Raw genomic sequence first — 57671 nt, 5'->3', positions numbered from 1 at the left:
TTTGAGCCATCCCCCCGATAAGTTGGTAATACCGCCTGCTCTAACTTTACGGATCGAATTTTTCAGTGTAGCTTTGTTAGTCACAGTTTGGGGTGGTACAACGCTGTCTACTTCATCGTCGTAAACAACTACTGAAAGAATGTCATCAGGCTCAAGTTGATCTACCACAGACTCAGCAGCTTTGAGTGCATGATGTAAGGGAGCGCCTGCCATAGAGCCGGAACGGTCAATTACAAGAGAAAGGTTAAGATTTCGCCGGGGAGATTCAGCTATATCAGCACGAAAACGTAGCAGAATATTAGTCTTTAATGAAGACCCTGCGGGCAGAATAGACTGGTCAAATTCGTAACTTGTCTTAATCATTTTTTATATTTCTCAAAATTGGTTTTTATAGGCTAGAAGCCTTATGAAGCTGGCATAAGAAGTACTTTCTTTAGTTTACCCAGAATTAATTTTATCCAGTGTGAAAGAAGAACTTAATGTAATATTTTATAGCTTTAATACTTCGCTAGTCTTAGCAAAGCCTGTCATAGATATCGCTCTTTCGGGAAAAATTTGCGAACTACTGAACTTTTGCCCAGTACTGAAAGGCGATCGCACTGGTCACAATTGCGGGAAACTGAAAGCAGATCAATTAGGAAAGGAGAACCTAATGAGTTGGACTAAAGTTCTTGCAGTTGAAGCACTTTCCCCAGGTACGCGAGAAGTGGTGAAAGTTGGCAACCGGAAAATTCTACTTTTGAATCACGAAAATCAGCTTTATGCTGTAGATAATACCTGTCCTCACTTAAAATTACCTCTGAAAAGTGGCAAAATTAAAGATGGGACAATCGTTTGTACTTTCCATCGCAGCGCTTTTGATCTACGGACTGGTGAAGTACAAGACTGGTGTTCTTGGCCACCTGGTGTAGGGAAAGTACTCTCTTTGGTTTCACCACCAAAAGCACTGCCAGTATTTCCTCTTCGTGTGGAAGAAGGCAATATCTGGGTTGATGTGCAAGAGGAATAGTACCCCCTCTTGATTTAGTTACACTTTTTGGGCATGGGGAATGGGGAATGCCAATGCCCAATGCCCAATGCCCAATGCCCAATGCCCAATGCCCAATGCCCCAATTGAATCTCAAGAATTTTATTACACCTTGATTAGATAGTTGTATCTGAAATCCAATTTCAGTTACCCTAAATGACCAAAATAGCTTTATGATTCTCTACAAAAGCATATTTGAAATTATTTTGGTAGTAGACCTAAATATTCTCAAGCCCGTTCTAGAACATTAGGATTTACGCACTGTCCAATATGACTATTATGTGCATAACGATTGGTTCAGAACACAAGTCCGTTGGTTCAGAACACAAGTCTGTTGGTTCAGAACACAAGTCTGTTGGTTCAGAACACAAGTCCGTTGGTTCAGAACACAAGTCCGTTGGTTCAGAACACAAGTCTGTTGGTTCAGAACACAAGTCCGTTGAGCCTGAAATAACTTATTCTCGTAAATTCATACCATGATTAATTTGTACAGTGCGTAAGTCCTAAACACGAGCAATTACTTAAAAGTGATTTGTGCAATTTTAGTATTGAACGTGAAGATTCTTACAGGGTTAAAGAATAAAGTGCAGGGGGATGAAAAGTATGGCTGAACACTCATTTCATGACCAACTGAGTTTAGAGGAACAAGCTGAGAAACTTGGAAAGCAAGCAATAAGCTTGGGTTTGATTCCAAGCTTTGTGGTGCATTACTTTCCTGATACTTGGGTATTTTATATACCTAATGAAAGTCAATCAGAAGCGCTGACACCAGAAGAGGCATACTTTCGTTTAAAGCAACTGGTGAAACAATGAAAAGGAGTCAGAAGTCAGAAGTCAGAATTCAGGAGTCAGAATACCCCATGTCTGTCCCTTGCGCGTCTCCAAGAGTTATCAGGGGTTTCAAGCAAGGAATACTTTTTTTCTCCTCCACGACTGTCCCTTGCGCGTCTCCAAGAGTTGTCGTTTGCTCTAGACTATGATTCAGACGCTCCAGGATGAGCTAACGCTGCGCTATCCACTATGAAGTTCAGAATTCAATTCTTAATTCTGGCTCCTGACTCCTGAATTCTTCTTCGGTAAATATTTTAAAACAGATTTTTGAAGATAACAGCTAGGTACTGTAATCGTTAAATAACAGTAGTTATGGCGAAACCCGCAATTTTAACCGTCGATGACGATCCAGAAGTATTGCAAGCAGTGTCACGAGACTTGCGGCATCAGTATGGCGATCGCTTCCGCATTGTCCGGGCGGATTCTGGTATTACTGCTCTAGAAGCGGTGCAGCAACTCAAATTACGGAATGAAGCAGTTGCTCTGTTCTTGGCCGATCAAAGAATGCCCCAAATGGGAGGTGTGGAGTTTCTTGAACAGGCAAAACTCATCTTTCCTCGTGCAAAACGTGCTTTGCTGACGGCCTATGCAGATACGGATGCTGCGATTAAATCAATCAATAGCGCCAAACTTGATTACTACTTACTCAAACCCTGGAATCCTCCAGAAGAAAAGCTATATCCGGTTTTGGATGATTTGCTAGATGACTGGCTAGCTGGATTCCGCCCACCCTTTGAAGGAATTCGAGTCATCGGTAATCGCTGGTCGCCTTTCTCCCATCAGGTAAAAGACTTCTTGGCGCGTAACCAGATTCCCTACAAGTGGTTGGATATTGAACTGGAGCCGGATGCCGCGAAATTAGTAGAATACGCAGAAACTGATGGCAGACAGCAATTGCCCTTGGTGCTATTTCCTGATGGTTCCCGATTAATTCAACCATCGAATTTAGAGATTGCCGCTAAAATTGGACTGCAAACCCAGGCAGAGCGACCATTTTATGACTTGGCGATCGTGGGTGCTGGGCCCGCCGGACTTGCCGCCGCAGTCTATGGTGCTTCGGAAGGATTGAGTACTGTCTTAATTGAGCGTGAGGCTCCGGGCGGGCAAGCAGGAACAAGTTCGCGTATTGAGAACTATTTAGGGTTTCCTGTTGGTTTGAGCGGCAACGATTTGGCAAGGCGGGGAGTCACCCAGGCGCGGCGATTTGGAGTAGAAATTCTCACTCCTCAAGTAGTAACTGGAGTTAAGCTGCAAGATCCTTATCGGGTTCTGCAATTAGCAGATGGTAGCGAGATAAGTTGCCATGCGCTTTTAGTTGCAACCGGCGTTTCCTACCGTTGGCTGAATATCCCAGGAGCCAAGAAGCTGACAGGGGCAGGAATTTATTACGGCGCTGCTATGACTGAGGCGATCGCCTGTACCAATGAAGAGGTTTACCTAGTAGGCGGGGCAAACTCTGCTGGACAGGCAGCAATGCATTTTTCTAAGTATGCCAGCAAAGTGATTATGTTAGTGCGGGGTGAGTCGCTTTCATTAAGTATGTCCCAATACTTGATTGACCAAATTGCGGCGACTGCAAATATCCAAGTTTGCACTAATTGCAGCGTTGTGGAAGTGAAGGGAGATGAACATCTAGAAGCAATTACGATCGCCCATAGCAAGACTGGACAAACTGAAACCGTGCCAGCGCGATCGCTTTTTATCTTCATCGGTGCTAGCCCTAAAACTGATTGGCTCGATGATGTTATTCGACGCGATGCTCAGGGGTTTATCCTCACAGGCCCCGACTTAACGCACAATGGCAAATCTCCTCCAGGCTGGCAGTTGGAACGCTCACCTTTTTTGCTAGAAGCCAGCGTTCCTGGGATCTTTGCAGCCGGAGATGTGCGAGCCGGGTCAATTAAGCGGGTGGCATCCGGTGTGGGTGAAGGTTCCATCGCCATTCAATTCGTTCACCGCTACCTGAGCAATGTTTAGCTAATTCGTAATTCGTAATTCGTAATTCGTAATTAATGACAAACTACACAAAGCTTACTCAAAAAAGTTTTCCATCTTTTAGCCTAGTCTTGAAACAATACTTTCTTTCACATTTGGTATTTAGATCGATTCTCCAAAAGAATACTACAGGTGGAAGCTACAAAGCCCAGGTTATATCTAACCCTCTTAATTACGAATTACGAATTACGAACTAGTATAGGGGGTTTTTCATGTTGTGTGTTGAAGAATTGATCGACTTAGACCCGTTTCAACAGCTTTCTAAAGAGCAATTAGAGTGGGTTTGCGATCGCGCTCAAACAGTTGAACTTTCTGCTGGAGAAGTGTTGTCTCATGAGGGAGACCCTGTATGTCGGTTATTTATCTTAGTCAAAGGTAAAATCAAGATGACTCGCCGCAGTCAAGGAGTTGAAATTCCCATCGGGCAACATGATGCCCCATCTTTTTTTGGTGAAATTCCAATACTTACAGATGAACCTGCACCTGTCACAATGCGGGGATTGACAAATTGCCACCTCTATCAAATCAAAGGAGAAGATTTCCGTAAACTGCTGCATGAATGTCGTAATTTTGAGCGGATGGTCTTCCGCATTATGGAACGTCGGCTGCGGGGATTAGAGTCTTTTATTCGAGGGCGGGAAAAGATGGCAGCTTTAGGGACACTTGCCGCCGGTTTAGCTCATGAACTTAACAACCCAGCCTCAGCCCTAGTTCGGACTTTAGGGGAAATGCCAGCTGCCATTCTGGAACTACAACGAATGAACTTAGTTTATGGGCAACGCAATGTAGAGGAAGCCCATACTCAAGAATGGTTGAGTGTGCGCGATCGCGGTTATGATGCGATTTTAAATAATCGTCTAGATCCGGTGACACTAAGCGATCGCGAAACCGTGTTACTGGAATGGCTAGAAGATTATGGTGTGAAGCAGGCATGGAAATTATCAGAACCTTTAGCAGAAGGTGGTGTTGAGGTCGAAACCTTAGATCGCCTCATGGAACGTTGGCGCAACGACGAGACTGAATTGCGAGAAATCGGATTGCACTGGCTATCGCTCTCCTTTGAAGTCATATCAATGATTAAACATGGTTTACGAGGAGCCGAGAGGATTTCCGAACTTGTGCAAGCGATGAAGTCGTACTCTCATCTGGATCAAGGCGTTCAGCAAGAAGTGGATGTGCATCAAGGTTTAGAAGATACATTGCGATTGTTCGTTCATAAACTCAAATCCGGCATCCAAGTACAACGCAATTACGATCGACAGCTTCCTAAAATCCTTGCTTATGGCAGCGAACTGAATCAGATATGGACAAACTTAATTGACAACGCCATTGATGCAATGGATGGTAAGGGACTGCTGGAAATTACAACATACCATTGCGATCGCTTCGCTCATATTGACATCATCGATTCTGGTAGTGGAATTCCATCTGAAATTAAAACCCGCATTTTTGAACCTTTCTTCACCACCAAATCAGTGGGGCGTGGTTCAGGACTTGGTTTGGAAACTACTCGCCGGATTGTAGAAAATCGCCATCACGGTACGCTCTCATTTGAGTCCCAGCCAGGGAGAACTTGTTTTAGTATTTGCTTGCCCTTATCCGACGTTCCGCAAGCTAGCTCAACATAGTAGATAATATTTCTGACAGACGCTTCCACAATAATAGTATTTATACTTAGGTATTGACATGTCAGTAGTCACATTGGTTAGGACATTTTGAAAGCATGAAAACTAGGAATAATGAAGAAGGGGAAAGGGGAAAGGGGAAAGGGAACCCATACTTCAAAGCAGGGGTTTCAAGTATGGACGCTGATTTTTCTCTTTACGAGACGCTAAGAGCGAACGCACTGGGTGTCTCAAAAATCTTCTTTTAATATTTTTCATATTTAAAAATACTTGCTCTATACCGTGTGGGAAAAGCTTTAACTTTAATTCCTTTACCTCTTCCTCCGCCCTTTTTCTCCAGAGGGGGCCCCACCTTCCGCTTTTCCTCTCTTCGGTAATAATTTTACATTCTGCCTCCTGCTATAAAAAGGGTTTTGGCTTAATTTGACTCTTTTATACCTTAAACTAAAGTCTGGTGGTAAGTAAGCATAATTGAATACAATATGTTATTGCGAGAGGCTGCGACAATATTTGCAACCATAAAATATATTATACAAAATTTCGGTTTTCTTTTTGAAAATATACGTAGGATGTGAGCGCAAAGAGTACGGCATCAAACCCTTGATAATAGTGCGTTACGAACTCAGTTCTAACACAACGCCAGTTGCTACAACGGATAGCGTCGGCGGCAAGCGAGTCTCTCTTGTCGGAGACGCTACGCGAACGAGCGTCGGGAACCTCCCTTCGGGTTCGGGGGTTTGCAATCGACGGGAACCGCCAAGACTGCGACCCCCTCACCGCAACGCCCTGGCTCCTCTACAATACCTAATTTTGCTCAAAAATCAAATAGTAATCCTATATCTATTTACACCCATCTACTTAAGTGATAATAATTTTATTTACACTCTTTTTATATAGTTTTGCTTTCTGATTTCATGTTCAGTTTGATTTAAAAAATTATTACTAATTGAAAATTTACTTAGCAAATGATATGGATATTCAAAAAATTAAAATTTTATTAGTTGATAATAAATTAGAGAATATAAAATATTTATCAAACATTCTTGAAAACCAAGGTTATCAGTTGCAATTTGCCATGTCTGAAGAATTGGCAATCAATATGCTATCTACTCCACCTGATTTAGTTTTGCTAAACTTTTCCATATCAAATATGGATGGCTATAAATTTTATCAACAGGTGAAAACCTACCAAAAAACTGAAAATACTCCGATAATTTTTTTTGGTATTTTAGATGAATTAGCTGAAGAAATCAACATTTTTGATTTAGGCAATGTTGACTATATTACTCAACCCTTCCAAACTAAAGAAGTTTTATTCCGCATCCAAAATCAATTAACTATCCAAAGGCTAAAACAACAGTTAAAAGAACAAAATATCCAACTGCAACAGCAGATTCAAGAAAGTCAACGGATTGCTTCTGAGTTAAGCATTTGCAACAAACAGATAGAAGATATTTTCCAAAATCTTCCTGTTAGCCTTGCTAAAACCTTTTGTAGAGAAGTTTACCAAAGCGATCGCCTTTTAGTCGAAGCCGCCCTCAAAAAGAGCGAGAATCAGTATCGCCACCTAGTGGAGACATCCCAGGATATGATCTGGTCGGTAGATATTGATGGATTACTTACCTTTGTCAACCCGGCAGTTAAGCAGATTTATGGCTATGAACCCCAGGAAATGATTGGACGGCCTTTGACTGATTTCATCTCGCCGAGACAAATTGCTCAAGATAAAGTAGCGTTTGAGGGTGTTTTACAGGGAAAGTCGCTCTTTCAGTATGAAACTACCTGTGTAGCTAAAGATAATACTTTACTTTATCTAATGTTTAATGCGATCGCATTACGCAACGAAGAAGGTCTAGTTATAGGCATGACAGGCACTGCTAGTAATATTACTCAGCGTAGAGGTGTAGAAAAATTACTCCAAGAGAGCGCGATTAAGCTCCGCAATCATAACCTAGTGCTAACCCAACTAGCACAAGATAAAACTCTTTATCAAGGTGACTTAAAAGCAGCTTTAGGTAAGATTACTGAAGCTGCCGTCAAAAATATTGGAATGGAACGAGCTAGTATCTGGTTGTACGACGAAACAGGCTTGAAAATCGAGTGTTTTGACCTATTTGAAGGCAGCCCTAATCAACATAGCCAAGGAGCTTCCTTATCAGCAGCAGACTATCCAGTTTATTTTGCAGCTTTGCAACAAGACCAATCAATCGCCACAGATGATGCTTATCAAGATATCAGAATTAGAGAATTTTCTGCATTTTACTCAAGATTAAACGTTACTTCCGTACTCGATACACCCATTCGGCTGGAGGGCAAAACCGTAGGAGTCTTATCTATGGAAGCCGTGGGAGTTGCTCATCATTGGACGTTAGAAGACCAGAACTTCGCTCGTTCTCTGGGCAATTTAGCCTCATTGGTATTGGAAGCAATAGAACGCCAACGCGCAGAAGCAGCGCGACGGGCCTCTGAAGAAAAGTTAGCATCAGCTTTTCGGTCATCTCCCGATCCAATTGCCTTAATTACTCTTCCGCACAAACGCTGTGTTGAAGTTAACGACAGCTTTTGTCGGTTTTTTGGTTATTCTCGTTCTCAGGTGATTAATCGCACCGATCGAGAATTGAATATTTGGGCGAATCCAGAAGAATATAATTTCCTGGCTCAAATGCTGCAAAAAACTAAAGCCATCCGTAACTACGAAGTTGATGTCTGCACTTGTTCAGGAGAAATTAAGACAACATTGTTGAGTGCGGAAATGATCGAGATAGATGGAAAATGGTATGTACTAGGCACAGCAAAAGATATTACTGAACGCAAACAGGCAGAAAACGAAAGCCGTTTGTTATTGTTGACAACCCAAGCCATCACTCGCGCCGGTGATGTCAATAGCTCATTAGCGCTAGTCTTACGCTTAATTTGTCACACCATTGGCTGGGATTTTGGTGAAGCATGGATTCCTAATGAAGATGGTACTATTTTAGAACAAAGTCTAGGCTGGTACGGTGAGGAGAGCAGTTTAGAAGAATTTTGCCGCCAAAGCCAAGCTGTGAAATTTCCTCTGGGAGTGGGGCTACCAGGAAGAGTTTGGCAAAGCCAAGAACCAGAATGGATAGAAGATGTTTCGGAAGTCACAAAGCCAATTTTTTTGCGATCGCAACAAGCAGCAAAGGTAGGATTAAAAGCTGGTTTTGGTGTTCCCATACTGGCGGGAAACGAAGTATTGGCTGTTTTAGTATTTTTTAAACGTAGTTCAGTATCGGTAGATAGACGTTTGCTCTTGCTAGTAAACGCTGTTGCTGCTCAGTTAGGTGGGTTAATTGAACGCAAAACTCTAGAACAAGAACTAGCGCTCAGAGAAGCCCGCCTCAATGCCTTTTTTAGCAGCGCTCCCGTCGGCATGAATATTGTAGATAACCAGCTACGGTTTGTGCAAATCAACCAACCCCTAGCGGACATTAATGGATTATCCCAGAAAGATCATATTGGCAAGACCATCCATGAAGTCTTACCCCAGATGGCCCCTCTAATAGAACCAATCTATCAACAGGTTCTCTTAACTAGTCAACCACTTCTAAATCAAGAATTAAGCAGCGCATCAATTCAACAACCAGATATTATCCGCCATTTCTTAGTTTCTTATTTTCCGATTCCTGGTGAAGACGATCGCCCCTCTGGTGTAGGTACGGTTTTAGTAGAAATTAGCGAACGCAAACACGTCGAACAAGAACTGCGTTTAGCCAACGAACGCCTACAATATCTGCTTACTTCTAGCCCTGTGGTGATTTATAGCAGCAAAAAAACATCAAGTAACTTTAAGTTTAGCACTACCTTTGTTAGTGAGAATGTTAAGGCAATGGTTGGCTACGAAGCACGGAATTTTCTCGAAAATCCCAATTTCTGGCTTGATCGCGTCCACCCAGAAGATGTTGAGCTAATCTTAGAAAAATTTTCTCAGTTGGTTGAGCAGGAGTACAGTTTTTACGAATACCGCTGGTTACACGCCGACGGAACTTATCATTGGTTTTACGAAAAGATGAGGCTCATCCGTGACGAAGCTGGTAAACCGATAGAATGTGTTGGTTTTTGGGCAGACATCAACGATGTTAAACTGGTAGAATTAGCTTTGCAATCAGGTAGGCAGCAATATAAACTTTTAGCAGAAGCCTCACCAGTTTGTATATTTCACACCGATGTGGATGGCAATGCCTTATATTTTAATCAACGCTGGAGTGAAATTACTGGATTTAATTTAGAAGAGTCTCTGGGAACAGGTTGGACAAAAGCTGTACATCCAGACGATCGCGAGCAGCTGCTGTTGGTATGGAATCAAGCCAGAATTGCCAAAACTACATATAAGTACGAACATCGGTTTTTACGTGATGATAGTACGGTCGTCTGGGTAATTTGTCAGGCTTTGCCAGAATTTCGAGATGATGGAGAAATCAAAGGCTACATCGGTACAATTACAGATATTACCGAGAGAAAATTGGCAGAAGAAGCCCTGTGTGAGAGTGCAGAAAGGGAAAGAGCGATCGCCCAAGTTATTCAAAGGATGCGCCAAACACTGGATTTAGAGACTATATTTGCAGCTACAACCCAAGAATTACGGCAAGTACTCAATTGCGATCGGGTTGTTGTCTATCGTTTCAATCCCCACTGGGCTGGCGAATTTGTCTCTGAGTCAGTAGGTAATGGTTGGATTTCTCTCATCGAAGAACATAACAATAACCCTTATCTTACAGAGGGTGTCTTAGATGATGGTCGTTGCCTAGCAAAAATCTTGGATAGAGAAGATAATCATCTAGAAGATCCTTATCTGCAAGCAACTCAAGGTGCAAGTTTCCTCTGTGTCCCAGACATTTACAACGCTGACTTTCATCCTTGTTACATCAGCCTCTTAGAGCGCTTTCAGGCAAAAGCTTACATTATTGTCCCCATTTTATATGGTAGTCAGCTTTGGGGATTACTAGCGAGTTATCAAAATTCCGATATCCGCCAATGGAAACCAGGAGAAATCAACATCGCAGTTCAAATTGGCAATCAGTTGGGTGTCGCTTTACAGCAGGCACAATTACTAGCGCAAACTCAAAGGCAGTCACAAGCGTTGCAAGAAGCTGTGATCGTTGCTGATACTGCCAATCGTGCCAAAAGTGAATTCCTTGCCAATATGAGCCACGAACTACGTACCCCACTCAACGCCATCCTCGGTTTTACCCAAGTTATGAGCCACGATCTTGCTTTATCTACTGAACATCAGCAAAATCTAGCAATCATCAATCGTGCAGGCGAACATCTCCTCAACTTAATCAACGACATTTTAGAAATGTCTAAAATCGAAGCTGGCAGAATCACATTAAATATCAACAGTTTTGACTTAATTCGTCTCTTAGAAAATCTCGAAGAGATGTTGCGCTTCCGCGCCACCTCTAAAGGATTAGAATTAATTTTCGAATATACATCTCACCTCCCCCAATACATCCAAGCTGACGAAAGTAAACTGCGTCAAGTCTTGCTTAACCTCTTGGGAAATGCCATCAAATTTACCGATACGGGAAGAGTGATATTACGGGTGGGGGTGGGGCATGGGGCATTGGGCACGGGGCATGGTGAAGACATTTTATCCAATGCCCAATCCTTAATCTTCGAGGTTACGGATACTGGCCGCGGTATTGCCCCACAAGAAATTGACTTGTTGTTTGAAGCTTTTGGGCAAACTGAAACTGGAAGAAAATCGCAACAGGGAACAGGATTAGGTTTAGCAATTAGCCGCAAATACGTGCAACTAATGGGGGGAGATATTAGTGTTACCAGCATTATTGGCGAGGGAAGTAAATTTGCCTTTGACATTCAAATTAGTTTAGCCACAGCTAGCGAAATCCAGATTAAGCAAATTAGACGGCAAGTTCTGAGTTTAGCACCCACTCAAAGCGAATATCGGATCTTGGTGGTTGATGACTCCATAGACAGCCGTTTAGTATTGGTAAAAATACTGACATCTATCGGTTTTGTAGTCCAAGAAGCAGCAAATGGTATCGAAGCGATCGCAGTTTGGCAGAAATGGCAACCACACTTAATTTTAATGGATATGCGGATGCCGATTATGGACGGCTACGAAGCCACAAAAATTATTAAAACCAAAGAAGAAACCTTAATTTCAAATTCTAAGACAATTATCATCGCCTTAACTGCTAATGCCTTTGAGGAACAGCGAGAGGCAATGATTCAAGCGGGTTGTGATGATTATATGAACAAGCCTTTCCGCGAGGAACAATTACTAGAAAAATTAAGCGAATATTTAGATGTTCAATATATTTATCAAGAAGATAATTATCAGATAGGAAACTCAAAAGAAAAGATAGCAACATCCATCTTGAAGCTTACAGACTTAGTGCCTATATTATCTGAAATGTCGCCTGAATGGGTGAAGCAGTTGTATACTGCCGCAGCCCAATGTAGCGACGACTTAATTTTAGAATTGATTGAGCAAATCCCTTCAGAAAAGGAGGATCTGCAAAATTTTATTAAGAATTTAGCTCAGGACTTTCAGTTTGAGAAAATTATGGAATTGACGAGTATTGCCGGAATATTATCCAATTAATCAGAATTGGAGATTTTCTCACTAAATGGCAACTCTGCATTAATCGCCTCAATTTCTTGCTGTTCTAGTTGATTCACTTCCTTAATATAGGGACGAATAATTTGTCCTAGACGATTGTTGTAAAAGCGGTGCAGACTGTGATTGGGCATAGCCGGGAAACCGCGCCGTTTTTTGTGGCGGCCACCTGCACCAGGATCAAAACTTTGGATATTGTTAGCGATCGCCCACTCAATCGGCGCATAATAACAAGCATCAAAATGTAAGCAATCTATTTCTTGGAAACTTCCCCAATAGCGTCCGTAGAGTTTTTCATCTTTAAATAAACAAAAGGACATTCCTAAAGGATGAGAATTATCTTCCTCGCTATATGCAGCAAAAAACACAACTCGATGGCGATAATCGGCGTGTAGCTGCTCAAAAAACCGCTTTGTCAGATATTTGCTACCCCACCAGCCAAACTTATCACAAGTGTCGGCATAGAACTGGTACATCAAAGGAAATAAAGACTGAGGAATTTGATCGCCACTCAGCGCTTGCAATCGCAAGCCTGCTTTCTCCACAGCTTTGCGTTCTCGCTTAATATTGCGGCGCTGATTAGCGTTGAAAACTTTCAAATAATCATCAAAAGTTTTAAAGCCAGAATTTTCCCAGATGTAGCTGTGGTGAAGCCAAGTTGTAAAACCATGCCGTTCCAGCATCGGCCGCCATTGGGGATCAACGTAGAGAAAATGACACCCAGAAATCCGATTTTTGGAGCAAAAAGTGTCAATTTCATGCACCATCATCGCTGTGATTTCATCCTCATCTTCCCCTGGGGCAATTAAAAACCGATAACCTTCAGCTGGGGTAAATGGTGTCATTCCCAGCAATTTTGGGTAATATTGGACTCCAATGCGAGTGGCTAACTCTGCCCATTGGTGATCGAATACAAATTCACCAGAACTATGTCCTTTGAGATAAAGTGGCGCAGCCGCAATCAGCGTTCTATCTCGCCACAATGTCAAGTGATTTGGCAACCAACCAGCTTTAGCAGTAGCACTCTGGGAGGTTTCGAGATTATTCAGCCATTCCCATTCTAAAAACGGCGTTTGGAATGGCATTGCCAAAGCATTCCAGGCATTTTGGGGTACTTCAGCAATTTTGTTCGTCCAAACAACAGAATAGCGAGGTTTTAGTTGTTCCACCATATTAGGGGGCAGGGGGGCAGGGGGCAGGGGGCAGGGGGCAGGGGGCAGGGGGCAGGGGGCAGGGGGACAAGAGGGAATTATTGAATAAGTCTCCCCCCTCTTCCTTGTCTACCTTGTCTCTTCTTCATGCCCAATGCCCAATGCCCAATTACCAATAAATAGCGTAATCTAATCTGCTGATCGTTGCAGGCGATAGTGCAAAAACACTTCTTGCTCAACTGTATGAACTTCTATAAGTTGCAATTTGGGAGCTAAATCGGGTAAAAATCCTTTCCCTCCGGCAGGTGTGGGGGCGGTACTACCACCTAAAATCAGGGGACAGACAGTGAGCCATAATTCATCGATTAAATCTAAGCCCAGCAGGGAAGCGACTAATTCACCTCCACCTAAGACTACCAATCGTGTTATATCTATATTGGCTAGATACTTCAAAGCTGCGGAAATGTCGATTTCTCGCGTTGGTGTTTCAAAAACCAGAATCTGTTCAAATTCTGGAGAGAATTCTGGAGAACACTCTTGTGTTCCGGTTCTTATAGTTGAAGGAAGCGTCTGTAAGCGTCCTTTCCATGAAAGTACCCCCGCTTTTGTCGTGAGTAGCCAGCGTCTAACTGGTTGCTTAAAAAAGTTAATTTCCGGATTGAGGTTTGCAGAGTGTGTAGTCACTATATGAACTGGCTGCGGAGGCTTCCCTTCTTGTGCCCGAAGTTCCACTAAAGTTGGATCTGATACAGTAAGTGTCGTTCCATAAGCCCGAAGAGTACCAGCACCGAATAAAACCGCATCAGAGGCAGCGATTTGTTTTTCCAGATGTGCTTTATCAACCTTTGAGCCAAAACGAGCGGGCGATCGCCTAAAATCTGCTATTTTGCCATCTACACTCATTGCTAAAACAACTGTAGTATGAGGACGATGTTGCAACATTAAATTGATTTGATAGGTTGAATATTTTCTTTATTCGTGTGTAAATTGCAAAAAAATCCATACCTACAAGTTGCTTTTTTACAATTTTACCACTGTTTACCACTGTATTTATATGCAACACAAACCACTTTTTAATTTAGCATATATAAATTTTGGTATACCACGTTTCTTTTTAGATTATAGCAATTTGTTATTTTTAAACATTGAAAATAAAATTCTGATAATTTAATAAGATGTCTCATCTAGCCAGTCTAATTACATATCTTTGCTGTTGTGGTTTGCGGATGCAAAGTGAGACACTCGATGACTAATTCTCGCCAATCTTCCTTTCGTCGAATTTTAGTAACGAAAATATTGCTGCTGTTCGTTCCAGTTTTACTTATAGGTGAGATTATTGCCTTAAATAAGGCACGTTCTAGCATCTTGGGAACTGCGCGTCAAAATTTAACAGAAAGCGCCATCAGTAAAGGGGAGAGAATTGGCGATGCGATCGCAATCTTAAAAGCTAGTTTACTGAGTGTAAGTAAAACAACGGTGATTCCATCGGGTTCGCCTATACAAGAGCAAGAAATTCTCGCGCAGTTAAAGCAACAACTTCCGACCAATATTGAATGTATCCAATTAACGGATCTCCTAAACCAGAAAGTAATTGCTAGTAGCTGTGGGGATCAAGCAATAGGAGAATTGATATTCCCTTTACCTAGTGATGGAATTAATGTCAAAGCAATCTTCCCGTCAAAGGCAGGAATGACTGGCAAAAGAAACGCACAAAATCAATTGCGATTAGTGGTATCTGCACCAGTGTCGGATAGCCGAAAAAATTTAGTTTACAGCTTAAGTATTCAGTCTGCATTATACCAACAAACCAGAAACCCGCCGGGATCGCTCACAGGCTCTATGGTAGTGATTGCTGAAGATGGGACAATTTTGGCGCACCCATACACAGACTGGGTGGGAACTAATATCAATCAACAGCCAAATTCTTCCGAATTCAAAAGTATAATTAAAAATGCTCTTGCCGGACGGAATGATTCGGTAAATTTGTCTTTTAAAGAAGGGAACGAATTAGTAGCTGGCTATACAGCTATTGCAAATCCACTCACCGAACAACAGCATCAAAAATGGATAGTCTTAGCTGTTACTAGTATCGATAATGCACTTTTTGGTTTAGAAGAAATTAAACTAATTCTCATAGTTTTGACAGTTGGTTTGATTGGTGCAAGTTTGTTAGCATCTATATATTTAGCTCCTTACCTGGCACGTCCTGTAGAAGAATTGCGAGACTATGCTCTCAATATTCACTCCCATCACGCCGCGCAACCAGTTCCACACAATTTCCAAATTCGAGAATTCAATCAACTCGCCCAAGCATTAGATCAAATGGTAGAACGTCTCAAAGCTGGGGCGGAAGAGTTAGAAATAGCGTGGAAAGAAGCAAAAAGCGCTAACCAAATTAAAAGCCAGTTTTTGGCTACTACTTCCCATGAATTGAGAAATCCATTACATACTATTATTAGCTGCATTCGCGTGGTTGAAGATGGCTTATGTGATAGCCGTGAAGAAGAAATGGAATTTCTCAAACGTGCCGATGAAACAACCATTCATTTGCTAAATATTATTAATGATTTACTCGACATTTCTAAAATCGAAGCAGGTAAACTTTCTGTAGTCATTACACCTCTCGATCTGAGACAGATATTGCTAGAGGTGATTAATTTACAATCAGTTAATGTTCAACAAAAGGGCTTGCAATTGAAATGCGAGTTAGATCCTCAACCAATACCAATTAAGGCAGACGCGGCAAAACTGAAGCAAGTGCTGATTAATGTTATTGGCAATGCTACTAAGTTCACCGACACAGGAAGCATCACCATTGCTACAGAAATTCAATCTAGTAATGGTAAATCTCAAGTGGTGGTCATAGTTAAAGATACAGGTATAGGTATCGATCCCACTCAACAACACAAACTATTTCGCCCCTTTGTGATGGTGAATGGCACAACCACGCGCCAGTTTGAAGGGACTGGACTAGGATTAGCAATTTCACGGAACTTAATCGAACTCATGGGAGGCAGCATTACTCTTGAGAGTGCAGGGCTTCATCAAGGTACGACGCTGAAGATTACCTTACCCTTGATTGATATCTCGCTGTTACCTGCTTCAAAAAAAGATGAAAATATTGGGGATCTGGGATTTTCTTCTGAGAATAAGGGGGCAAAAGCAAGCCAATACTCTAACCTACAGCAGTCTGGGGGAAGTCCATCTTTAAGAAGTAATAAATCTGTTAAAACAGTTGTAGAAAAAGAAAAATCGATGAAGTTTCAGGTGTTACTTGGAAATGAGACTTACGAGATTAGTCTTTCGCCACAGCAAACTCTCTTGGTAAGTCTTCCAAAAACAGAAGTTTATGCAAACGGAACTTCTGAAAGGTAATACCATTTTGAATTTTAGATTTTAGATTGAGAATTCTTTTTCCCTTTCGATGCGATCGTAAAGTAAAGACGCGATAAATCGCCGTCTCTACAAGAATCAGCCCTTTGTAGAGACGGCGATTTATCGCGTCTCTTGCCTTAACCGAGGATTATTGGGCGGTTTCAGGGGAAAATTAGACTTGAGAGCAGTTGTTAAGAAAAACAGGTTGACCGCCTTGCTCAAGAGATACTGTTAGTGCAGCAAGAATTTCTACTAACTGTGTGCCTACCCAGCCAGACGAAATCTCTGAGGGAGTATTGTTGAGAATAGAGTCAACAAAACAAGAGCAAACCCGTTGCAACGGTTCCCCTGGCTCTAATTCCAGCACCACCTGTTTTTGATTTACCGGAATAAAATGATTACCCTGCTGTTCAAACTCCCCATGTAGCAGCGTTAGAGGCGACGATCGCAACATTTCATCAAAAATCAAGCTACCAAGGCTACCTACAATCCCCAGCCGTCGCTGCTTATCAGGATTCAACCAACACAAATGAATATAAGCTTGAAAGCCATCTGGGTATGTCAGTGTCAACCATACCAGATCAGCCAAACCTTGAGACAGAAGAGAATTTGTATCTTTCTTTTCCCCTACTTCCCTGCTCCCCCGCTCCCCTGCTCCCTGTAGCCACACTGTACCCGTTGCTTGTACTTTCACAGGAATCTGACCCAGCCAAGCGTTAAAGATAGCAATATCGTGAATAGCTAAGTCCCACAGTGCATCAACATCTTGGCGGACAGGCCCTAAATGGGTGCGCGTCGCATAGCCATAGCGTAAATCACCTAATTTACCTGCTTGTACTACACTTTGCCCTTCCTCAACTGCTGGGTGAAATAAATAAGTGTGGTCAACCATGAGTATTAAATGATGCTGCTTTGCTAACTGGCAAAGTTCCCGACATTCTGCGGGATCGAGAGTTAGGGGCTTTTCAGCTAAAACATGGTGTCCGTTTTGGAGAGCGTCTTTAATTAAAGCATAGTGGGTAGTAGCTGGAGTTGCGATCGCAACTCCTGTCAACCCTGGCACTTTTTTTAAATCTTCCCACTGGGTTGTTAATACTACATTTTCATCTAAATTAAACTGCTGTTTAACCGCCGCTAATCGTTCTGGATGGGGATCTACTACAGCAACTACATCTACTTGAGGATGTGCTAAAAAATTCCGCAGCAGATGCACTCCCCAACGCCCAACCCCGATAACAGCAATTTTAATTTGGTTTGTCATTTGTTATTTGTCATTTGTCATTTGTTATTTGTCATTTGTCATTTGTATACAAAGGACTAGAGACAAATGACCACTGACAATCAACTGATTATCGGCTAATTCCTCTTATTTTAAGCTCAGGGTTTTTGCGGGTTAGGAATTGCTAAAAAAGCTACTTTAGCTGCGGCTTGTTCAGCAGTTTTGATTGATCGCCCCTTACCTTCGCCGAGCTTGTTGCCGTGGAGCCACACTTCAGCCATGAAACGTTCTTGATTACGGTGCGGTTGAGTGACTTCTACAACTCGATATTCTGGTAAAACTTTAAATTGCGCCTGAGTCCATTCTTGGAGAGCAGCTTTGTAATTAAGTCTGGCAGGATCGAGGCGAATTTCTGTGGTTAGTTCTTGAAAGTGAGGATCTAGCCAAGAGCGGATCAATTCCAAATTTTGAGTACTTAAGTAAAGCGCACCCAGAACTGCTTCAAAAGCATCTGCTAGTCGTGACTCTTGACCAACTTTATCAGCCGTAGCACTACCGGCAACTAGTAAGTATAACTCCAAACCATAAACTCTGGCTAATTGGGCGAGAATGCGATCGCTCACTAACACCGAACGAATTGCCGCAAAATCCCCTACAGGACAATCAGGATAATTTTCCCATAACACAATAGCCGACACCAGCCGCACCACTGCATCGCCAACAAACTCTAGCTGTTCATAATTTGCCGAATCAGAGACAGTCGGATGAGTTAGCGCTAAATCTAGCAGTTCCCACTTAATAGGTGCTTCTAGCGATAAACCCAATTTTTGGACTAAACTTTCAAGTTGCCGTTGACGGCGTGGATAAGCAAGGGGCATTACGTGACAAGGGGAAGGGGGAAGGGAAGCAGAGGGAAACTAATAACTCTTAACTTCTAACTCAGCACGGGCTAAACGCCCCGCTACCGCTAACAGCACTCAGCACTAAAAAAGAGGGGAAAGAGCAGTACATAAGCCGGGTTCTGTTCTCTTGCGAGGGCAGTTATCTATCTGGGACGTTTGTTACCAAACGCCTCAAGCGGCTCTCATTGAGCGGAACTGGTAAAAGACCAACCGTAGTTCCTATCGCCTTGCTCCCAACCGGGGTTTACCGAGCCAGCACCTCTCGATACTGCTGGTGCGCTCTTACCGCACCTTTGCACCCTTACCAGATCAATTAAAAATGTAAAATTAAAAATTAAAAATTATTCATTTTAGATTTTTAATTTTTAATTTTTAATTAATCTGGCGGTATCTTTCTGTGGCACTATCCTCACGATCGCTCGCACTGGACGTTATCCAGCAAGTTTGGTCTTTCGGGAGCCCGGACTTTCCTCAAACCAGTGACTATGACTGATCTGCAACCGCCTGCGTCTACTCTCTCCTTAGATCCAGTGTAATCTTGGATGGCATAGTCTGTCTGGTTGCTATTGCTTTTTTTTATTCCAAGGTAGAGCGTAAGTCCAAGGTAGTTTTCTGACTGTGAAAGGACAATTGATAATGCTAATGGGAGGAAAATCACGGCCTGGGGCTAGACCTAAACGCACTTCAGATATCCTTAGCACCAGTTGCAGGGAAAAGTCCAACTCCTTTTTTCTGTTAATAAAGTCGTTGTACAATTTTTTTTGCCCTTTTTGCAGCCCGTTGATATCAATTAGTGGTTTTTTCGCTAAATAAGTTCCAGCATCTTTATCGCGCTCGAAAACATCTTCTGCTGTCACCGTTTCAGAAAGTGTTTTCTTGGGAGCAATTAGGCTAGGACTTTGAGGTACTGCTAAGTCGCGGGTTAAATCTGGTGATTTCCGAATTACGCGGCGCGATTGCTTGCTATGTTCAACTACTAAAGAACTGTTGTCCCAGTCAACATATAGGGCAACATTATCAGATTTATTTTCAATGCTAATCCCTAAATCTTTCAAATCGTCAATTGGGTATGAGGCTTTGAGTTTAAAAGAAATCCCAATTTTATCGTCGAGATTTTGTTCTTTGAGTTGTTCGTCAACGATTCCTTTTTTAAACTCAAACTTAACTTGATCGTCGATAGATTCGATCATGCGGTTAAAAATGTATGAAACACCGATAATATAAACAGTCAAAACTATTAAATTCTGGTCGCTACTCCTCATAAATTAGAATATTAACTCCCGGTGCTAATGAATGTATATTTGATTCGTCGCCCATCTGCAATTATTAATTACTCTTAATTGTTACAGAATTTTGCAGCCAGCCTCGTCGCCAAAAAAAGAATAGCAAACTAAGTGCGATCGCTAACATCACTGCCCAACAAAGTGGATAGCCCCAATACCAATTCAACTCAGGCATATTATATGGCGATTTTTCAGTATTGAAATTCATACCATATATTCCGGCAATAAAAGTCAGTGGAATAAAAATTGTTGAAACTATCGTTAGTACCTTCATGATTTCATTCATTTTATTACTCACTGCCGAAAGGTACACATCCATTAATCCAGATGCTAGTTCTCGATAAGTTTCTACCATATCCATCACTTGCACTGTATGGTCATAACAATCTCGCAAGTAGATTCGCACTTCTTCGCCAATTAGTTCACTACCATCTCGAATCAAAGAATTAATTGCATCTCGCTGGGGCCAAATAGCACGACGTAGTTGCAGTAGTTCTCGCCTAATTTGATAAATATTTTGTAGTGTTTGCGGGGTAGGTCTGACTATTACCTCCTCTTCCAACTCTTCGATTCGCTCCCCATAAAGCTCTAGCACTGGGAAAAAGCCATCAATAATTGCATCTAACACAGCGTAAGCTAAATAATCGGCCCCCTGTTTACGGATGATACCTTTATTTTTTTCAATTCGCGATCGCACTCCTTCAAAACAATCATGTTCTGGTTCTTCTTGTACTGTCAGCAAATAATTTTTTCCTAATATCAAACTTACTTGCTCGCTGTAAAAACCGCATGTTCTTTCTTTTGCTACTACCATCCGAGCAATGAATAGCAATTGGTCTTCATAATCCTCTGTTTTGGGTCGCTCTGGCACATTGACTATATCTTCTAAAACTAGAGGATGTAACTCAAAAACTTTACCCAATCGTTGTAATATATCTTGACTGCCTAAACCTTGTACATCTACCCACGAAACGGATTCCATCTCCAGATATGGAACACACTCCTCTGGAGTTGCTATTTGTTCGCGGATGAAATTGGTTTGGTTATAGTCAATCAAAAAAATTATCGGTGGTGGAGCGTCTTCATCAATAAAAATTGTTCCAGGTATAGTCCCTGGTTGGTGATAGAACTCATCTTCATATAGCTTGGTTACTATTTTGGGAAGACGACGCAGTTTTCGTACCATGCAATATTACCTACATTGGGCATTGGGAATTGGGAATTGGGCATTGGACAAGTTCCTCTTTTCTCAGTGCTTAGTAAAGAAGTAAGATTCCCTACTCAACACTTATGAGGCGCTTTGATTTATTTCAGCTTTTGCTATTAATCTTACAAAAATTAATACAAATACTGTGACTTTTAGATTAAGCAGTTATTTAGGTTGGGTAATTTAGAAATCAGCATTTTTTAGTGGTTAGTTGTATTCACGACTAATTACCGATCGCTATGATGATTATTTTTATTTATGACCAGCTACTTCCCAGCAATAGAGATAACATATTGGCTCTGAATCAGCAATGCTATAAAAAAACAGTTTGTCTTGACAAGACAAACTGTTGAAAAAATATTTATCTGGGTAAGCAGAAGTTAGAACATGCCCATGCCGCCCATGCCACCCATACCACCCATACCGCCCATGCCACCCATGCCGCCCATATCAGGGGCAGGAGCAGCAGATTTCTTCTCTGGTTTTTCAACAACGATCGCTTCGGTAGTTAACACCAAACCAGCAATGGAACCAGCATTTTGCAAAGCTGAACGCACGACTTTGGCAGGGTCGATAATACCAGCCGCGATCAAGTCTTCAAATTCTCCGGTAGCGGCGTTGTAGCCAATGTTAAACTCGCTGTCTCGAACTCTAGAGACGATCACAGAACCTTCAGCACCAGCGTTATCTGCTATTTGACGCAAGGGAGCTTCTAGCGCTCTTTGGACTATATCAGCCCCAATTTTTTCTTCTTCGCTTTCTAAGCTGTTTTTAATCGCTTCTACTGTCTTAGCTAAGTGAATTAAAGTCGTTCCACCACCAGGAACAATACCTTCTTCCACGGCAGCTTTAGTAGCGTTCAGCGCGTCTTCAATCCGCAGTTTACGGTCTTTGAGTTCGGTTTCGGTTGCCGCACCCACTTTAATCACTGCCACACCGCCAGCAAGCTTGGCGATGCGTTCTTGCAGTTTTTCTTGATCGTATTCAGAATCGGTTTCTTCCAACTGCCTGCGAATTTGACCAATCCGCTTTTGTACCTCTGGCTTGGTGACACTGCCAGCTACAATGGTGGTGCTTTCTTTGTCAATGGTGATTTTGCGGGCAGTTCCCAGCGCTTCTAAAGAAGCGGTATCCAAACTTAAACCGATTTCTTCAGAAATTAATTGCCCATCGGTGAGAATAGCAATATCTTCTAACAAAGCTTTGCGGCGATCGCCAAATCCAGGCGCTTTGATTGCAGCCACAGCAAGTACACCCCGCGCTTTGTTCACTACCAAAGTTGCCAAAGCATCACCTTCGACATCTTCAGCGATGATTAACAAGGGCTGACCAGAACGGGCGACTTTTTCCAAAACTGGTACTAAATCTTGGATGCTGCTGATTTTTTTATCTGTCACCAAGATTCGGGCGTTTTCAAATTCTACGATTTGCCGCTCGTTGTTGGTGACGAAGTAGGGAGAAATATAACCTCTGTCAATCTGCATCCCTTCAACTACTTCTAGTTCAGTGGTGAGGGATTTGGATTCTTCAACGGTAATGACACCATCTTTGGTGACTTTTTCCATTGCTTGAGCTAACATTTGGCCAACTTCTTCATCGTTACCAGCAGAGACAGTGGCAACTTGAGCGATCGCACTTCCTTCGACTGGCTTGGCTATCCTGGCAATTTCTTTTACCAGTGCTTCCACAGTTTTGTCGATCCCGCGTTTCAAGCTAACTGGGTTACTACCTGCCGCGACGTTCTTCAAACCTTCCCGAATCAAGGCTTGTGCTAAAACTGTGGCGGTAGTAGTACCATCCCCAGCCACATCTTTAGTTTTTGAGGCTACTTCCTGAATGAGTCTTGCACCAGTATTTTCCAAAGGATCTTCTAATTCAATTTCCTTGGCAACAGTGATACCATCGTTGACAATTTGAGGTGCGCCAAATTTTTTCTCTAAAAGGACATTGCGACCTTTCGGCCCCAAGGTGATTTTTACGGCATCGGCAAGGGCGTTAACACCCCTTTCTAGAGCTCGCCGCGATTCCTCGTCAAATGCAATAATTTTCGCCATGTTTTATTTCTCTAGCGCTTCCATTAGACAATTTAGCACTCACAGGGCAAGAGTGCTAATCTCTAAAGTTACAAATGGAAATAAAAAATAAAAAATTGATTAATATACAGGTGATGCTCATATTAGATACTGGCAGTAATGCTTGAATTGGGAGATGAATCTAGACAACTCCCTTAAATACCTTGGTATTGCCGACCCTAGCGGCACCGGCTGGTTGGCAGTAGTATTTACGTTTCTCTTGGCTTGGCTTGTAACGTGGCGTTCAATTCCGACAGTCCGCAAATTCGCCTTGCGAGTAGGTTGGGCTGACCAACCCAACGCTCGGCGACTCAATCGAGAACCTTTACCCAATGCAGGGGGGCTGGCTATCTACGCGGGTGTAATTGCCGCGCTGGTATTAGCTAGCCTTTTACGACCGATCGAACTCCAAAACGTATTGGCTCAGGTGCTCACTATTCTGTTGGGGGGTTCGATATTAGTCCTTGTGGGTTTTATCGACGATCAGTTCGGCTTACCGCCCTCTATTCGATTGTGGGCACAAATCGTCACGGCACTTTTGTTGGTAGCTAATGGTATCAGTGTCAAAGTTATGTTTGGGACTCCCATCGACTCACTTCTGTCTATGTCGCTGACAGTACTGTGGGTAGTAGGGATTACCAACGCCATCAACTTGATGGATGGAATGGATGGTTTGGCAGGAGGAATCAGCTTTATTACCGCCATGAGTTTATTGGGGGTTGCAGCCCAATTTAACAATCGTGCGGCGGCAATTTTGGTACTTGCAGCCTTGGGAGGTGCTGCATTAGGCTTTTTGCGCCATAACTTCCATCCTTCACGGATTATTATGGGTGATGCCGGAGCGTATTTTTTTGGCTATGTGCTGGCAGCAACTAGTATTTTAGGCAAACTACAACAAAACACAATTTATGCCCTAATTCCCACAGTTTTATTTCTATTGTTGCCAGTGCTAGACACCACCCAAGTATTTGTACGGCGGTTACTAGCTGGAAATAACCCTCTGAGTACTCCTGGCAAAGATCATCTGCATCACCGCTTACTTGCTTGGGGACTCTCCCAGCGCCATGCTGCGTTCACACTTTGGTCAATTACCTTATTTTTTAATTTGCTGGCGATGAGAATACAAGGCATGAGTTTGGCTGTGATGCTGGCTACCGCCAGTAGTATTATTATTCTTTTGGGTTTTACTGTCTGGCAAAGGATACGCCAACAACCTTAGTTGCTTGTAGGGTTGGCATTGCAATGCTAGCCCTACTATGGTTTTTTCTCTGTGGTGTATGTATACTAAGCTGTTGTGTTTTTAATTTGCACATTGAGACAGCAGGGGAGCAGAGGAGAGGGTTTACAGGTTTTGCCTAAAAGATTATGAGGCAACTTGTAGGCGCGACAGCTTACGACTGAATTTTAGATTTTAGATTTTAGATTTTGTTGAAGCAGCACTCCAAAAAATAAATTATCCAAAATTATTTGTATATATTTGTATATAAATAGGGGCGCACAACTAGCTGTGCGCCCCTATTTATGTAAAATCTCAAATTATTTATTCAGAGCAATTGTATTTATTGATTGCTTAAACTATTTACGCCATTACCATACCGCCATCAACATTAAAAACTTGTCCAGTGATGTAGTTAGCGGCGGGATCGGCAGCGAGGAAGCGCACCATCCCAGCAACTTCTTCGGGCTGGCCGAAGCGACCGAGGGGTATAAATTTCAGAATATCTTCGGGGTTGTTGAGATCGCTGGTCATATCGGTGGCGATGAAGCCAGGGGCGACAGCGTTAACGGTGATGCCGCGAGTAGCCAGTTCTTTGGCAACGCTTTTGGTGAAGCCGATTACACCTGCTTTGGCGGCGCTGTAGTTGGACTGACCTGGGTTGCCCATTTGCCCCGCAACGGAGGTAATGTTAATAATTCGCCCCGATCGCTGCTTAAGCATAATTTTACTGACGTTGCGTGTACATAAAAAAACACCAGTCAGGTTAAGGTCTATCACAGCTTGCCAATCTTCTGGCTTCAAACGCAAAAGCAGTGTGTCGCGGGTAATTCCTGCATTATTGACTAAAATATCCACACGCTTAAATTTTTCCATGACGGTGTTAACTAGTGTGTCTACTTGATCGCTTTTAGAAACGTCTGCTTGAATAGCGATCGCCTTACCTCCCGCTTCTGTAATTTCTGTAACAACTGCCTCGGCTGCTGCACTCGAACTGGCATAATTGACAACTGCGATCGCTCCTTGTGAAGCTAATTCAATTGCGATCGCTTTCCCAATTCCCCGTGAAGCACCTGTGATAATTGCGACTTTATCTTTTAATAGTGTCATTTAATGTCCCTCGATCTTAGAAATACCGCGCTAATTATCTTATGGCGATTTAGGGAACATATAAATATTGTCTGGATAAAATCTAACTATTGGGACACGACAATCTTGCTAGGATAATGCAAATTAGATAATAAATATATAACTTTACACGTTGTTTTTAGCTAAACATCTAACTCATCTTTGATTTTTGAAAAAACTCAGTACAATTTAAATAGCCTTTTTTTATGTTGCCTATTACCTCTTACCTAACTACGCAAATAAATTAAGATGTATAATTCTTTAGCTAGCAAAATAATTTTAATTTTTATACATAAATAAAATTAATATCTGTATTCTATTAGAATTATTTAATATTGTTGATCTATATTAACTAATGTAATCTTTTACCAAGAAAAACCCATGATCCTATAGCGATTTTATTTTCTAAGAATTACCATTGAAAAACATAATTGAAAATCGGTGTGTGTCACATGGCAACTAAAAAACAATTTAACAGCTTTGAAGAAATGTTGTCTGATTCTGATGTACCTGTATTAGTGGATTTTTATGCTGAATGGTGTGGCCCATGTCAGATGATGGTGCCAATTTTAGAGCAAGTAAATGCCCAACTCAAGGATCGCCTGCGGATTGTCAAAATTGACACAGAAAAATACACAGAGTTAGCTAGCAAGTATCAAATTGCTGCACTACCAACTCTAGTACTTTTTAAGCAGGGTCAGCCTGTGGAGAAAATAGAAGGTGTAAGACAAGCAGCAGATTTGGTACAACATCTAACAAGAATTATTTAAGTACCGCAAGACTTACGCAACTGGCACAATGCGATCGCCATTTTATAGTACATAAGTATTATTGAGTAACATTTCAAAATCTTTGTATTTACAATAGAAATCGCATTAGCGAAGCACTATTGAAATACTTATGAGAAAACAATTAGAGGGTATATCCACGTAAATTGCGAGTTAGTCTCCATGCTGTGCCATCGCTTGTGCCAGTTGCGTAAATCCTGAGCGCTACACTGCTGCTTAGTCAAATATATTTATTTGGGAAAAATATCTTTTATAAAGTAAACGTCCAATTTTCCTCAACTTCAATTAATTTTTAAAGATTTTGCCACAATAAACGTAATATTCGTTTTTATTTTATTAAATAACTATTGATTAAATCGGGGCTAATTACTTATCAGTTGATTTGTACTACAGCTAGCGATCGCTACTGTGCTAGTTGAGTAAGTCTTAATAAACTACAGCAAAAATTGGGCTGAAAATCATTGCTGAAGTAAGAGTTGAAGCGATTCGGAAAAAGTCACTGGATTTGACAGACCGCATCATCGCTTTTGCAGATGAATTCGGATTGCACCACATTTCTACAACACCTTAGATGAAGTTGAGGCGGTAATGCTAGAAATGCGATTACTCAAAGAAAACTTGATATAAAACCTTAAGCAAACATTAAGTATATTTACTTGTACGTCTAAAGAAAGTAGTTTAGAAATTGAGATAGGTATATTGTATAGATATAACAAAATCTCTTGACAAAGAAAACAATATATGAGTAGTAAGCAGGAAAGACCTGAAAAAGCCTATATTTGGGTGAATATTGATTTTGATAAGGTTAAGCATAGGATAAATGCGGTGACTTGCCAGATTGAGCGGGTTATAGAAAAACACCAACTGTCCAATCACACTGGTAATTCAGACAAAGGAAACAATTAGTAATGTTTGTGTAGATTCTAATATCAAGCCCCAGCTAGATATTTTCTAGATGGGGCTTTTGTTTTTATGTGTGGAGTCGAGATGTAAATGTTTGTTAAGCGCGATGGCGTACACGCCCGCCGTAGGCGATCGCAGTAGGAAATTTATCCGATTGTTAAAGCTGGTTCTTCGCAGAAGTTAAACAGGGCTGACTCTGTTTCTGATTCATCTTCAAATACAGCAGAGATATACCATTCACAAGGTGAATCATTTGTATATTCAGCCCAAGCAATGGTTACTGTTTCACCTGATGGAATCCCTTCATCACTCAAGGTAAATGAAGCCCACTCTTCATCATCCACAGATACCCATAACTCCGTAATTGCCTGTTCAGTTTCATTGGTAACGGTAAAGGTAAATTGGTCTGACATAAATTGCCTCTTAGCGATAAATAAATTGCAAATCGTCAGTCACCGATTATACTGGCACTTTTTTGGAATTTTTTTAGCTAAACTCCCAGGATGTATATCCAGAGGTAATTTTAAGCTTTTTTAGCTATAATTAAATTTCTTAAAGAGTATTAAAAACCTTACCTAGTTGTATGGAAGATAGCCAATATTACGGAACACGGAATTTGAATCGCGGTTTTCACAAAGCCCGATAATACAGCGCATCCGCAAGTATTACTAAATTTTGAGGCAATGTATTTTTGACTGAGGAGAAGTAGTTAAGAGCGATCGCTAAACCATGCTACAAATCGCCCTTAGTACAGTTCATATTTCATTAACTGACAAGGTATAGTTCCGTTGTACACCGCAATCCGTTTGGATGATTTCAGTCCAATCGATTGAGATAGTTCCTTATTCCCACTCAGCACAAATGCAGTCCAGCCTTTGAAGCGTTGTTTCAACACATCGCCCAAAAGTTTGTAAAATGCCCCCAAATCACTATCTCGCCCCAGCCGTTCGCCATAAGGTGGATTGCACAATAAAATTCCACTGTCTGCGGGGGCCACAACATCAGCAAGTTCCATTTGAGAAAACCAGATATGATTATCAACACCGCAATTTTGAGCATTGTTAATGGCCTGCTCAATTATATTTTCATCGCGATCGCTTCCCCAAATAGGTGCGGTCAGGGTATCAAGTTGACTATCCTTAGCTTCTTGGAGCAGTTTTTCTAAAAGGGGTAGGTCAAAATCGAGCCAATTTTCAAATCCAAAGGAATCCCGAAACAGCCCTGGTGCTATATTCAGTGATTTTAAACTAGCTTCCAAAGGTAAAGTCCCAGATCCACAAAGAGGATCGTAGAACATCTGGTCTGTCTGCCAACCAGAAAGTTGAATGAGGGCAGCAGCTAGAGATTCCTTGAGAGGTGCTGCTCCAACCGCAGGGCGATAGCCTCGACGGTGCAGACTATTTCCAGAACTGTCGAGTTTGACGGTACAAAAGTCGCGTTCAATATGAACATTGACCCGCACATCTGGTTCATGAAGTTCTACATTTGAACGCTCACCCAAATTTTCTTTCTGCTGGTCAACGATCGCATTTTTGATCTGGAGAGATGTAAAGTGGCTGTGGTTGAGGTGTTTGTTTTTGCCCGTGACATTCACCGCCAGGGTCATATCTGGCGTTAAATAGTTTTGCCAATCGATGGTTTGGATACCGCGATAGAGATCCTCCGCATCTTGACAAGGGAACTCATGGATATTCACCAAGATTCGGAACGGCAGCCTAGCCCAGAGGTTGACGCGATAAAGTAGGGTGCGATCGCCCTCAAAGGCGACACCACAAAACCCTGGCTCTACAGAATCGGCTCCCAATTGCTCTAACTCTTGAGCCGCAAGGGTTTCTAATCCGCGAGCAACCGTTGCAAAATACTGATTCATCCTCTAATTCCAAAGCATTGTTTTCAATGCTGACCCATTGACGCATTTTAGCTTAACTCATATTAAGACTGTCTTTACAAAACTATCTTTACAAAATTACCGTAGGCGTAGCCCGTCGTAGACATAATACTTGCAAGAATCAGAAGTTTTAGGTGCGATCGCCTGTGGAATCATCCTTAAATCTATAACTGACTTCTCACATGTCAAATGAAAGCTTAAAAAGCGATCGCTATTCAATTAGCTATGGCGATCGCACTCGGTTTTTGTCTTATTTGTAACTGCGATCGCATCTTCGTTAACATGAACGTAAAATGTAGGGTGGATTAGCGACAGCTTAACCCAGCGAATTAATCATAGGGCGATCGCACTTAAAAACTTTGGGCTAAAATCATTGTGCCAATTATAAGGAGGATAATGCCAGCAAAAGATGTTTACCACGATGCGGTTAAAAATGCTTTAATCAAAGACGGTTGGAGTATTTTAGCCGATCCTTATAAAATTAAATACAAAGACGCTGAATTATTTGCTGACTTAGCAGCAGAAAAACCTATTGCTGCTGAACAAAATGGGCGCAAAATCGTTGTCGAGATTAAAAGCTTTTTAAGCGCCTCACCAATGAGGGATTTTGAATTGGCTTTAGGACAATATATTCTATATCGAAACTTAATCAATCTTACTGAACTAGAATATCAAATTTATTTAGCAATTAAGGATAGTATTTACGAAAACTTTTTTAAACGGGAGTCAATTCAAGATATTACTAAAATAAATCAATTACTTTTGATTATTGTTGAGATGGAAAAGGAGGAAATTTTACAATGGATAAATTAGGGCAATATCGTAGTTATATAAAAAAAATCTTAACAGAATATCATGAATGGGTTTCTGGTTCAGCCAATTTAGATCGAGAAAGTTGTCTTGTTTTTGACGAGATACACGATCAATATTTTTGGCTGTTTATGGGTTGGGAAGGGAAGAAAAAAATCAGAAATATTCAAGTCCATATTCGCATCAAAAATGAAAAGATTTATATTGAGGAAGATTGGACGGAGGAAGGAATTGCAACTGAGTTATTAAGGGAAAATGTACCGAAAGAGGATATTGTTTTAGCTTTCCATGATCCAGAAACTCGTAAGTTAACTGAGTTTGCTGCTGCTTAAATTACAGAGTAATTTCGTATATGAGCGATCGCTCAGTTCCTCAGTAAGATAGCAACGGAGTTTTTGTCTTATTTGTAGCTGCGATCGCATCTTGGTTCACATCAACCTAAAAACCTCACTAATGACTCGTATCCTGGCTTACTCAAAAAATCTTGGATATAAAACTGTTTCCGTGAGCTTGCAACTTGCCAACGATGAGATTTTACAGAACTTAGAATACTTTTTACAATGGTTCTGTGCCAGAGTCAGCAAGCAGTTAGATTTACCAAACACGATCGCCGATTTTTGGACTCAATCCTTGGGTAGCAAATCGAATGCCACAGACTACTTCGAGGATGCGATCTTAGTTAACATAGATTGCCCTCTGGTGATTGCGATCGATGAACTTAATCAGCTGTTTGCTTACCCCGACATTGCTCGTGAATTTCTTCTACTTTTGCGAACCTGGTCTGAGCAAGCTAAAGCAAGGGTTGCAGACAGCTACAGAAATCCTTCAGCAATCAAATCTTGTAGATTTTGAGGCGGTGCAAGCCTCTCAGTTGTACAAGATGGGGTTAGTGCATCTACATGGTATAAAGGTAAGTCTCGCCTGCGAATTATTTCGTCCGTTTTTTTGCGATCGCCTGCCAAAAAGTTTTCCGTAAGCCTTATCAAGTGTTCATTTGAGCTAGGAAACGCTTCTAAAATCAATCATTGTCTGACGATAAGTATCTGGCAAACCTGTATCAAAACATTTACCCTTAACAATATATCCGGTCATTCCCTCTGACTGACGCAATTCCTCCAGACAGGATGTTAACTGAAATTCCCCTCGTTCTCGAAAATTTTGCTTGATGTGTTCTGCTAGAAAATCAAAAATTTTTGGCGTAAGTAAATACAAACCAAATATACATAAAAACTCATTTTCTGCCATTCCCTGTACGCGCAAATTTTGTTGTGCATACTCAATGGTAGGTTTTTCATAGAGTTGTGTAACTTCCAGAATCGAGTTTAATTCTTGCCAAACTCCTGTTACACACCCAGATGTATGAAGATTTTCGGCTGGCGTTGTAGTTAAGCTAACAACACTTCGATTAACTTGTTTATAAACATCTAAAATTTGACCAGCACAAGATTTTTCAATATCAGATGCATAAATGTGGTCGCCCAACATCAGCAAAAACGGCTCATCTTGCACCCAATCCTTGGCACAAAATACCGCATGACCATAACCTAATTGTTCCTCTTGCAATAAGATGGTAACTTTGCTACCTAAATCTTCGAGATATCGGCTATATTCTTTATTTGGTGGTGAAAGTTTATCAAAAAGTTCTTTTTTAGGTGGATTTTTCAATAAGTCTGCAAATACTTCTTTATCATCTGGTTGTACCACAATCCCGACTTCTGCAATTCCAGCATTAATTGCCTCTTCAATAATTGCGAGAATGACAGGTTTTGCCCTCCCATCTCGATCGATAATCGGGAAAAGTTCTTTTTTCACAACCTTAGTAGCTGGAAACAACCGAGTCCCAAAACCAGCTACCGGAATCACGGCCTTTCTAACTTGATTTTTCTCCATAAATCTCTCCTCCTCTCTGCGCCCTCTGCGCCTCTGCGGTTCGTCATCCCAACTTCTCAAACAACTCCGCCAACACCACATTAGAAAACAAAAACCCTTGGGGATCGATCAAACGCAACCTTCCCCCTGCAACTTCCACCCAACCTTTATCAAAATACCCTTGCAAACACCTACAAATTTCTTCCACCTTTTCTTCGCCAAACGCTTCCACCAACGCCGCCAAACTCAAACCCTCCGCCAAACGCAACCCCAACATTAACGTTTCTAACAATACTTCCTTTGGGGGAGTCACATCACAATCAATTACACCGCCAGCCTGCACCCACTGGTAATATTCCCTAGTCTGGCGCGGACGAGTGAAGCGCTTCCTGTCAACATAACTCGCCGCACCCATCCCAAAGCCATAGTAAGGGCGGTTTTCCCAATACACTCGATTATGCCGACACTGATGACCAGGTTGAGCATAATTGGAAATTTCATAATGCTCATAACCTGCACCAGTCAAAACTTGCTGCCCCATCTGGTACATTTTGACTGTGGCTTCATCCGTAGGTAAAGGAGTATCACCAGGTTTGTAGTAACGACCAAAAGCTGTACCTGGCTCAATCGTAAGATCGTAGATAGAAATATGAGTGGGTAAAATAGCTACCGCTTTTTCTAGGGAATCCTGCCATTGATCCAAAGACTGATGCGGCAACCCAGAAATTAAGTCTAAGCTGAATTCAGGAATCTCAACTTGGTGGATTAACTCCACAGCTGCAAAAATATCTTCAACTGAGTGCGATCGCCCCGCCTTTTGCAATAATTCTTCTTGAAAGGCTTGTACGCCCAAACTTACCCGGTTCACACCTGCACTGCGATAGCCTGCTATATGGGCTAAATCAAAGGTAGCTGGGTCAATTTCCATAGAAATCTCTGCACCAGTTGCAATACCAAAATGCTTCTCCAATTCCTCCACTATCCGTTGTAGCTGTTCCGTTGATAGCAGCGAAGGAGTACCACCCCCGAAGAAAATTGTCTTTAGAGGTTGGTCAAAGGCTGGTGTAATGGCAATTTCTTGACATAGCACCTCAACATATTGGGAAATAGTACCCGATGTTTCGCCCCGCAAGCGATCGCCCACAACAGACACCGGAAAATCACAATAAAAGCACCGCCGCCTGCAAAAGGGAATATGCACATAAGCAGAACTCGCAATGCCAGAAACACTAAATTTTTGACTCATTTTGAGAAAAGTTTGAAGTTAAGCCAACTGCGAATTAAAGACAATGAAAATGAAGAAAGAACTCAGGAGTCAGGAGTCAGGAGTCAGAATAATTGTAAAATCAAGCGTGGAATAACTTATTGATTTTATTAAAATTATTAAGTTTGGGTATCAAAGTCTTCTTAATTCTGACTTCTGACTTCTGACTCCTGACTCCTGACTTCTGGATTCTGACTTCTGAATTCTGACAAAATGAGTAGTTTATTTACAAATTTTTGTCGTTTTACAAAGAAACAATGAAAAATATTAAGATAAAAGCCTTTAGTTATAATAATTGCAGATATTGTCCTACTAAACCCTTAGTGTAAGTCAATATTGATTAGTTTATCTTACCGATGAAATAAAAAATACTTTAGTTTATCGGTGAACACAGTTGCAGGAAAACAACATAACCATGCTTGACGCAATTATCATTTTTTCATTTATCCTCGCAGCTTCGGGAATAGGGTTCTACAGCATTGAACTACTACCCAATGGCACGTTAGATCAGGTAACAAATCTTGAAGCTTTACGCTTAGTTGTTGCCGTCTTTGCCGCTATTATTGGTGGTGCGATCGGGCTGAGTTTCCAGACGACATATCGCCGTCTAGAATCACAAGTCAAAGAAATGCCTCTGGAAGTAATTTTAACTCGTGCCATTGGCTTAGTAATTGGGTTATTGCTAGCTAACCTGATGCTAGCCCCATTATTCTTACTACCTATCCCAGCAGATTTTGGATTTATTAAGCCACTTGTGGCAGTTGTCGGTAGTATTATCCTCTCCGTCACTGGTATGAACTTGGCAGATACCCACGGACGAGGTTTATTGCGGTTCATTAATCCCAACACCGTCGAATCGATGGTTGTGGAAGGAACGCTAAAACCAGCTAATACGAAAGTTTTAGATACTAGCTGCATTATCGATGGTCGCATTGAAGCGTTACTAGAAACAGGGTTTCTGGAAGGGCAAATTCTCGTACCGCAGTTTGTCTTGCAAGAACTCCAACAAGTAGCCGATGCTAGCAAAGACCAAAAGCGGGTGCGGGGAAGGCGAGGACTAGAAATTCTCAACCGCATTAAGGAAGAATATCCTGATCGCATTTTGATTAATGCAGTTGACTACGAAGATATTCCCACAGTGGATGCCAAATTGGTGCGTTTCGCCCAAGAAATTAGCGGTACGTTGCTAACCAACGACTACAACTTATCTAAAGTCGCCAGCGTTCAGAAAGTGCCCGTTTTGAATGTAAATGATTTAGTGAACGCCGTCCGTCCCAGTTATTTACCTGGCGACAACCTGGATTTAAAAATCCTCAAGGAAGGCAAAGAACCTAGTCAAGGCATTGGCTACCTAGATGACGGCACAATGGTAGTTGTTGAAGAAGGCAGCAGTTATGTGGGTGGTGAACTGCGAGTAGTAGTCACCAGCGCTTTGCAAACCACCGCAGGAAGAATGATTTTTGCTAAACCCCAAGCATCAGCATTGGCGTGAGGGAAATGTCCCGTGCAATTAAATATAAATTGTGCAATCGGTGCAGTCAACCTGCACCGATTATTTATTTAGAATCACCAGATTCAGTTACCTGTAAATACTGTAACTGCTCAATTGATAACCCTGTCAATCTTGCTATCTCTTCTAATGGCATACCAGTATTAAAAAGATTGATTGCCACTTCAAGTAAAGCTTCAGCTTTGCCTTCAGCTTTGCCTTCAGCTTTGCCTTCAGCTTTGCCTTCAGCTTTGCCTTCTTCTAAAATATCTTGATAAATCACTGACTCGCGCATAATATCTGACCTCAAGACTCGTCTAATAACGTCTTTATCCAATACTAAACCAGCTAAAATCCCTGTGGAAGCAGCAATATTACTTTGATTTCTTGATTCTGTCATACTATTAATTTTCCGTGCAACTTGGTTAAGCACGGCTTCTGGATCAATTGTACTACTCAAAACTGCAAAGGGTAACAGCCCAGGCGTTCTCAGAAATACTTCAGTTGGTTGTTCCCAAAGTCTGATAACTGAAAATTCATGGCGTGTCCCGGCAATTGTAAATGTATTTTGTTGCACCAAATCTGAATTTGTCTGTTTGAGATAAATTACGACTTGATGCATTGCTTTGTGTGGAAAGCGGCGATACACTCGCAATCGATAGTCAATCATCCGAAAAGGAATTTCCGCATCGACTTGGGTTTGAAATTCCAGATGTAAAATGTTTTCCTCTGACTGTAGCAGAATTAGGGCATCAGCACGAATGGGTTCGAGAGATAATTCTTTTGGGCTTAGTTCGGTTAAAGTAATGGGTTCGCCTAATAACCAAGTGGCGAAGTCGCTAGAGAAATTTTCAGCTAAAAATTTACAGATATTGTCAAACATTTGATAATTTTACCAAATAGCTTGTTCACTTATTATTAATCTGCAATTATTTAATCCAAATCTATCTACTCTAATTTTCATAAATTTCTAACGGCAAATTATCAGGATCTTTAAAAAAAGTAAATTTCTTACCTGTGATTTCGTCAATTCTGATATTTTCTGTTTCTATACCTTGTGAGTTTAAATAAAAAACAGTTTCCTCAATATCATCAACTTTAAAAGCAAGATGTCTTAAACCACAAGCTTCTGGACTACTAAATCGTTGTGGAGGATTGGGAAAAGAGAATAACTCTATTTGACCATTTACTCCAACTTTTAAATCTAATTTATAAGAATTTCTTTCGGCGCGAAAAGTCTCTTGAATAATCGAAAATCCTAATATTTCGACATAAAAACTTTTAGAGCGCTCGTAGTCAGAACAAATAATAGCTATATGATGAATGTCAGTAATTTTCATGTATATTTTGTTTTTTATACAATTATTAAGAGAGTGTATGTAGTTGCGACACAACGACATTACACCCTCTGAAGTTGAGGTTAAGCTTTAATCTTTTTGATTGATCTTACCTTTCTTTTCAGGAATAAGCCAATGCTGCCAACCAGAAGTGTGCTATCTAAAGTACTAGGCTCAGGTACTTTTCGATAAGAAACTGTACCGGAATTGGGAGTTTCGGAGGATACGGAAAATGATGTTCCAGAAATTTCGTAACTTTTAGAAGGATTAACTTTGTCAAGGAAGCTGTACAGCAATCCAATAGGTGCGTTATCTGCTAATGACACTGTTGGAAATGCAAGGGGATAATCTGGATATTCAATATCATCCTTGGCAGTATAAATATTGGGGTCATTATCGAATTGAAAAGTTAGCGACTGAAGTGGTGCTACTGGAAAATTATCATTACTGAAAGTTGCGTCATCAAAGCTAAATAAACCGTTTCCTTTGGTTGTAGAACTATCAACGTTAAAGGCATAGTTAATAATTGCAGCCGATGCGGATTTAGTGCTTAATGTAGCCAAACCCAGAACAAGGCTAGTAGCGATCGCTAATTGTGAAAACAATTTCATATCGATTATCCTCAAGATAGATTTGTGTAAGTGAACTTTACAAACAACTGCCAACAGTTACCAATCGGGCGTTGTAACAACTAACTGTGTCCAAGGGGTGCAATCTGGTTCTTGAGCAGTATTTTGAGTAGGACGGGCATTGCAACCACGGACTTTAAAAGTGTATTTAACAAGATCCCTGGCTCCGACATAAGTCCAACTACGTGCTGTTGGGTCATCAATTTGCGTCACATCATCTTTGTCGTCGCCCGAACTCACTTGATAAAAATCATTTTTTTGGCATACATCCCAAGCAATCTTAATTCTCCGTACTCTTGTGGTGTCTGCAACCAAGTTGTATGGATTTCTAGAATTACAGGGAGAATTTTCTGTTTTGTTCTCACAGTTACTAGTGCTAGGGGTGCATTCAGCTAGTGTTTTGACTGGGCGAATTAACTCGGCAGAAAGTGTTGTTAATAAGATGACAGAGGCCAGACTATATCTGAAAAAAATGGAACTCAATCGTATTTTGTGCATAACAAATCCTTCAACAAATAATTCGTAATTCGTAATTCGTAATTAAAAAATGGTTAAGAGTCAAAAATCTCTACAGTTTGCCTAGTTATGTTTGGGGTCTAAATCCTCATTTATAATTTAATTACGAATTATGAATCGTTAATTGTCTTGACTAAAACCACAGCAGAATTTAGAAGGTAAAGGTAGTTCTAATAACTCCCAGTACAGCATCGCTGTTACGATCGTCGTGGTTGGGGGCAGTCAACCAAATTAAACCAGGGGTGATGGTAATATTGTCTGAAAGTGCATAGCTGTAAAAACCTTCAACATGTAAAGAGGTATTTCTGTCTTGAGCAGAGTCGCGGTTTTGTGGTGCAATTATCTCTGTAAATACATTAGCGATCGCTCCATCAGCACCGGTGACTTTCGGCTCCATACCCACAATAATCCCCGCCAAATTACCTTTTTTACCCAAATCTGGGAAAGCTAGAGCAACTGCATAGTTCCAAATATCGGCATCTCCTACGCCCAAAACCCGGGTTTTGGCATAGCCTGCCCAAGCATTAATCAAAAAGCGGGAACTTACTTGATAAGATGCTTCTAAGCCGTAAGCATTGGTGGAAGTCGGCGAATCAGTAACTAAACCCAAGTTAGCCTTTTGGCTACCTGTACCTGGGATTGCCAAATCTTCACCCAGGTTGTTGTAGGCATTGACGTAAGTTAAACCGATGCTGAAGCGATCGCTAGGTTGAAAAGTTAACTGAGCGATCGCACCATAAGATCCATTAAATAAACCTCTGTTAGCGTTGGGATTGGATGCTGTACTTGACAAATATCCCAAACTCAGTTCCAACTGATCCAAGAAACGATGTCTCAGCCCAACCCCCGCCCCATCTGGCACAAAGTAGTAGACTGAGTTACGGCTACCAAACTTGGATAAAGCACCTCTGGCTCCCTCGTCTCCATCTAAGAAGGGGTTGACTGTATCTACAAAGTCCTCAACTTCTCCTTCATTGGCAAAAAAAGTAACTTCGGTTTTTTTGCCTAGAGGAAATCTGTAAAACAGTGTCTCAATCCCAACTTGATTATTTTCAGGATCTTCATCCCCAATTTCTCCATTAAAAGCTAGAGTCCCTTCTGGCAATCTAGTTTCAGTACCATCTTCACCGGAAAAGTAATTCAGATTGAGGGCTTGTAGTCGAACTCTGAGTAAGTCTTGGCCGGTGAAACTGGTGTCAAAATTGAGGCGAACGCGATCGCCAAAAGTCGTGTTTCTGGGAATATCACCATTATCAGCATCTTGCCCAGAAGCAAACCCTGATAGAGCAAAAATGGCCTCACCATGAAGTTTTGTTGTAGTCGAAAACTGCTGTTGTTCCAAAGTTTCTAGGCGAGGTTCTAAAGCATCCACCCGGCCCCGCAAAGTAGCCAATTCCGCCGCAAACTGTTCTTGTAATTTTTGCAGAGTTGCTAAATCTTCTTTCTTAACTATGTCAGCTGTTGCAGTTGCAATTAGTTCGTTTACCCGTTCTAAACAGGCATTAATTCCAGCTGCAAACTCATAACGAGTTAAAGCTCGATTACCTCGATAAGTTGCATTAGGATAACCTGCAATACACCCATAACGCTCCACCAAAGATTGCAATGCCCCGAATGCCCAATCTGTTGGCTGTACATCCGACAGTTGAGAAACAGATGTTACCTGTTCTGCTGATTTCTGAACAGTTTCAGTTTGAGATGGAAGTGCGATCGCCCCAGTTGTGGTAGTGATTACCGAGAATAGCCCCAAAGCCACTGGAGAAATCGGCAGCCACTTCCAAAACATTTTGATCATTTTTCTGTAATCCTCACACCATTTATTATCAATTGAAAAAACAGGCAATCAAACGAAAATTAAGCTGTCCAAATTTTTGTAGAGACTTAGCACTGCGAAGTCTCTACATTCTTTTTCAGGAGATGTCTAATACTTACTTCTTAGCTTCAGTAGAGTTATTTCTTTGACTTAATTCCCAATGCTTTAGCATTTGAGCGCGATTTTGCCGTAAATCTTTACGGTTACGTTCTTCAGGATAAGGAATGCCATCACCCTTAATTCCTGCCCAGAGAATTTCGTTAAATTCTTCTGGATCGAGCTTATCTTCACCTACAAAATTGAAGCCCTTGGTCATAGCAGCCCACCATTTCCGAGCATTTAAAATGGGCATAGCTGCTGTCTTTTCAACATTTTTGTCTTTGCAAGCTGGTACTAATTTGGGGTCTACAGGATCAGCACACAAGTTACCTGGCACAATAGCTGTATAAGGTTCAAAGTTCGGTTCTCTAGTGAAGGCATCTGACATTGGTTCAGCATTAGCATCAGTAATTGCCAAATAGCCAATGTTTAACAAATCCTCCATTGTCCGCAATACGCTAATGGTGTTGTAGTTTGTGCTGACGAGCGCACCCCGTTTTGTGTAGGGCGAGATAACGTAGGCTAAAGAACGGTGTGAATCAACGTGATCTGGCCCATTCTGGGAATCATCTTCAATAATGAAAATTGCGGTTTCCTTCCACTCCGGCAGATGAGAAATTTTCTCTACCAGCTTGCCAATAGCATAGTCATTATCTGCCATTTGCAGTTCAGGAGTATTCAGCCCAAACAAAGCAGTACCAAAAGAACCAAAATGATCGTGAGATAAACGCACAAGCATTAAATTGGGTAGTCCATTTTGCTTTAGATCTCTTTCCCATTCGTTATACAAATAAATATCGGCATTATTTTGATCGAATGACCGGAAGTAAAGATCGGTTTTATCCAACAATACAGTTTTAGTAACAGGAGCTTGAGGAATGTTGTCTGCGTAGGGAGTTGGGGAGATGGGTATATAAGCCGGGTTCTTTGGATCGGGTTTAGTAGGATCGGTTTGGCTAGTGGTGTAGGGAATTGCATTATCAACGAAGAAACCGTAATTACGTACAGTCTTACCAGCACGTAGCGCTGTATCCCACAAATAACCACCAATGGCATTTGGTTCGAGATTACCATCCCCTTCAGGAGCATCAACATCCCTGTCTCCAGGCAATATGGAAGACTGCCCAGAGGGATCTAAAATTCCTGTAAGACGGGTATTGATTGGCGAGTTATTCGCGGAAGTTTGCCCTAATGCGAGACTGATATTTCGATTTGTGCCTTCGTAATCATAGGTTAAGCCGTTAAAGCCAGCGTTACCGTAAAGAACTGATTGAGTTTTTTCGGTGTAGTCTGTAGTCCGAGCATAAGTAGACCAGTTCCAACCTACGCCACTGGATTCGCCACTGTCGTAGAAGTTATCAAAAGTTGCAAAGCCAAGGGACAGCTTGTGATGATTGGGTGAAATATTGTTTGGAAACAAGGTAAGTGCCGGATCGCCATTACCGAGAGGTAAGTCACCGAGTACCTGGTCATAAGTACGGTTTTCTTTAAGTATGTAGATAACGTGCTTAATTTTGCCTTGTAAATATCTCATTGTCCGGTCAGGAAGACGATTGTAAAAACCGTTATTTTTGTCTACCTGCGTTGAAAGTAAAGCCAAAGTATTGTTCTTTGGCACTGGAATAATTGAGATACCAGCTTTTTCTAAAGCCCACGTGTACTGATTTTTAAAATTGGTGTTACGTGCTGTTCCGGCTGCTGTTGTCCGACTATTTGAGGGGTTAGGGCCTGAATTGCTCTTAGCATTGACAACGTAAAGTTTTTGACCATCTTGACTGACGCTTACAGAATTAGGATACCAGCCAGTGGGGATGCGTCCAGTCACCCGACCATTTTGCAAGTCCACAACAGCAACTGCATTCTCGCCGCCGAGAGTTACGTAAAGTGTACCTCCATCTGGGCTGAGGGCTAAAGCGTTGGGATTAGCACCTTTGTATTTATCACCAGGCCGAGACAGAGAGATGGTTTTAACAACGCTATTGCTGTTTGTGTCAATGATTGAAATCGAGTCATCGTTGCCATTAGCTACGTATAGTTGATTTTGGCTGGGCGAAAGCAGTAGTTTGTTTGGTTGGCTACCTATTGCTATCCGGGTAATTTCTCCAGAAGTAATGCCAACAGCAAGCACTTCGTTATCGCGCTGACTACTAATAAAAACTTTAGCTGCTTGACCGTTTTCTGTATTTTTGATGGCGACATCAAAAGGAAATTCCCCAGTTGCTACTTTATCACCTGGCTTAAAGAACTTAATTTCTTTAGTTACCTGACGAGTAGTGCTGTCAACTATTGAGATTGAGTCGTTTTCAAAATTAGCAGCGACTAAGGTCTTACCATCCTTACTAACTGCAATACCCGCTACAACTGCTCCTGTAGACACAGCCTTGGCTGGCGTATCCTTCAATAAACCACCATCGTATTTAGGGAAAGGGGCAGTTGGGTTAGAATTATGACCTAGTAAAATAAAGGGGGCTTCTGGTACGAACTTGCTACCATTAGACGCATAAATATAAACGCGATCGTCAATTCCACCTGAAACAAAGAAGTGTGAGCCGTCTTTTGCCCAAGCTAAACCGTTATAGGTATTCGGAATATTAATCTGTTGTTTTTTAACTAACTTACCACTACTCACATCATAGACAAAAACCCATTCAGCTTTAGGGGTTGTTGTACCACTCGGTTTACCAGTTAGCGGGTCTAATACAGGATAAGTGAAAGTACTACCTGTGTTTTCATCTTTGAAGTTTTGATTATATCCACTGGTAAGTACCAGTAAAGTTTTGCCATCAGGACTAAGGGCTGTGCTTACTGCTTCAGCTGCATCAGCATTATCATCTGTACGCAAACCAGTGGCTAAAGGTGCAAAAGTCGAGCCTGGTGCTGCTGCGGGTGTGATAATTTGACCTGTGGGCAGCAAAGCACCTCCACCCTCTAAATTACCAACTGGGCTGGTAGTCCGAGCGCTAGCCGATTGTATATTTGCACTCAAGGTACTTAACAGCAAAAGACTTAATAAATACCCTTGGTTTTTGTTAGTAACCATGTGAGATTTTTATAATAGGGATAACCATCAAGTAAAAATCTTGATAGTTAATAGTTAAGTCCTCAGTAAATTTTGGTTATGTTTTGGTAGTGGTAATTTTATTTAGTTAAGTTTTTTAAACCCCTTATTTCCTCTTTAGTTACCGTTAATTTGTATAGTTTTTCTTCCTTACTAGCAGATTGAGAATACTACTACTGAGGGTTTTCATCTAGGCTTTAATAATCTTTGATTAATCCAAGCTTAATTTTTGCTTAACCATAAAAAATGGATAATAACAAAGTAAAAGAACTGACAATATTCTTCAATAAATACTGTCTTTAAGAAATAAAACTGATATGCTCAACAAAATTCTCATTTTGTCCTTGTTGGCGTTATTTGCTGCGGCTCCTGCTGCCAATGCAGAGGTTAAATTGATTGCAATTGGGAGTCTAGATGGTAATATTAGCGATCGCTCCACCAAAACATCTGCTCCCCTAGAAAACGGCGTTCCGGGAAACCTCTTAGGTGGTTTAGGATCGGGACTGGCTTATGCTGGTTGTAACACCTTTATTGCTATCCCAGACCGAGGGCCAAATGCTGTGTCATACAACAGCACAGTCAGTGACACAGCATCCTATATCAACCGTTTCCAGACTATTAAACTCAAGCTTTCACCAAGCAAGCTTGGTTCAGCGTTGCCTTTCACCCTTACCCCTTCCTTAATTGACACGACTCTGCTATTCAGCAATGAGCCTCTTTACTACGGTAATGGTGTGGGATTGGGCTTAGGCAGTGGTGTCCCAGCCTTGAATACCAAGAACAAAAACTATTTCACTGGACGCTCAGACAACTTCAACCCCACCCAAATCTCGACATATCCCAACAATGCCCGTTTCGATCCTGAAGGGGTGCGTGTATCCAATAATGGCAAGGATATATTTATCTCGGATGAATACGGCCCTTATATATATCAATTTAACCGCAATACAGGTAAGCGGATTAGGGTCTTTAACCTACCTAGCAAGTTTGCAGTCAACAAGTTAAGTCCCGTTGGTGATACAGAGATCAGTGATAATACATCCGGTCGGGTTGCGAACAAAGGCATGGAAGGGCTTGCAATTACTCCTAATGGGAAGACCCTGATTGGTATTTTGCAAAGTCCTTTGCTCCAAGACGGTGGTACTAATGGTGCTTATACCAGAATCGTCAAAATTGACATAGAAACAGGTGCTACTCAGGAATACGCCTATCAGCTAGATAATATTGGTACATTGGCTAAACCCAAATATCCGACTGTAAGTGAGATTTTGGCTATCAGCGATCGCGAATTGTTAGTAGATGAACGCGATGGCAAGGGATTGGGAGATGGTTCCAAGGCTGCCTTCAAGAAAATCTACCATATCGATCTGACAAATGCTCAAGAAATAAGCAATATCACTGGCGAAAACAACCTTGTTGGTAAGGCAGTAAGCAAAACCCTGTTCCTTGATGTGGTGACTGCGCTAACTCAAAACGGCTTCAAAGAAGAGGACATTCCGGCCAAGCTTGAAGGTTTAGCCTTCGGAGAAGATGTGGTTATCAACCATGTGAAAAAGCATACGTTATTTATCACCAATGACAACGACTTCGTTGGTACTATAGCGCCGGCTATTGACAACCCAAACAAATTTTTCGTCTTTGCGGTTGACACTACTGATTTACCAGGTTTTGTGCCCCAGGATATTAAAGCAGAAGATTGATATTCAGTTCAGCAAGCTTTAATTTTTGCATCGTCCTACTTGGGCGATCGCATCATTGAATTACCTAACCACTATGAAACTGTTGCTTGATCAGGGATTACCACTCTCTGCGGCAGCATTGCTACGTAATGTAGGTATTGACACCATCCATGTGGGTGAAATTAGGATGTCTGAGACTGAAGATGCAGAAATCATCCAGAGAGCTAGAGAAGAGGTTTAATATACCGATTTTGAAATTGAAAATACTGTACAAGCTCACCGTTAATCAGCAACGCTGAATTTTTACTATTCCTGTAAAACAGTCTTTGATACAATCCTAGTTTTCTTGAGGTCTGCTTCCGAAAGTTCTTCGCCAGCTTGCAAGCGAGTGGCGGAACTTTGCAATACCGTTGCGGCACCTTTATCTCCAATTTGTAAAGCGGTTTTAGCAGCTGTTTGTAGCATCGTAGCTGCACCAGTGCGATCGCCTTGTAGCAATTTCGCCTCGGCTAACTGGGTTTGACGATACTTAGCTAATGCCAAAATAGACTGCTGCACCTGCGGATTAGATGCTGGTTGATACGCCCGCACTACATCTGCATATATCGGCATCAGAGGGGAAAGTAAGCCTTCTTGGTTAACTAACGGGTCATCATAACGAATTTGCAGATGCCCAATTGTTTGTTTACCCTCTGGCAATTGTCCCAGATAAATGTTCGCCAAAACTACCCGTTCTACATCCTGCATTAAATCTCCCAAACGTACAGCAAAGCTACCATCAGCTTCAGTTTCCACTGGTAACTCGATTGTGTCTGGGGCAACTTGAGCAATGGGTTTCAATTCTGCTAGTCGGACATTGGGCACTAGAGATAACAGCAAGTAGGCATTCGTTAGCCCAATAGATTGAATTCGTCCAAACAGTCGGCTAAATTGCTCTACAGCTTGTTCGGGACGTTCTATATGAGCTAAAGTCCCACCACCGACATCAGCAATTTTTTCTAGTAAATCCTGATTCCAACTATTGCCAAATCCGAAAGTATTGATAGTTAGGTTCAGTTTGGCAGCTTTTTGCGCCAGTTTGAGACAGCGCTTATTGTCATCTCGCCCAATATCCCACTTCCAAATCCGCAAACCGCTTTCACCATGTCCATCTGTCAGCAGAAACGCCTGAGAAACAGCGCCTCTTGTGCCCTTCATCAGTTCTGTAATTCCCAGTTCTAAACCGTCAGCGATCGCTGTACCGCCGCTAGCACTGAGTTTACTTTTTATTTGGGATTTGATGCTTTCGGGGTCTTCGATGACTTGGTTGGGGATAACGACTTCCGCAGAACCAGAAAAAGCCACAACTGAGATGCGATCGCCAACTTTCAATCGATCTACTAATCCTTCCACTGCCTGAATCACCGTTTTAATCGGTTGTCCGTGCATAGAACCACTTCTATCCAGAATCAAGCAGAGGTTAAGGGGTAGATTTTGATCGAACTCGCCAGCAATCGCAAAAATCGTTATTGCTAGTTGACGTTGGCTACTTGTTTGAGCCACATCAACATTATTGTCATTTAACGCCGATAGCAATTTAACTTTCATCTAAACCTGAGTTTACTGGGGAGGGGTATCTTGCAAAACTGTTTTGGAGACAATTCTGGTTTTCTTGCGATCGCTTTCAGATAAATCTCCACCAGATTGTAGCTGGGTAGCAGAAGTTTGCAACACCGTCGCTGCCCCAGTATCTCCCATTTGCAGCGCAGTTTTAGCAGCTGTTTGTAGCATTGTCGCTGCACCACTGCGATCGCCCTGTTGCAATTTCGTTTCGGCTAGCTGGGTTTGGCGATACTTAGCTAATGCCAAAATCGACTGTTGCACCTGGGGATTCGGATCTGCTTGGTAGTTTCTCACGACATGGGCATAAACTGGGATATTTGGTGTAACTAAACCTACCTTATTGGAGGCTGGATCGTCGTAGCGGACTTGCACATTAGCGATCGCTTGTTCACCTGCTGGCAATTGTCCCAAATAAATATTAGCTAAGATTACCCGTTCTGCATCTTTCATTAAATCTCCCAAGCGCACAGCGAAACGTCCATCAGTTTCTTGTTGGACTGGTAACTCAATTGTGTCTGGAGAAACTTGGGCAACAGGTTTAAGTTCGGCTAATCTGACATTCGGCATCAGAGAGAATAACAGATAAGCATTAGTCAATCCCACTGTTTGAATGCGGCTGAACAGGCGATTAAACTCATCCACAGCCTGTTCGGGTTTTTGAATGTAAGATAAAGTACCCAAACCAGCATCAGCAATTTTTTCTAAAACATCTTGGTTCCAGTTGTCACCAAAGCCCAGAGTGTTCAAAGTCAAATTATAACTAGCGGCTAATTGGGCAAATTTCAAACAGCGATTGTTATCACCATGTTCATTTTCCCCATCGGTTAATAAGAAGGCTTGAGAAACAGTATCTTTTTTTCCCTTCGCCAACTCCTCAATCCCCAAACGCAGTCCTTCATCAATTGAAGTTCCACCATCGGCGGCTAGGCGATTAATTTGATTTTTTATTTTCTCTGGATTTTCGACACTTTGACTAGGTACTAAGACTTTGGCGCGGTGATCGAAAACTACAACACTGAGGCGATCGCCAGGATTAAGTCTATCTACCAGACGATTCGCAGCTTTTTTGACCGTTTCTAGCGATCGCCCATTCATCGAACCACTATGATCGAGAATTAAACATAAATTCAGGGGCACATGCCGATCTTGAGTCTCTGCGATCGCCGAAATCGAAATTCCCAACTGACGTTGACTATTCAGTTGATTCGCGTCCAAATTACCATCATTCAAGGCAGGCTGCAAGCTAACCTTCATAACTTAAAGTCCCTATTGCAGGATATACATATTAATAAATAACTTCAAAGCACCACTTTAGCTCTACGGAAAACCTATCCGATACAAATACATGAATATAATCAGAATATCTTAGAAGCCAAACATTGGCAGATGCAAAGCCACCTGAAGCATTAGGGAGAAATCCGCACCTTGAGGGAAGCGTGCATCGCGCTAGGATGTATTACAGTTAACGGCATAGTTTCAGGCGATCAGTTGCTATGGACATTTCCCCAATCAAAGCTGTTCAAGCCCCATATTACGGCGATAGCTCTTACCGGACACCACCGCCAGATTTACCTTCCCTCTTATTGAAGGAGCGAATTGTCTATATTGGGATGCCACTGGTGCCTGCTGTCACGGAATTGATCGTAGCCCAATTGCTGTTTTTGCAATCCGACGACCCAGAAAAACCGATTAAAATCTATATCAACTCCACCGGCACATCCGGTTACAGTGGTGAACCCATTGGCTTTGAAACCGAAGCCTTCGCCATCTACGACACCATGAAATATATCAAGCCTCCTATCCATACCATCTGCGTCGGTTCCGCGATGGGTATGTCAGCGATGCTTCTCAGTGCTGGGACAAAAGGTTGCCGCGCTAGTTTGCCTCACTCTTCGATTATCCTGCATCAGCCTAAGAGCTACGCCCAAGGTCAAGCAACGGATATTCAAATTCGGGCTAGGGAAGTTTTGGTAAACAAAGGCGCGTTAGTTGATATCTTACATCGCACCACCGGACAGCCCCCAGAAAAAATTACTAAAGACATGGATCGGCTGTTATATTTAACACCCTACGAAGCAAAGGAATACGGTTTAATTGACCGAGTTTTTGAGAAAGAAGAACTCGCAAATCCCCCCCTGCCAGCCAGTGTTCTTTAATTTTTTCTTTGTCATTTGTTCTTTGTCATTCGTCCTTTGTTAATAACCAAAAATTATTAATTGTTAACGACCAATGACTAATGACTAATGACCAATGACCAATGACTAATGATCAATGACTAATTAAGAACGGAGTAAATTATGCCTATAGGCGTTCCTAAAGTTCCTTACCGGATGCCCGGAGGACAATATACAGATTGGATTAGCATCTACGATCGCCTTTACCGGGAACGGATTATTTTCTTGGGGCGAGATATTGATGATGAAATTGCCAATCAAATAATTGCTGTAATGCTGTATCTGGACTCCGACGATCCAGGTAAAGATATTTATTTATACATCAATTCCCCTGGTGGAATGGTAACATCTGGCATGGCAATTTTTGACACCATGCAACATATCAAATCAGATGTAGTGACTATTTGCGTGGGTTTAGCTGCTTCAATGGGGTCTTTCTTATTAGCTGCTGGCACCAAAGGCAAACGCATAGCATTGCCTCATTCACGGATTATGATTCACCAACCTTCAGGTGGAACCCGTGGACAAGCAACCGATATCGAAATTGAAGCTAGAGAAATTCTGCGGATTCGTCACCAGCTTAATGGCATTTATGCCGATAAAACCGGTCAGACCATAGCAAAAATTGAAAAAGATATGGATCGTGACTTTTTCATGTCTGCTGAAGAGGCGAAAGAATACGGTTTAATTGACCGTGTAATTGAAGAAAGAACCCTTATCGTACCAGAGTAGGGAGCAGGGAGCAGGGGACAAGGGGACAAGGGGACAAGGGGAATACCCCATTCCCAGTCCCTAATTCCCCATTCCCAATTCCCAATTCCCAATTCCCAATTCCCAATTCCCAAACAATTTGTCAACATTGAACTTTAAAATAGACCATTAGCCATTATCATTAATAATCCAGGCTTGAAGCTGATAATGACAGATAATAGCCGATAGCTAAATATTCGATAGCTCATAGCTCAAGATGGATCTTGGAGATTGCTACCGTTTGCTAGGTTTAAGATCGGGAGCTTCTTTTGCTGAAATCAAAGCGTCTTACCGACGATTGGCGCAGCAATATCATCCCGATATCAACCCAGATGACAACAAAGCCAAAGATAAGTTTATTGCCTTGACAGAGGCTTACAAACTCCTGCTGACGGTAGTACTGCCAGAGGAAACTGTTGCACATTCAAGTCAGGTGTCAACTGGGAGTGGTGACGCGAAGGCAACGCAGCGACAGAAAACACCAGTGACAACGGTGACAAACCAAGAACCGGGGAAACCCAAGCCGCCTAATCTGTTGGAAATAGAAGAACGGCTGAAGTGGAAGACTTATGAGCAATTGCAGAGATTTTTGCAAGAAAGACGATTTCCCCAAGCGATCGCACTGGCAGAAGCTTTAGCAGATCGGTTGTCCACAGATGCAGAAGTCAGGCAATGGTTAGCGATCGCCTATCAAATTTGGGGACGGGCACTAATTTCTGAGAACCAATTGCTCAAAGCCAAAATTTATCTCAAGAAAGCTTTGAAAACAGACCCCCATAATAAAAGTCTCTGGTATGAAGTGCAGCGCGATTTCCAACGATTAGAACAAATTTTTTAAAGATTTACAAAATTTAAAACCTGCTGAAATCTCGTTTCTAGATAATTTGTACCATATTTAATTTGCACAGCTAGGGCGGGCAAGATGCCCACCCCACAAAAGTTATCAGGAGGCGTTAGTCTCCCAAAAAGCATTCCTCATCTGAGACTGAGAACGAATTACGAATTACGAATTACGAATTACGAATTATAAATTACCTCAATCCGCGCAGCACTGAGCCTAATGTAGCAATTCCCTCAACAATTTTCTGTGTAGGCTGAAAGCTAAAAGCTAACCTGATGGCATCATCTCCCTGTCCATTGGCGTAGCAGCGAGTTCCTGGCAGAAAGCTGATGCCGTGTTCGCTGGCAGCCAAAAGGAGTGCTTTGGCGCTGATATCTGGTGGCAATTTACACCAAACAAAAAAGCCGCCATCGGGACGCAAAGCAACTATATCACTGGGGAATTCTTGAGCGATCGCTTCTAACAACAAATTGCACTTATGCTTATAGCAGGCGATTAGCTCTTGAATGTGATTCTCTAGTTTCCCTGTAGCACAGTAACGGGCAACAACATGGCTGACAAATGGCCCCACAGGCCCCTCACTTTTGAACATCGCCAGCCGCTCAATAATCGCTGGATCGCCACAAGCCCATCCCAGGCGGATACCAGGCGCAATAATTTTCGAGAAGGTACTCACATATAATACCCACCCCTCCTGGTCTAGGGTTGCCAAGGGAGGCATAGTTTCTCCTTGGAAGTGCAAATCGCTATAAGCATCGTCTTCCACTATGAGAACGCCATACTCAGCCGCTAACGCTACCAGTTTTTGGCGGCGAAATAAGGGCATAGTAGCGCCTGTAGGATTATGAAAGGTGGGAATGGTATAAATAAATCGGGGTCGGATGCCCTGTTTCTTCAAATCGTTCAATGTCACTTCTAGAGCATCTACATCCATCCCCAACTCATCTACAGGAATGGTAATTATGCGTGCGCCAGCGTGGACAAATCTGGCAACTACTCCTAAAAAAGTTGGCCCTTCCACAATTACGACATCACCAGGTTCCACAAACACATCTGGTAGCAAGCCGAGAATCTGACCAGAACCGTAGCCAATGATTAGGCGATCGCGATCGGCAGTGATTCCCTTAGCCTGCAAACGGAGGATAATTTGCTCATACAGTTGAGCCGAAGGTGGGCCGTAATTGAGAGCGATGGGAGCCTCTTCTGCTAGCACAACGGCACTTGCAGCAGCCAAGTCAGCATGAGGAAAGAGAATTGGGTCGGCTAGACCGTAGGCAAAGCTGACAGTGACAATTTTGCTTAACTCTGTACCGTAAGTAGGTGGTGCGAGGTTTTTTGCTCGTTCGGCGAACAAATCAGTAATTTGGTGAGCAGGGGTTGTAGAAACCATAAATAGTTAAAAATTGGAAGTCAGAATACAAAAAATACAAGTAGGTAATTTAGTGAAAAGTCAGATTAAAAGCTTCCTTTGATCCAAACTTTTCACGAGAATGAAGGTCTAAAGTTTCGTTAGTTGCCCAGAATTCATAGTGGATTGTCGCTGCTGACGGATGTATTCTTTCTTATAACATCATCAGAACTATCGTGAATTTTGACTGAGAGAACGGAATTACTACAGTGAGTCCCCAGAGGGTTACACTGGTTCAAAAACATGAATCAGGATCGGGCATTTTGGGACATAAAACAGGAGTCAGAATACAGAATTCAGAATTCAGAATACTCTACCCATAAAGGGATAGAGTTTTAAGGCGAAAGTATTTTTATTCTTTTCGTTTGACTTCGGGCGAAAGCGTGTAGTGGGGCAAAGCCCGGTTAAAACCTCTATTCGTCACCCACTCGTACAGAATTCATACTTGAATTCTGACTCCTGAGTTCTGAATTCTTCTTATAAATAAGAAAACAGCACTTGGGAACAAAGTTATCCTAATTTACGTCCTATAATAGCTTCTGATTTGAGTGATAAATATTAGCCGGATACAAATTTTGGGGTGCGATATCTCTGATAGGCTACCTCAATGCAGAGATTCCCTTTGGTAATGAGTACTTTTATCTTCGGAATACGCTTATATAAGTTCAAAAACAGTCAGAAACAAACTCAGTAAATCACCGTCATTACATAAATAACATACACGAAGGACAACCCTCTTATGACTCACCTATATCAATGGAAATCTGGAACTGCTGCACTTATGGCAATAGCCGTTACTGCAAGCGTCGCTAGCCCATTGTTAATATTAGCTCCTGCCAATGCACAATACAGAATTGGACAGGACAGAACTGGGCAATATGGAAACGTTACCATTCCTTCTGGAGTTACTTTTCCTGTTAAGTACGAGAAAGAGACAATTACTATTGCTCCCGGAGAAAGTAAATCTCTGACCTTGAGGATAGCCAATGACATTATCGATAGGAATAGAAATGTCTTGATTCCTGCTGGTACGAAAGTAAATGGACGGTTAGAGCCTGTTGACTTAGATAGTTATTCAAGAGATACAGATGATAACAAAGGAAAAGGCGTGCGATTTGTCGCTCAGGAATTAGAATTTTCTAATGGTCAGCGTCAATCGATTAATGCAAGTTCTCGGACATACACCACAACTGAAAAAGTGTCACAGAAGCCAAGTACAGGTCAGGTTATAACTGATGCAGCTATTGGTACAGGTGTTGGTCTTTTAGGTTCACTAGTGACTGGAAACCGCAAAATTGACGATTTAAAACCTATTGTCGGTGGGGCTGCGGGTGCGAGTGCAAGTGTACTGTTGCGGAAAAAAGAAGGAAATGCTTTTGTTCTTAGACCTGCACAGGATTTAAGGCTCACACTGAATTCTAACTTGAATTTAGTACCATCATCCCGCTACTAGATTTAACTGAATTCAAGTTGTGAATTTATCACCCCTAATATAGCGATCGCCACTTCTAATATAGTGTGCGATCGCTTTTAGTTTTTACCCTAAAAAATCTCTTTTTTAGCAACTATCCTGCCTCTGGGTCGTCTCATTCGGAGAAACACTTGTTTAATAGCATTCATCAGTCAGAGGCTAATTACACTATTAGTTAGTGTGAGCTAGATTGACAAACTCTCTATGATTTTAAGTGTCTGCTTGGCTATATGACAAAAGTAATGGTTTTTACAAAAGCAGAAATTAATGGGAACCTCGGACTTTAGCAAATGTCTAATTAATTAACAGTAATAAAAATAATTGTACCGGAGTTAAAAACTAATGTTTACTTTAAATCGTTTGCAATCTGGAACAGCTGCACTCATGGCTTTAAGCGTCACAGTCGGCACTGTAGCACCTTTTATGACAGCTTCTCCATCTTTAGCTCAAACTACTTTTTCTGATGTTTCATCTAATTATTGGGCGGCACAATTTATTCAACAATTATCACAGCGAGGTGTAATTGCCGGATTTCCTGATGGTAGTTTCCGTCCTGAAGAAGCGGTGACACGCGCTCAATTTGCCGCTATGGTCAACAAAGCTTTCCAGAAATCACAGCAGCGATCGCCAATCAATTTTGCTGACGTACCTAGCAACTATTGGGCATCAAGTGCCATTCAGCAAGCCTATACCATTGGTTTCTTATCTGGATATCCTGGTAATCGCTTTGAACCTAACCAAGCTATTCCTCGCCAACAGGTTTTAGTTTCTCTCGCTAATGGTCTGGAATATAGTCCTAGTGGCAATACCGAAAGCACTCTGCAATACTTCAACGATGCCTCTAACATTGCCAGCTATGCCCGTAGTCCGATCGCAGCCGCAACTGAAAAGCAAATTGTGGTGAACTATCCTAATGTGAAGTTCTTGAATCCAACTGCAACCGCCACTCGCGCCCAGGTAGCAGCTTTTATCTATCAAGCATTGGTTAGTTCTAACCAAGCCTCAGCAATTAACTCGCCTTATGTCGTGGCTGTCGGGTCTACTACTCCAACGCCTGTAGCTGTAACAATTCCTCAAGGAACTGCTATTCCTGTGAAGTATGACAAGGCAGAAAAAATTCTGGTTACAAAGGATGAAACTGCGCCTCTGACGTTGACAGTATCCCAAAACGTAGTAACACAAGACGGATCTGTAGTGATTCCGGCTGGTAGTCAAGTTATTGGTCAACTAAAACCTGCTACAGGTGGTTCTCAATTCATTGCCCAGAAATTGGTTTTGACCAGTGGACAGGAGTATCAGCTTAACGCTAGTTCTGAAGTGATTACTAAAACTGAAACCGTCAAGAAGGGTACTAGTGTTGGTTCAATTATCAAAAATACTGTATTGGGTGCAGGTGCAGCAACTGCGGTATCTGCCGTCACAGGCGATCGCGCGATCGCCACAGAAGAAGTTTTGGGTGGCGCTGGTATCGGTGCATTGGTTGGTCTGTTCTTCGGTAAGAGTAGTGTTGACTTAATTGCCATTGATCCAGATACCGATTTACAAATGACAATCAATCAAAACTTGTTGGTGTCACTAAGATAGGAATTGGGAATGGGGAATTGGGAATGGGGACAAACAGAAAGTTCTTTTCTTATGACTCCTAACTAATGACAAATGACAAATGACAAATGACTAATTTTGAACTTCTGGCAACCAAATAATAAAAGTAGTCCCCGGTGCATGGGGTGAAGTTAGCTTAGAGTTGATTGCAGGGCTGAAAACCTCGATTTCGCCCTGCATTTGCTCTATTAATTGTTTTGCGATCGCTAACCCTAAACCAGTGCCAGGGATTTCTGTCTGCGCTTGTACACCGCGATAATGCCGTTCTCCAAGATGTTCTAAATCTTTGGGTGGAATACCAGGCCCGTTATCACTAATTACAATTCCCTGAAAATTAGCTTTTTCTTGCCCCGCCTGAATCAAAATCTTGCCACCAGCGGGAGTATATTTCAAAGCATTATCGATGATGTTAGTTAAAACCTCTCGTAATGCTTTGATGTTGGCACGTACCAGGGGTGAATTATGTTTAATTTCAGTTATTACTTTTAGCTTTCGCTCTTGGGCGATCGCTTTGGCTGATATTAATAATGGTTCTAATATATCTGCTAAGGAGCAATCAACTGCTTTATCTCCTGTTCCCGGCAATAATAGTGGTGGTTTAGCGGATTTTTGAATAGTTGCTTCCACAAATACTTCATGTTCGGGCAGATGTAATGGTGCTAAATCTGTTTCTGTCAAGTCAATTACTTGATCGAATTGTTGCAGTAATTCTTTGAGGCGATCGCTTTCTCGCACAATACTATTTGCTACATCTCGGTTGGCCTCTCCTGGCCGCAACCTTTTCAATAGCAGTTTCCCAAAAGTCCGCAATGCCGTTAATGGGTTACGAAACTGATGCAACAGGTTATCTAGCAAATCCCTCTGTTTTTCTTGGAGAATTTGTTGCTCATGTAACTGCTGCTCAAACCATGCACGGCGTTGATCTAAAATACAAGCGATCGCTAATGTTTGGGCTATCCGTTGAATCTGACTTTCCTCGTGTTCATTCCATGTCCGGTCTTGCCTACCTGTCACCAATAACCCCATCATTACACCCTCATAAACCAGAGGCAAAACAATTTGCTTCCCACTAAAGAGATATTCTTCTTTAAGATGGGGTTGAGATGCCTCAGACTCCGGTGACGTGGTTGAAGATACTGATTCTGATGTCAATAACCTTCTGCGATCGTTGGGTAATATCAACACATTTCCAACTTGAAGTTGCTTGTGTACTGTTGTCTCAGTAGGCTCTTCTCCTGGAGGTAATAATGCTGTTTCTGGATAAATTACCACAGGAATCAGTTTGGCCTCACCAGAAGAAGACTCTACCAATTCTTGTGTCAGGTACACAATACTTAAAGTTGCTCCCAGCCCTTGGGTTAGCAGCGCTATTTGCTCTCGACACAAAGCAATAAAATCGGAACTGGCAGACATTAACATTTTTTAGTTCTTGCTCAAGATTACAGATTTTGAGGCATGATGATAAGAGAGGATACTTAATTTTTACCTCACTCATTCAATAAAGCTTAACTAAAATCTTCTTAGTGATGGTTTGTACCAAGGGATTATTTTCTTAGGTGATTTTGTTTTATCTATTTTCAAAGATGTTAACTTTCGTGCATGAAAAGGTTAAAAACTATTGATATTTTGAACTAGAACTTATATAATGACGACGGATTTTGTAGCTAACACTACAATCTATAGCTTGAAAGAGGAGGACAATCGATTGGCAAGGAGACGCAAAAGGAAAAGTCGCCGTCGTCAAGAAGGACGGAGGATTCTGGAACACGTGCCTCAATATAGCATCGAAAGTGGTGAAGAAAAACCTGTTACCGCAGCGAGAAGATTTATTCAAGCTGAAGGTATTTTGCCGCCAGCGTTGCTACTCGTAAAGCGAAATGAACACACTACAGATCGTTATTTCTGGGCAGAAAAGGGACTGTTTGGTGCTCAATACGTAGAGGAAAACCATTTCTTGTTTCCTAGCTTGAGGGTGTTAGAACCTTCGCCTGGTCAAGAACCTCTTGCTTTAGCTAGTCGGTGAACCATAGATGGTCATCTTACGCATTGAATGTGGCTCCTGACTATCATTAACTGGCAAAATTGCTAAGTTTATGCAAAATTTAATTTTTTTTTAGTTTTGGAGCTGATTTGTCAGTAAGTCTAATCCAGGTAGTTTGAAAATCAACTAGTTTCAAAACACGCTAGATTGTATGGGTTGATACTAGTGTCATGATATAGAAAGGAGTGGCTATAGAGCCAAGCGCCTCCAAAAGCGCTAGTGAAGTTGCGCTCTTATGCCAAAAATTATTAACCAAGCTCTGTCAAGGAATTTAAGTTAATTAATTTAAATTTTTCCCCACGACTTATATTGTGGGGAAAATTGACAAAGCAGAAGTCTTAATTTTCTCCTTCCTAACTTTTCATTCCCTAAAGATTAGATTGGGTCAGAAGTCTGCATATCATAAGTTAAAAAAAACCAACAATTATTCACCAGCCTCGAACTGTAGAGTCTTCTGTAACTCACTGAGTTCATCCCGATGGGCGACTACAGTGACCTTACTTGAGGAAGTTTGTTCGCTCTGAGTTGTTTCTACTTTGAGCGAAACCTTCTCAAGTCTTCCAGATTTCTTCCAATAAAATAGACCACTTAAAGGCGATAGCAGTACCATAGCCAGAACAAGGGGACTGAGGTTAGGAAAAAGCAGGTATACGACTAGTGAGAGACAAACAATCCCAGTCGCTGCCAGTAGAGTTAAAAATATGGCTAAGAACCAACTAGGACGAACATTCCCTTCAAAAGTCACTTTGTTTTGTTCTCGGTCTACCTCTGCCACTCGGTAAGACCGGGAGCGAAAATACTCTTTTAATTGAGACATTAAAGCAGCTTCGTCTTGCTGAGATACCAGTTGCACTGTTTGTATGCGGTCTTTAGTCGAGGCACGAATAAAGAAAAACAGCCCAACCGATAACAACAAGGTTAGCAGAAACGTAGATGGCAGAATAGCACTATCCATAACTGATTGTTAGTGTTTGACTGGAGGAGACTTATTCATTATCAATTATTCGTTACTTTGTTCCCCTATTAATGTAGTTCAGCCATTGAAAAGCTAAATCCTGTGCTTGAACTTGCCATTCTGGAGAAACTTGGTACATCCGTCGGGGTCGTCCTCGTCCTTCCAGTTTCTTCCAATATCCAGTAATTGCCTTTTGGTCTTCCAGAAATTTGATTGCACTATAAAGTACGGTATCCGAAAGTCTATAGGTTGGATATTCAGTTTCTAATTGCTCAATCAACTCGGTTCCGTAGGATTCACCTTGTAATAAAACAGACAGTATGTAACAAACTGCTACTTCCTGACAAAGGTAAGTTGGCGGAGGATTTTCAAAGAATTGATATATATCCTCAAGTTTCATGGTTAGTGAATGGCTAAAAAAATGCTTTATGGTAAGGTCTACAATCCTTGTAGTCAGTATAGAGTGCTACTAGTAAGTCAGTAGTATATATAATGCTACTTAGACTAGATTTCCAAAGCGTAAATACCAAATGATTATCTACGCCCCTGAAGTCATGCGAATTGCAAGTTTTAGAGGCAGAAAACCTTTCCCCTAACTCAAGCTCAATACGGTGTGGTGAGGAAGGAGCGAACGGAGAGTGGCAAAGTTACTTTAGTACGCAAGGTACTTAGTTCAGTTAGATTAAGGCAAATGCCATAACTAGTTAGAATTGCTTAAGTAATAAAATGCCACCGAAGAAATTTTACAGGTAAAATGCAATTTTGTCTGTAAAACTTAATAAACACTTTGTTTTACAGTGATTTTCCCAATGAAAAGCATAAAAACTTAAGCTATGAGATATGTCTAATTTAAAGCTGCTACGGTAGTGGACACACTTAAGTAGTAAGCATTACTGAAGAATTCAGGAGTCATAATTATGTCCGCTTGATTGCTTGTTACACTCATTGCACCCCTCCCCACCTGCGGGGCTACGGTGTACACACAAGTCGAAGTAAACTACTAGGGGAAGGGATTTGAGGGTGCAAGAGAGAGTGGAAAATCCA

At 41.7% G+C, this 57671-nt stretch carries 48 protein-coding genes and 1 other RNA gene (1 of these 49 running past the window's edge); 23 read left to right on the top strand and 26 right to left on the bottom strand.

What is annotated here, in order from left to right; all coding sequences use genetic code 11:
* On the bottom strand, positions 1-363 hold the 5' end (the start) of the coding sequence (locus RMZ41_RS26615; protein WP_322639707.1) for a vWA domain-containing protein. 1491 nt of this gene lie to the left of the window's left edge; only the first 363 of its 1854 coding nucleotides appear in the window; the start codon lies at positions 361-363; the stop codon falls past the left edge of the window.
* A 289-nt stretch (positions 364-652) separates the two neighbouring features.
* Here RMZ41_RS26615 and RMZ41_RS26610 point away from each other — a divergent pair, with 289 nt between their 5' ends.
* The 7 genes from RMZ41_RS26610 (at position 653) to RMZ41_RS26580 (ending at position 12073) form a co-directional block, all read left to right on the top strand.
* Positions 653-1009: a Rieske (2Fe-2S) protein gene (locus tag RMZ41_RS26610; RefSeq protein ID WP_322639708.1), complete on the top strand. Its 357-nt coding sequence runs from the start codon at positions 653-655 to the stop codon at positions 1007-1009.
* Positions 1010-1306: 297 nt separating this feature from the next.
* Positions 1307-1507, top strand: a complete 201-nt coding sequence (locus tag RMZ41_RS26605) for a hypothetical protein (protein WP_409876020.1) — start codon at positions 1307-1309, stop codon at positions 1505-1507.
* 123 nt (positions 1508-1630) lie between these two features.
* On the top strand, positions 1631-1840 hold the full coding sequence (locus RMZ41_RS26600) for a hypothetical protein (protein WP_322639705.1): 210 nt from the start codon (positions 1631-1633) through the stop codon (positions 1838-1840).
* A 330-nt stretch (positions 1841-2170) separates the two neighbouring features.
* Positions 2171-3835: an FAD-dependent oxidoreductase gene (locus RMZ41_RS26595; RefSeq protein WP_322639704.1), complete on the top strand. Its 1665-nt coding sequence runs from the start codon at positions 2171-2173 to the stop codon at positions 3833-3835.
* Positions 3836-4065: 230 nt separating this feature from the next.
* Positions 4066-5481 carry an ATP-binding protein gene (locus tag RMZ41_RS26590; RefSeq protein WP_322639703.1) on the top strand — a complete coding sequence of 472 codons (1416 nt, stop codon included), beginning with the start codon at positions 4066-4068 and terminating at the stop codon, positions 5479-5481.
* 549 nt (positions 5482-6030) lie between these two features.
* Entirely contained in the window at positions 6031-6375 is a 345-nt protein-coding gene (locus tag RMZ41_RS26585) for a hypothetical protein (RefSeq protein WP_322639702.1), read from the top strand.
* 73 nt (positions 6376-6448) lie between these two features.
* The gene (locus RMZ41_RS26580; protein ID WP_322639701.1) at positions 6449-12073 is read left to right on the top strand and encodes a PAS domain S-box protein; all 5625 of its coding nucleotides are present in this window, start codon (positions 6449-6451) and stop codon (positions 12071-12073) included.
* Here RMZ41_RS26580 and RMZ41_RS26575 read toward each other — a convergent pair.
* Positions 12070-13260: a GNAT family N-acetyltransferase gene (locus tag RMZ41_RS26575; protein ID WP_322639700.1), complete on the bottom strand. Its 1191-nt coding sequence runs from the start codon at positions 13258-13260 to the stop codon at positions 12070-12072. The genes RMZ41_RS26580 and RMZ41_RS26575 overlap by 4 nt on opposite strands.
* A gap of 168 nt (positions 13261-13428) precedes the next feature.
* A complete protein-coding gene (locus tag RMZ41_RS26570) occupies positions 13429-14181 on the bottom strand; it encodes a RibD family protein (RefSeq protein WP_322639699.1) in 753 nt (250 codons plus the stop codon).
* Positions 14182-14484: 303 nt separating this feature from the next.
* On the opposite strand from RMZ41_RS26570, the gene RMZ41_RS26565 reads away from it, so the two are divergent.
* On the top strand, positions 14485-16614 hold the full coding sequence (locus RMZ41_RS26565; protein WP_322639698.1) for an ATP-binding protein: 2130 nt from the start codon (positions 14485-14487) through the stop codon (positions 16612-16614).
* A gap of 172 nt (positions 16615-16786) precedes the next feature.
* Here the strand turns inward: RMZ41_RS26565 and RMZ41_RS26560 are convergent, their stop codons facing one another.
* From RMZ41_RS26560 to groL, 6 genes are all read right to left on the bottom strand, one after another.
* The gene (locus RMZ41_RS26560; RefSeq protein ID WP_322639697.1) at positions 16787-17875 is read right to left on the bottom strand and encodes a Gfo/Idh/MocA family oxidoreductase; all 1089 of its coding nucleotides are present in this window, start codon (positions 17873-17875) and stop codon (positions 16787-16789) included.
* 116 nt (positions 17876-17991) lie between these two features.
* Positions 17992-18711: a ribonuclease III gene (gene rnc / locus RMZ41_RS26555; protein WP_322639696.1), complete on the bottom strand. Its 720-nt coding sequence runs from the start codon at positions 18709-18711 to the stop codon at positions 17992-17994.
* A 117-nt stretch (positions 18712-18828) separates the two neighbouring features.
* An RNA gene (gene rnpB / locus RMZ41_RS26550) (RNase P RNA component class A) lies at positions 18829-19252 on the bottom strand.
* Positions 19253-19298: 46 nt separating this feature from the next.
* Positions 19299-19997, bottom strand: a complete 699-nt coding sequence (locus tag RMZ41_RS26545; RefSeq protein WP_322639695.1) for a hypothetical protein — start codon at positions 19995-19997, stop codon at positions 19299-19301.
* Between the two features lie 64 nt (positions 19998-20061).
* A complete protein-coding gene (gene corA / locus RMZ41_RS26540) occupies positions 20062-21204 on the bottom strand; it encodes a magnesium/cobalt transporter CorA (protein WP_322639694.1) in 1143 nt (380 codons plus the stop codon).
* Positions 21205-21605: 401 nt separating this feature from the next.
* Positions 21606-23279, bottom strand: a complete 1674-nt coding sequence (groL, locus tag RMZ41_RS26535; protein ID WP_322639693.1) for a chaperonin GroEL — start codon at positions 23277-23279, stop codon at positions 21606-21608.
* Positions 23280-23433: 154 nt separating this feature from the next.
* Here groL and RMZ41_RS26530 point away from each other — a divergent pair, with 154 nt between their 5' ends.
* On the top strand, positions 23434-24516 hold the full coding sequence (locus RMZ41_RS26530) for an MraY family glycosyltransferase (RefSeq protein WP_322639692.1): 1083 nt from the start codon (positions 23434-23436) through the stop codon (positions 24514-24516).
* Between the two features lie 360 nt (positions 24517-24876).
* Here the strand turns inward: RMZ41_RS26530 and fabG are convergent, their stop codons facing one another.
* Positions 24877-25623 carry a 3-oxoacyl-[acyl-carrier-protein] reductase gene (fabG, locus tag RMZ41_RS26525; RefSeq protein WP_322639691.1) on the bottom strand — a complete coding sequence of 249 codons (747 nt, stop codon included), beginning with the start codon at positions 25621-25623 and terminating at the stop codon, positions 24877-24879.
* 470 nt (positions 25624-26093) lie between these two features.
* Between fabG and trxA the strand changes: the two genes are divergently transcribed.
* Complete coding sequence (gene trxA / locus RMZ41_RS26520) at positions 26094-26411, top strand: thioredoxin (protein ID WP_322639690.1); 318 nt, start codon at positions 26094-26096, stop codon at positions 26409-26411.
* A 1067-nt stretch (positions 26412-27478) separates the two neighbouring features.
* Here trxA and RMZ41_RS26515 read toward each other — a convergent pair.
* A complete protein-coding gene (locus RMZ41_RS26515) occupies positions 27479-27745 on the bottom strand; it encodes a hypothetical protein (protein ID WP_322639688.1) in 267 nt (88 codons plus the stop codon).
* Positions 27746-28077: 332 nt separating this feature from the next.
* Positions 28078-29202 (bottom strand): class I SAM-dependent RNA methyltransferase, encoded by a 1125-nt coding sequence (locus RMZ41_RS26510; RefSeq protein ID WP_322639687.1) that lies wholly within the window; start codon positions 29200-29202, stop codon positions 28078-28080.
* Positions 29203-29616: 414 nt separating this feature from the next.
* Here RMZ41_RS26510 and RMZ41_RS26505 point away from each other — a divergent pair, with 414 nt between their 5' ends.
* From RMZ41_RS26505 to RMZ41_RS26490, 4 genes are all read left to right on the top strand, one after another.
* Entirely contained in the window at positions 29617-30033 is a 417-nt protein-coding gene (locus RMZ41_RS26505; RefSeq protein ID WP_322639686.1) for a XisH family protein, read from the top strand.
* Positions 30021-30362 carry a XisI protein gene (locus tag RMZ41_RS26500; protein WP_322639685.1) on the top strand — a complete coding sequence of 114 codons (342 nt, stop codon included), beginning with the start codon at positions 30021-30023 and terminating at the stop codon, positions 30360-30362. The genes RMZ41_RS26505 and RMZ41_RS26500 overlap by 13 nt, the downstream gene beginning before the upstream one ends.
* Positions 30363-30483: 121 nt before the next feature.
* A complete protein-coding gene (locus RMZ41_RS26495; RefSeq protein ID WP_322639684.1) occupies positions 30484-30882 on the top strand; it encodes an AAA-like domain-containing protein in 399 nt (132 codons plus the stop codon).
* Positions 30782-31006, top strand: a complete 225-nt coding sequence (locus tag RMZ41_RS26490) for an AAA-like domain-containing protein (RefSeq protein ID WP_322639683.1) — start codon at positions 30782-30784, stop codon at positions 31004-31006. Before RMZ41_RS26495 ends, RMZ41_RS26490 begins: the two co-directional genes overlap by 101 nt.
* A gap of 23 nt (positions 31007-31029) precedes the next feature.
* Here RMZ41_RS26490 and RMZ41_RS26485 read toward each other — a convergent pair whose 3' ends face one another.
* A complete protein-coding gene (locus tag RMZ41_RS26485; protein WP_322639682.1) occupies positions 31030-31920 on the bottom strand; it encodes a UTP--glucose-1-phosphate uridylyltransferase in 891 nt (296 codons plus the stop codon).
* Positions 31921-31963: 43 nt separating this feature from the next.
* Positions 31964-33145, bottom strand: coding sequence for a radical SAM family heme chaperone HemW (gene hemW, locus RMZ41_RS26480; protein WP_322639681.1), 1182 nt, complete (start codon positions 33143-33145; stop codon positions 31964-31966).
* A 433-nt stretch (positions 33146-33578) separates the two neighbouring features.
* Between hemW and RMZ41_RS26475 the strand changes: the two genes are divergently transcribed.
* A complete protein-coding gene (locus RMZ41_RS26475; RefSeq protein WP_185580506.1) occupies positions 33579-34655 on the top strand; it encodes a PIN/TRAM domain-containing protein in 1077 nt (358 codons plus the stop codon).
* A 64-nt stretch (positions 34656-34719) separates the two neighbouring features.
* Here the strand turns inward: RMZ41_RS26475 and RMZ41_RS26470 are convergent, their stop codons facing one another.
* The 6 genes from RMZ41_RS26470 to RMZ41_RS26445 form a co-directional block, all read right to left on the bottom strand.
* Positions 34720-35535 (bottom strand): Rpn family recombination-promoting nuclease/putative transposase, encoded by an 816-nt coding sequence (locus RMZ41_RS26470; RefSeq protein ID WP_322734491.1) that lies wholly within the window; start codon positions 35533-35535, stop codon positions 34720-34722.
* 70 nt (positions 35536-35605) lie between these two features.
* Entirely contained in the window at positions 35606-35992 is a 387-nt protein-coding gene (locus tag RMZ41_RS26465) for a VOC family protein (RefSeq protein ID WP_322639679.1), read from the bottom strand.
* Between the two features lie 80 nt (positions 35993-36072).
* Positions 36073-36600: a PEP-CTERM sorting domain-containing protein gene (locus RMZ41_RS26460; RefSeq protein WP_322639678.1), complete on the bottom strand. Its 528-nt coding sequence runs from the start codon at positions 36598-36600 to the stop codon at positions 36073-36075.
* Positions 36601-36657: 57 nt separating this feature from the next.
* Positions 36658-37116 (bottom strand): hypothetical protein, encoded by a 459-nt coding sequence (locus tag RMZ41_RS26455; RefSeq protein WP_322639677.1) that lies wholly within the window; start codon positions 37114-37116, stop codon positions 36658-36660.
* A 169-nt stretch (positions 37117-37285) separates the two neighbouring features.
* On the bottom strand, positions 37286-38929 hold the full coding sequence (locus tag RMZ41_RS26450; protein ID WP_322639676.1) for an iron uptake porin: 1644 nt from the start codon (positions 38927-38929) through the stop codon (positions 37286-37288).
* Between the two features lie 133 nt (positions 38930-39062).
* On the bottom strand, positions 39063-42086 hold the full coding sequence (locus RMZ41_RS26445; protein ID WP_322639675.1) for an alkaline phosphatase family protein: 3024 nt from the start codon (positions 42084-42086) through the stop codon (positions 39063-39065).
* 335 nt (positions 42087-42421) lie between these two features.
* Here RMZ41_RS26445 and RMZ41_RS26440 point away from each other — a divergent pair, with 335 nt between their 5' ends.
* On the top strand, positions 42422-43804 hold the full coding sequence (locus RMZ41_RS26440) for an esterase-like activity of phytase family protein (RefSeq protein WP_322639674.1): 1383 nt from the start codon (positions 42422-42424) through the stop codon (positions 43802-43804).
* 25 nt (positions 43805-43829) lie between these two features.
* A complete protein-coding gene (locus tag RMZ41_RS26435; RefSeq protein WP_322639673.1) occupies positions 43830-44024 on the top strand; it encodes a DUF5615 family PIN-like protein in 195 nt (64 codons plus the stop codon).
* A 65-nt stretch (positions 44025-44089) separates the two neighbouring features.
* Here the strand turns inward: RMZ41_RS26435 and RMZ41_RS26430 are convergent, their stop codons facing one another.
* Together RMZ41_RS26430 and RMZ41_RS26425 are read right to left on the bottom strand one after the other, a co-directional pair.
* Positions 44090-45370 carry a VWA domain-containing protein gene (locus tag RMZ41_RS26430; RefSeq protein ID WP_322639672.1) on the bottom strand — a complete coding sequence of 427 codons (1281 nt, stop codon included), beginning with the start codon at positions 45368-45370 and terminating at the stop codon, positions 44090-44092.
* 12 nt (positions 45371-45382) lie between these two features.
* Complete coding sequence (locus RMZ41_RS26425; protein ID WP_322639671.1) at positions 45383-46639, bottom strand: VWA domain-containing protein; 1257 nt, start codon at positions 46637-46639, stop codon at positions 45383-45385.
* A 239-nt stretch (positions 46640-46878) separates the two neighbouring features.
* On the opposite strand from RMZ41_RS26425, the gene RMZ41_RS26420 reads away from it, so the two are divergent.
* The 3 genes from RMZ41_RS26420 to RMZ41_RS26410 all read left to right on the top strand — a co-directional run bounded on the left by RMZ41_RS26420 (position 46879) and on the right by RMZ41_RS26410 (position 49147).
* Positions 46879-47541, top strand: coding sequence for an ATP-dependent Clp protease proteolytic subunit (locus RMZ41_RS26420; RefSeq protein ID WP_322639670.1), 663 nt, complete (start codon positions 46879-46881; stop codon positions 47539-47541).
* Positions 47542-47682: 141 nt separating this feature from the next.
* Entirely contained in the window at positions 47683-48291 is a 609-nt protein-coding gene (locus tag RMZ41_RS26415) for an ATP-dependent Clp protease proteolytic subunit (RefSeq protein ID WP_322639669.1), read from the top strand.
* Between the two features lie 235 nt (positions 48292-48526).
* Positions 48527-49147 carry a J domain-containing protein gene (locus tag RMZ41_RS26410; protein ID WP_322639668.1) on the top strand — a complete coding sequence of 207 codons (621 nt, stop codon included), beginning with the start codon at positions 48527-48529 and terminating at the stop codon, positions 49145-49147.
* Between the two features lie 193 nt (positions 49148-49340).
* Here the strand turns inward: RMZ41_RS26410 and RMZ41_RS26405 are convergent, their stop codons facing one another.
* On the bottom strand, positions 49341-50540 hold the full coding sequence (locus RMZ41_RS26405; RefSeq protein ID WP_322639667.1) for a PLP-dependent aminotransferase family protein: 1200 nt from the start codon (positions 50538-50540) through the stop codon (positions 49341-49343).
* Positions 50541-51297: 757 nt separating this feature from the next.
* Here RMZ41_RS26405 and RMZ41_RS26400 point away from each other — a divergent pair.
* Positions 51298-52011: a conjugal transfer protein TrbI gene (locus RMZ41_RS26400; RefSeq protein WP_322639666.1), complete on the top strand. Its 714-nt coding sequence runs from the start codon at positions 51298-51300 to the stop codon at positions 52009-52011.
* A 360-nt stretch (positions 52012-52371) separates the two neighbouring features.
* A complete protein-coding gene (locus RMZ41_RS26395) occupies positions 52372-53613 on the top strand; it encodes an S-layer homology domain-containing protein (protein ID WP_322639665.1) in 1242 nt (413 codons plus the stop codon).
* Between the two features lie 90 nt (positions 53614-53703).
* Here the strand turns inward: RMZ41_RS26395 and RMZ41_RS26390 are convergent, their stop codons facing one another.
* Positions 53704-55050 carry an ATP-binding protein gene (locus tag RMZ41_RS26390; RefSeq protein WP_322639664.1) on the bottom strand — a complete coding sequence of 449 codons (1347 nt, stop codon included), beginning with the start codon at positions 55048-55050 and terminating at the stop codon, positions 53704-53706.
* 286 nt (positions 55051-55336) lie between these two features.
* On the opposite strand from RMZ41_RS26390, the gene RMZ41_RS26385 reads away from it, so the two are divergent.
* Complete coding sequence (locus tag RMZ41_RS26385; protein WP_041566316.1) at positions 55337-55654, top strand: DUF3155 domain-containing protein; 318 nt, start codon at positions 55337-55339, stop codon at positions 55652-55654.
* Positions 55655-56096: 442 nt separating this feature from the next.
* On the opposite strand, the gene RMZ41_RS26380 is transcribed toward RMZ41_RS26385, so the two are convergent.
* Together RMZ41_RS26380 and RMZ41_RS26375 are read right to left on the bottom strand one after the other, a co-directional pair.
* Positions 56097-56627, bottom strand: coding sequence for a cofactor assembly of complex C subunit B (locus RMZ41_RS26380; protein ID WP_322639663.1), 531 nt, complete (start codon positions 56625-56627; stop codon positions 56097-56099).
* 52 nt (positions 56628-56679) lie between these two features.
* Positions 56680-57027, bottom strand: coding sequence for a PadR family transcriptional regulator (locus RMZ41_RS26375; RefSeq protein WP_322639662.1), 348 nt, complete (start codon positions 57025-57027; stop codon positions 56680-56682).
* Positions 57028-57671 lie beyond the last annotated feature (644 nt).

It is taken from the genome of Nostoc sp. DedVER02 (assembly GCF_034530675.2).
Taxonomy (GTDB): domain Bacteria; phylum Cyanobacteriota; class Cyanobacteriia; order Cyanobacteriales; family Nostocaceae; genus Nostoc.
Note: the sequence above shows the minus strand (reverse complement) of the source record. Positions and strands in the feature narration are given on the sequence as shown.

Coding starts and splice junctions, on each gene's coding strand:
- RMZ41_RS26610 (WP_322639708.1), top strand. CDS start 653: ATGAGTTGGACTAAAGTTCTTGCAGTTGAAGCACTTTCCCCAGGTACG.
- RMZ41_RS26605 (WP_409876020.1), top strand. CDS start 1,307: ATGTGCATAACGATTGGTTCAGAACACAAGTCCGTTGGTTCAGAACAC.
- RMZ41_RS26600 (WP_322639705.1), top strand. CDS start 1,631: ATGGCTGAACACTCATTTCATGACCAACTGAGTTTAGAGGAACAAGCT.
- RMZ41_RS26595 (WP_322639704.1), top strand. CDS start 2,171: ATGGCGAAACCCGCAATTTTAACCGTCGATGACGATCCAGAAGTATTG.
- RMZ41_RS26590 (WP_322639703.1), top strand. CDS start 4,066: ATGTTGTGTGTTGAAGAATTGATCGACTTAGACCCGTTTCAACAGCTT.
- RMZ41_RS26580 (WP_322639701.1), top strand. CDS start 6,449: ATGGATATTCAAAAAATTAAAATTTTATTAGTTGATAATAAATTAGAG.
- RMZ41_RS26575 (WP_322639700.1), bottom strand. CDS start 13,260: ATGGTGGAACAACTAAAACCTCGCTATTCTGTTGTTTGGACGAACAAA.
- RMZ41_RS26570 (WP_322639699.1), bottom strand. CDS start 14,181: ATGTTGCAACATCGTCCTCATACTACAGTTGTTTTAGCAATGAGTGTA.
- RMZ41_RS26565 (WP_322639698.1), top strand. CDS start 14,485: ATGACTAATTCTCGCCAATCTTCCTTTCGTCGAATTTTAGTAACGAAA.
- RMZ41_RS26560 (WP_322639697.1), bottom strand. CDS start 17,875: ATGACAAACCAAATTAAAATTGCTGTTATCGGGGTTGGGCGTTGGGGA.
- rnc (WP_322639696.1), bottom strand. CDS start 18,711: ATGCCCCTTGCTTATCCACGCCGTCAACGGCAACTTGAAAGTTTAGTC.
- RMZ41_RS26545 (WP_322639695.1), bottom strand. CDS start 19,997: ATGAGGAGTAGCGACCAGAATTTAATAGTTTTGACTGTTTATATTATC.
- corA (WP_322639694.1), bottom strand. CDS start 21,204: ATGGTACGAAAACTGCGTCGTCTTCCCAAAATAGTAACCAAGCTATAT.
- groL (WP_322639693.1), bottom strand. CDS start 23,279: ATGGCGAAAATTATTGCATTTGACGAGGAATCGCGGCGAGCTCTAGAA.
- RMZ41_RS26530 (WP_322639692.1), top strand. CDS start 23,434: ATGAATCTAGACAACTCCCTTAAATACCTTGGTATTGCCGACCCTAGC.
- fabG (WP_322639691.1), bottom strand. CDS start 25,623: ATGACACTATTAAAAGATAAAGTCGCAATTATCACAGGTGCTTCACGG.
- trxA (WP_322639690.1), top strand. CDS start 26,094: ATGGCAACTAAAAAACAATTTAACAGCTTTGAAGAAATGTTGTCTGAT.
- RMZ41_RS26515 (WP_322639688.1), bottom strand. CDS start 27,745: ATGTCAGACCAATTTACCTTTACCGTTACCAATGAAACTGAACAGGCA.
- RMZ41_RS26510 (WP_322639687.1), bottom strand. CDS start 29,202: ATGAATCAGTATTTTGCAACGGTTGCTCGCGGATTAGAAACCCTTGCG.
- RMZ41_RS26505 (WP_322639686.1), top strand. CDS start 29,617: ATGCCAGCAAAAGATGTTTACCACGATGCGGTTAAAAATGCTTTAATC.
- RMZ41_RS26500 (WP_322639685.1), top strand. CDS start 30,021: ATGGATAAATTAGGGCAATATCGTAGTTATATAAAAAAAATCTTAACA.
- RMZ41_RS26495 (WP_322639684.1), top strand. CDS start 30,484: ATGACTCGTATCCTGGCTTACTCAAAAAATCTTGGATATAAAACTGTT.
- RMZ41_RS26485 (WP_322639682.1), bottom strand. CDS start 31,920: ATGGAGAAAAATCAAGTTAGAAAGGCCGTGATTCCGGTAGCTGGTTTT.
- hemW (WP_322639681.1), bottom strand. CDS start 33,145: ATGAGTCAAAAATTTAGTGTTTCTGGCATTGCGAGTTCTGCTTATGTG.
- RMZ41_RS26475 (WP_185580506.1), top strand. CDS start 33,579: ATGCTTGACGCAATTATCATTTTTTCATTTATCCTCGCAGCTTCGGGA.
- RMZ41_RS26470 (WP_322734491.1), bottom strand. CDS start 35,535: ATGTTTGACAATATCTGTAAATTTTTAGCTGAAAATTTCTCTAGCGAC.
- RMZ41_RS26465 (WP_322639679.1), bottom strand. CDS start 35,992: ATGAAAATTACTGACATTCATCATATAGCTATTATTTGTTCTGACTAC.
- RMZ41_RS26460 (WP_322639678.1), bottom strand. CDS start 36,600: ATGAAATTGTTTTCACAATTAGCGATCGCTACTAGCCTTGTTCTGGGT.
- RMZ41_RS26455 (WP_322639677.1), bottom strand. CDS start 37,116: ATGCACAAAATACGATTGAGTTCCATTTTTTTCAGATATAGTCTGGCC.
- RMZ41_RS26450 (WP_322639676.1), bottom strand. CDS start 38,929: ATGATCAAAATGTTTTGGAAGTGGCTGCCGATTTCTCCAGTGGCTTTG.
- RMZ41_RS26445 (WP_322639675.1), bottom strand. CDS start 42,086: ATGGTTACTAACAAAAACCAAGGGTATTTATTAAGTCTTTTGCTGTTA.
- RMZ41_RS26440 (WP_322639674.1), top strand. CDS start 42,422: ATGCTCAACAAAATTCTCATTTTGTCCTTGTTGGCGTTATTTGCTGCG.
- RMZ41_RS26430 (WP_322639672.1), bottom strand. CDS start 45,370: ATGAAAGTTAAATTGCTATCGGCGTTAAATGACAATAATGTTGATGTG.
- RMZ41_RS26425 (WP_322639671.1), bottom strand. CDS start 46,639: ATGAAGGTTAGCTTGCAGCCTGCCTTGAATGATGGTAATTTGGACGCG.
- RMZ41_RS26420 (WP_322639670.1), top strand. CDS start 46,879: ATGGACATTTCCCCAATCAAAGCTGTTCAAGCCCCATATTACGGCGAT.
- RMZ41_RS26415 (WP_322639669.1), top strand. CDS start 47,683: ATGCCTATAGGCGTTCCTAAAGTTCCTTACCGGATGCCCGGAGGACAA.
- RMZ41_RS26410 (WP_322639668.1), top strand. CDS start 48,527: ATGGATCTTGGAGATTGCTACCGTTTGCTAGGTTTAAGATCGGGAGCT.
- RMZ41_RS26405 (WP_322639667.1), bottom strand. CDS start 50,540: ATGGTTTCTACAACCCCTGCTCACCAAATTACTGATTTGTTCGCCGAA.
- RMZ41_RS26400 (WP_322639666.1), top strand. CDS start 51,298: ATGACTCACCTATATCAATGGAAATCTGGAACTGCTGCACTTATGGCA.
- RMZ41_RS26395 (WP_322639665.1), top strand. CDS start 52,372: ATGTTTACTTTAAATCGTTTGCAATCTGGAACAGCTGCACTCATGGCT.
- RMZ41_RS26390 (WP_322639664.1), bottom strand. CDS start 55,050: ATGTTAATGTCTGCCAGTTCCGATTTTATTGCTTTGTGTCGAGAGCAA.
- RMZ41_RS26380 (WP_322639663.1), bottom strand. CDS start 56,627: ATGGATAGTGCTATTCTGCCATCTACGTTTCTGCTAACCTTGTTGTTA.
- RMZ41_RS26375 (WP_322639662.1), bottom strand. CDS start 57,027: ATGAAACTTGAGGATATATATCAATTCTTTGAAAATCCTCCGCCAACT.